Raw genomic sequence first — 42,037 nt, 5'->3', positions numbered from 1 at the left:
GTGCACCGGCGCGTGCTGTATGCCATGCACGAGCTCAACAACGACTGGAACCGGCCGTACAAGAAGTCGGCTCGTATCGTGGGTGACGTGATCGGTAAATACCATCCGCACGGCGATCAATCGGTTTACGACACCATCGTTCGATTGGCGCAGGACTTCTCCATGCGTCACATGCTGGTGGACGGCCAGGGCAACTTCGGCTCCGTGGATGGAGACAACGCAGCTGCAATGCGTTATACGGAAATCCGATTGGCCAAAATTGCGCATGAAATGCTGGCCGATATCGACAAGGAAACCGTCGACTTTCAGGACAATTACGACGGCTCTGAAAAAGAACCGAAAGTTTTGCCGAGCCAGCTGCCGAATTTGCTGGTCAATGGCTCCGGCGGCATTGCGGTCGGCATGGCTACCAATATCCCGCCGCACAACCTGAATGAGGTGGTGGACGCCTGCCTGCACCTGCTGCGCAACCCGCAAGCCACCATCGACGAACTGATGGAGATCGTGCCGGCGCCAGACTTCCCCACCGCCGGCATCATCTACGGCATCAACGGCGTGAAGGACGGCTACCGCACCGGCCGCGGCAAGGTCGTGATGCGCGCCAAGTGCCACTTCGAGGACATCGACCGCGGCCAGCGCCAGGCGATCATCGTCGACGAGCTCCCCTACCAGGTCAACAAGAAGACGCTGCAGGAGCGCATGGCCGAGCTGGTGCACGAGAAGAAGATCGAAGGCATCAGCCACATCCAGGACGAGTCGGACAAATCGGGCATGCGCCTGGTGATCGAGCTCAAGCGCGGCGAAGTGCCGGAGGTCGTGCTCAACAACCTGTACAAGCAGACGCAACTGCAGGACACCTTCGGCATCAACATGGTGGCGCTGGTCAATGGCCAGCCCAAGCTGTGCAACCTGAAGGACCTGATCGAGGTCTTCCTGCAGCACCGCCGCGAAGTGGTCACGCGCCGCACCGTCTTCACGCTGCGCAAGGCCCGCGAACGCGGCCATGTGCTCGAGGGCCTGGCCGTGGCGCTCGCCAACATCGACGAGTTCATCTCGATCATCCGCAACGCGCCGACGCCGCCCGTCGCCAAGGCCGAGCTGATGACCCGCAGCTGGGACAGCAAGCTGGTGCGCGAGATGCTCACGCGTTCGCGCGCCGACGGCGGCGTGATCAATGCCGACGACTACCGCCCCGAAGGCCTCGAGCGCGAATTCGGCATGGGTTCGGACGGCCTCTACCGCCTCTCGGAAACCCAGGCCCAGGAAATCCTGCAGATGCGCCTGCAGCGCCTGACCGGCCTCGAACAGGACAAGATCGTTGCCGAGTACAAGGACGTCATGGCCGAGATCGACGACCTGCTCGACATCCTGGCCAAGCCCGAGCGCGTGTCGGTCATCATCGGCGACGAGCTGGGCACCATCAAGCAGGAGTTCGGCCAGAGCAAGCTCGGCGCACGCCGCAGCCTGGTCGAGCACAGCGCATTCGACCTCTCGACCGAAGACCTGATCACCCCGACCGACATGGTGGTGACGCTCTCGCACAGCGGCTACATCAAGAGCCAGCCGCTGGGCGAGTACCGCGCGCAGAAGCGCGGCGGCCGCGGCAAGCAGGCCACCGCCACGAAGGAAGACGACTGGATCGACCAGCTCTTCATCGCCAACACGCACGACTACATCCTGTGCTTCTCCAACCGCGGCCGGCTCTACTGGCTCAAGGTGTGGGAAGTGCCGGCAGGTTCGCGCGGCTCGCGCGGCCGGCCGATCGTCAACATGTTCCCGCTGCAGGAAGGCGAGAAGATCAACGTCGCCCTTGCACTGACCGGCGAGAAGCGCAACTTCCCGGCCGACCAGTATGTGTTCATGGCAACCTCGATGGGCACGGTCAAGAAAACCGCACTCGACGAATTCAACAACCCGCGCAAGGGCGGCATCATTGCCGTCAACCTCGACGAGGGCGACTATCTGATCGGCGCCGCCCTCACCGACGGCAAGCATGACGTGATGCTCTTCAGCGACGGCGGCAAGGCCGTGCGCTTCGACGAGGAAGACGTCCGCCCGCTGGGCCGCAACGCCCGCGGCGTGCGCGGCATGTCGCTGGACCCCGGACAGGGCGTGATCGCGATGCTGGTGGCCGAGGACGAGCAGCAGAGCGTGCTCACCGCCACGGAAAATGGTTACGGAAAGCGAACAAGCATTACGGAATACACGCGTCATGGCCGCGGAACCAAAGGCATGATTGCGATTCAACAGAGTGAGCGCAACGGCAAGGTCGTTGCCGCCACTCTCGTGCATGCGGACGATGAGATCATGCTCATCACCGACAAGGGCGTGCTTGTGCGCACCCGGGTTGCCGAAATTCGTGAACTGGGTCGCGCGACGCAAGGCGTCACGCTGATCGGTCTCGACGAAGGCGCCAAACTCAGCGGGCTACAGCGTATCGTCGAAAACGATGCGAACGGCGACAGTGAGCCGGACGCGGACGATACTTCCACATCTTCAACGGAGAATCCTCAGTGAAAAAAATCAAACTCGCACTTCTGACGGCAGCTTTGGCCAGCAGCTCGATGGTCGCCATGGCCCAGGACAAGTCCGCGCTCATCAAGCAGTTCATCGAGATCCAGCGCCCCGGCATCGAATCGCTGGCGCGTGGCCTGGTCGAGCAGTCGAGCGCCCCCATCGCACAGGCCGGCTCGCAGTACCTGCAGACGCAGGTGCCGGAAGCCAAGCGCGAATCGGCGGCCAAGGCCGCCGACGCCGAGCTCAAGAAGTACTTCGACGACGCCTACCCACTCGTGCGCGACAAGGCCGTGCAACTGGCACCGGGCGCCCTGACCCCGCTGCTCGAGCAGAACTTCAACGAAGACGAACTCAAGCAGCTGCTGGCCTGGATCAACTCGCCGCTCAGCAAGAAGTACCAGGAACTGAACCCGAAGATGCAGACCGCATTGACGGAAAAGCTCGTGACAGAGACCCGCGCCGCCATCGAACCCAAGATGCGCGCGCTCGACACCAACGTCGCCAAGGCACTCGGCGCTCCGACCGACGCCGCAGCCCAAGGTTCCGCACCCGCCAAGGCGCCAGCCAAGGCTCCAGCCAAGAAGTAAAAGCAACGTGACCCAGCAGCAGACGCCGGCCGGCAAGCGCCCCTACAACTTCTCGGCCGGTCCGGCTGCCATGCCGGAGGCGGTGCTGCAGCGCGCCGCCGCCGAAATGCTCGACTGGCAGGGCAGCGGCATGAGCGTGATGGAGATGAGCCATCGCGGCAAGGAATTCGGCGCGATCTGCTCGCAGGCCGAAGCCGATATCCGCACGCTGCTGGCCGTGCCTTCCCACTTCCACATCCTGTTCATGCAGGGTGGCGGTCTCGGCGAGAACGCCATCGTGCCGATGAACCTGTCGCGCGGCACATCCGCCGACTTCGTGATCACCGGCAGCTGGAGCATCAAGTCGCACAAGGAAGCGCAGCGCTATTGCACTGCGCGCATTGCCGCGAGCAATGCCGACGACCAGCACACGAAGCTGCCCGATCCCTCGACCTGGCAACTCGCCAAGGAGGCCTCGTACGTGCACCTCTGCACCAACGAGACCATCAACGGCATCGAGTTCCATCAATTGCCCGACCTTGCCGCGCTCGGCAGCAATGCGCCGCTCGTCATCGACTTCTCGTCGCACGTCGCTTCGCGCAGCGTCGACTGGGGCCGCGTGGGCCTCGCCTTCGGCGGCGCGCAAAAGAACCTGGGCCCCGCCGGCCTGACGATCGTGATCGTGCGCGACGACCTGCTGGGCCATGCGCTCGAGATCTGCCCGAGCGCATTCAACTACAAGATCGTTGCCGACAACCACTCCATGTACAACACCCCGCCAACCTGGGGCATCTACATGGCGGGGCTGACGTTCCAGTGGCTGCTGCAGCAGACCGAGGGCGCGCTCACCGGCATCGCGGCCATGGAACAGCGCAACATCGAGAAGGCGAAGCTGCTGTACGGCTTCATCGACGGCTCCGACTTTTATGCCAACCGGATCGACCCGAGCTGCCGCTCGCGCATGAACGTGCCTTTCTTCCTGGCCGACGAAAGCCGCAACGAAGCTTTCCTGGCCGGCGCCCGCGAGGCCGGGCTGCTTCAGCTCAAGGGCCACAAGTCGGTCGGCGGCATGCGCGCCAGCATTTACAACGCCATGCCGCTGGCAGGGGTGCAGGCACTTGTGAGCTACATGCGAGAATTCGAGCGATCGCATGCCTAGGCGCATGCCCTAGCTGCTCGCACCGATGACCGCCTCCGCTCCAACACCGCCCTCCTCCCCCGACAAATCCGAAGGCCTGGCCGATCTGCGTGTGCAGATCGACTCGCTCGACCAGCGCCTGCTGAGCCTGCTCAACGAGCGCGCCCATGTGGCCGAGTTGGTCGGCGAGGTCAAGAAACGCGAGGGCACGCCGTTCTTCCGCCCCGATCGCGTCGCCCAAGTCATCGACAAGATGCAGAAAAGCAATGGGGGCCCGCTCAAGGACCTGCATGTGGCGGCTATCTGGCGCGAAATCATGTCGGCCTGCCTGGCCCTCGAATCACCGCAGCGCGTGGCCGTTCTGGGCCCCGAAGGCACCTTCTGCGAACAGGCCGCCATCGAGTACTTCGGCGGCGCCGCCGACCTGATCTACTGCGCCAGCTTCGACGAAGTCTTCCACGCCACTGCCGCGGGCAGCGCCCAATACGGCGTGGTCGGCGTCGAGAACTCGACCGAAGGCGTGGTCACGCGCTCGCTCGACCTGTTCCTGCATTCCCCGACCCACGTCGTCGGTGAAGTCAGCCTGCTGGTGCGCCACCACCTCCTGCGCAGCAGCAACTCGCTCGAAGGCATCGAAGCCGTGCTCGCCCATCCCCAGGCGCTCGCGCAATGCCAGACCTGGCTCTCCAAGCACCTGCCCAATGCCGAGCGGCGCGCCGTGTCGAGCAACGCCGAGGGCGCCCGGCTCGCGGCCACCAACCCGGCCTGGGCAGCACTCGCGGGCGAACGCGCCGCCACGCGCTTCGGCCTGCACATCGTGGCGCATGCCATCCAGGACGACTCTTACAACCGCACCCGCTTCTCGGTGATCTGCCTGCCGCAGACGCTGGCCATGCCGCCGGCCTCCGGGCGCGATTGCACCAGCCTGATCGTCTCGGTGCCGAACCGGCCCGGCGCGGTGCACGACCTGCTCGTGCCGCTGAAGGCCAACAACGTGTCGATGACGCGTTTCGAATCGCGCCCCGCACGCACCGGCCAGTGGGAGTACTACTTCTACATCGACCTCGACGGCCACCCCTCGCAGCCCAACGTGGCTGCCGCACTGGCAGAGCTGCGCGGTCTCTGCGCGTTCTACAAGGTGCTTGGCGCCTACCCCGTCAAAGCCTGAGCCGGACAAACACACATGTTCGAGCAACTGGGATTGATCGGCTGCGGCCTGATGGGCGGCTCCTTTGCGCTCGCGCTCAAGCGCGCGAAGCTGGTGAAACGCGTGGTCGGCTACAGCAAGTCGCCCTCCACCACCGAGCGGGCACGCCAGCTCGGCGTGATCGACGTGGCAGCGCCCTCGGCGCTGCTGGCGGTGTCGGGTGCCGACCTCGTGCTGCTGGCCGTGCCGGTGGCCGCCTCGGAGGCCACCTTCAAGGCCATCCGCCACGGCATTTCGAACGACACGCTGGTGATGGACGTCGGCTCCACCAAGGGCGACGTGATCGAAGCCGCTCGCAATGGCCTGCAGAAGCAGTTCGCGAACTTCGTGCCGGCCCACCCGATTGCCGGCAAGGAAGTCTCCGGCATCGAGCACGCCGAGGCGTCGCTCTTCACCGGCCGTCAGGTCGTGTTGACACCGGTCAAGACCACGCTGCGCTCGAACGTTCAGCGCGCTTCGCAGGTCTGGAGCGGCATCGGCGCCCATGTGGTCACCATGACGTACGAAGAGCATGACGCCGCGTTCGCCGCCGTGAGCCACCTGCCGCACCTGCTGGCCTTCGCGTACACCAACGCCATCGCCGGGCAGCCGCAGGGCGACCGTTTCCTGAGCCTCGCGGGGCCGGGCTTCCGCGACTTCTCGCGCATCGCCGCCAGCGATCCGGTCATGTGGCGCGACGTGCTGCTTGCCAACCGCGAGCAGGTGCTGCAGCAGTCCCAGGCCTTCCGCAAGGCACTGCAGGATCTCGAGGCGCTGATGATCGCGGGCGACCTGCAGGCACTGGAGCAATCGATCGCTGCAGCCAGCAAGACGCGCGCCGCCTGGAAGCCGAATTCGAGTGCCGACGCCTCGGCCCAGCAGGACGCCTGACATGTTTTCGACGGCCTTTCTCGATCTTCCGCCCCTCGTGGGCGCCGCCGGCACGGTACGGCTGCCCGGCTCCAAGAGCATTTCCAACCGCGTGCTTCTGCTGGCCGCACTCGCAAGCGGCACCACCACGATCCACGACCTGCTCGACTCCGACGACACGCGCGTGATGCTCGACGCCCTGCGCGCGCTCGGTTGCGGCATCGATCCCGCGGGCAGCACGCTGCGCATCACCGGCCTCGGTGGCCAACTGAAACCCAACGAGACGCTGCTGCCGCTGTTCCTCGGCAACGCAGGCACCGCCATGCGCCCGCTGACCGCGGCGCTCGCCCTGCTCGGCGGCGAATTCGAGCTGAGCGGTGTGCCGCGCATGCACGAGCGGCCCATCGGCGACCTGGTCGATGCGCTGACCCAGCTCGGCTGCCACATCGACTATCTCGGCAACCCCGGCTACCCGCCGCTGCGCATCCATCCGGTAGCCCACGCCGACCTGGCGCTCGACGCGCCGATCCGCGTGCGCGGCGACGTATCGAGCCAGTTCCTGACCGCCCTGCTGCTCGCGCTGCCGCTCGCAGCCCGCAACAACATCGTGATCGAGGTGGTCGGCGAGCTGATCTCCAAACCCTACATCGAGATCACGCTGAACCTGCTGGCGCGCTTCGGCATCGCCGTGCGGCGCGATGGCTGGGAGCGCTTCACCATTCCCGCAGGCAGCCGCTACAGCTCGCCCGGCGACATCCACGTCGAAGCCGATGCTTCTTCTGCTAGCTATTTCATAGCGCTTGGCGCCATTGCGACGGGCGTTTCTGGCCAGAATGGCATCCGGATCGAGGGCGTGGGCGCCGATTCGATTCAGGGCGACATCCGCTTCATCGACGCGGCGCAACAGATGGGCGCGCTGGTCGACAGCGGCCCGAACTGGCTCGAAGTCCGCCGCGGCGCCTGGCCGCTCAAGGCCATCGACCTCGACGCGAACCACATCCCCGATGCCGCGATGACGCTCGCCGTCATGGCGCTCTACGCCGACGGCCCGAGCACCCTGCGCAACATCGCCAGCTGGCGGGTCAAGGAAACCGACCGCATCGACGCCATGGCCAACGAGCTGAAGAAGCTCGGCGCCACCGTCGAGGCCGGCCCGGACTTCATCCGCGTTCACCCGCTTGACCAAGCCGATTGGCAGGCGGCGAGCATCCGCACCTACGACGACCACCGTGTGGCGATGTGCTTCTCGCTCGCGGCGTTCAACCCGGCCGGGGTGCCGGTGCGCATCCTCGAGCCCCACTGCGTCGCCAAGACCTTCCCGGACTACTTCGAAACCCTGTTCTCGGTGGCCCAGCCCGCCGAGGTGCCGGTGATCTGCATCGACGGCCCGACCGCCTCGGGCAAGGGCACGCTCGCCGCCGAAGTGGCGCGCCTGCTGGGCTACCACTACCTGGATTCGGGCTCGCTCTACCGCGTGACAGGCCTCGCCATGCGCCGCGCCGGCCTTGGCGCCGATCCGCAGCACGAGGCGCAGATTGCCGCGCTGGCCGCCGCTCTTCCCCTGCATTTCGCCGAGGGCAAGGTCTTGCTGGCCGGCGAGGACGTGAGCGACGAAATCCGCACCGAAGCTGCAGGCATGGACGCCTCCCGCGTCTCCACGCTTCCCGCGGTGCGCGAAGCGCTTCTGGCTCTCCAGCAGCGCTTTCGCCAGCTCCCCGGCCTGGTGGCCGACGGCCGCGACATGGGCACCGTGATCTTCCCGGACGCCACGCTCAAGGTCTTCCTCACGGCCAGTGCCGCGCAGAGGGCGGAACGGCGCCATAAGCAGTTGATTTCAAAGGGTATTTCGACTACACTCGACAGTCTTCGCTCCGACTTGGAAGCGCGTGACGCCCGGGATTCGTCCCGCAACGTCGCCCCTCTCAAGCCGGCGCAGGATGCCCGCCACCTCGACAACTCCCAGCTGTCCATCGAGCAATCGATCGATACGGTGCTGAACTGGTGGCAGGAAGTACAGCCTTTCAAGTCCGCTTGAAAGGCTCGCGCCATCGGATTTTCCGGTGAGCGCATACCGCTCCAGCAGGCTCTTCTCGCGCGACAGCGCACCGGCCTGCTGGTTGTTCAACCAACCCGGGCACCAGCCCACAAAACCGCCGTCTCCAGACCCACAGCAGCCGCACGCAATTTCGCAATAGCGCCTGCCAACCCTGCCTGACGGAAGGAACCACAAATGTCTGAATCTTTTGCCGACCTATTCGAAGAGTCCCTGAAGCGTTCCGAAATGCGCACCGGCGAGGTCATCACGGCCGAAGTCGTGCGTGTCGAACACAACCACGTCGTCGTCAACGCCGGTCTGAAGTCCGAAGCGTACGTGCCGATCGAAGAGTTCAAGAACGACAAGGGCGAACTCGAAGTTCAGGCCGGTGACTTCGTTTCCGTTGCCATCGGCAGCGTTGAAAACGGCTACGGCGACACCATCCTCTCGCGCGACACCGCCAAGCGTCTGGCTTCGTGGCTCGCACTCGAGAAGGCCCTGGAATCGGGCGACTTCGTCACCGGTACCACCAGCGGCAAGGTCAAGGGCGGTCTCACCGTTCTGGTCAACGGCATCCGCGCGTTCCTGCCGGGCTCGCTGATCGACACGCGTCCGATCAAGGACCTGACCCCGTACGAAAACAAGACCCTCGAATTCAAGGTCATCAAGCTCGACCGCAAGCGCAACAACGTCGTGCTGTCGCGCCGTGCCGTGGTCGAAGCCAGCATGGGCGAAGAGCGCGCCAAGCTGATGGAAACCCTGAAGGAAGGCGCAGTCGTGCGCGGCGTCGTCAAGAACATCACCGAATACGGTGCGTTCGTCGACCTCGGCGGCATCGACGGTCTGCTGCACATCACCGACATGGCATGGCGCCGTGTCCGCCACCCGAGCGAAGTCGTTCAGGCCGGCCAGGAAATCACCGCCAAGATCCTCAAGTTCGACACCGAAAAGAACCGTGTCTCGCTGGGTCTCAAGCAAATGGGCGATGACCCGTGGATGGGCGTTTCGCGTCGCTACCCGCAATCGACCCGCCTGTTCGGCAAGGTCACGAACATTGCCGACTACGGCGCGTTCGTCGAACTCGAACCCGGCATCGAAGGCCTGGTGCACGTCTCCGAAATGGACTGGACCAACAAGAACATCGCTCCGAACAAGATCGTCTCGCTCGGCGACGAAGTCGAAGTCATGGTCCTCGAAATCGACGAAGACAAGCGCCGCATCAGCCTGGGCATGAAGCAGTGCAAGGCCAACCCGTGGCAAGAGTTCGCGCAAAACACCAAGCGCGGCGACCGCGTCAAGGGCCCGATCAAGTCGATCACCGACTTCGGCGTGTTCGTGGGTCTGGCTGCCGGCATCGACGGCCTGGTTCACCTCTCGGACCTCTCGTGGAACGAAGCCGGCGAAACCGCCGTTCGCAACTACAAGAAGGGCCAGGAAGTCGAAGCGATCGTGCTGGCTGTGGACGTCGACCGCGAGCGCATCAGCCTCGGCATCAAGCAGCTCGACAGCGACCCGTTCACCACGTTCACCACGGTGAACGACAAGGGCCAGATCGTGACCGGCAAGGTCAAGACGGTTGACGCCCGCGGCGCTGAAATCGACCTCGGCGAAGACATCATCGGCTACCTGCGTGCTTCGGAAATCTCGCGCGACCGCGTCGAAGATGCCCGCAACGTACTGAAGGAAGGCGACGAAGTCACCGCCATCGTCGTGAATGTGGATCGCAAGACCCGCAACATCCAGCTGTCGATCAAGCAGAAGGACATGGTCGACGAACAAGGCGCCATGGCCAACCTGAGCCAGCAGTCGGCACGCGAAAACGCGGGCACGACGAGCCTGGGCGCCCTGCTGCGCGCCAAGCTCGACAACAACGACAGCAAGTAAGCTGAGTCCGAAGACAGAGCAGGCCCTGGGGCCGCTCTGTCTTTTTTTTCGTCCACGTTTTTGCACTGGCCTATGACCCGCTCTGACCTCGTCGAAGAACTCGCAGCGCGCTTTGCGCAGCTCACGCACCGCGATGCCGAATACGCCGTCAAGACCATCCTCGACGCGATGAGCGACGCGCTGGTGCGCGGGCACCGCATCGAGATCCGCGGTTTCGGCAGCTTCTCGGTCAACCGGCGTCCTCCGCGCATCGGCCGCAATCCGCGTTCGGGCGAGAGCGTGCAGATTCCCGAGAAGCGGGTGCCGCACTTCAAGCCGGGCAAGGCATTGCGCGAGGCCGTCGATGCAAAGACCGCCGAGCTCGACGCCAAGGAAGCCAAGGGCCGCAAGGCCTGATCCGTGTCGATGCAAACGTAGAATGCTCCCGGCAACGGGAACGGCTATGAAATACCTCCTGTGGCTGCTCAAGGCAGCCATTTTTTTTACGCTCTTCGCTTTCGCGCTGAACAACCAGCACGACGCGACCGTCTATTTCTTCTTYGGCACCTACTGGCGCGCGCCGCTGGTGCTGGTCGTGCTCGCAGCCTTCGCGGGCGGCCTCGTGGTGGGCGCGCTCGGCATGCTGCCGGGTTGGTGGAAGCACCGTGCCGCCGCGGCGGCCCAGTCGCCCTCCGTGCCCGAAGCCTCGGCCACAACGGCGTCGACGGCGGCGCCTGCGCCGGCCCCCTCCATCTCCGCCACCGACCTCCCCGCCGTACGTCAACATGGACTTTGATCCCAGCTGGCTGCTGATCGGCCTGCCCGTCGCCTTCGTGCTCGGGTGGCTCGCATCGCGCTTCGACATTCGCCAGCTCAAACTCGAGAACAGGCAAGCCCCCAAGGCCTACTTCCGCGGCCTCAACTTCCTGCTCAACGAACAGCAGGACCAGGCCATCGACGCCTTCATCGAGGCCGTGCAGAACGACCCCGACACGCAGGAGCTGCACTTCGCGCTCGGCAACCTGTTCCGCCGCCGCGGCGAGTACCAGCGCGCCGTGCGCGTGCACGAGCACCTGCTGGGCCGCGGCGACCTGAGCCGTACCGACCGCGAGCGCGCCCAGCATGCGCTCGCCCAGGACTTCCTGCGCGCCGGCCTGCTCGACCGCGCCGAAGCTGCGCTGCAGAAGCTCGAAGGCACGCGCTACGAGAACGAGGCACGCCTCTCGCTGCTGGCCATCTACGAGCGCTCGCGCGAATGGGCCCAGGCCGCCGACGTGGCGCAGAAGCTCGACGAGTCCGATCAGGCGAGCTACAGCACACGCCGCGCCCATCACCTGTGCGAGCAGGCGACCGAGCGCGTGGCAGCCGGCGAACCGGCCGCAGCCGCCAAGCTGCTCGCCCAGGCCGTGGAACTGGCACCGCAGGCACCGCGCCCGGCCATCGACACCGCGACGCTGCAACTGCGCAACGGCGATGCGGCCGCGGCCTTCGACACGCTCTCGGCACTGAGCGACACCGCCCCTCTTGCCCTGCCGCTCTACGCAGCAGCGCTGCAGCAGGCGGCGGTGGCGGCGCACCGCGAAGGCGAAGCACTCGCGCTGCTGCAACGACGCTATGCCGAGTCACCCTCGATCGACGTGCTCGAAGCACTGATCGCACTCGGAGGTGCGCCGACAACGACGACCGCAGCCGGCAACGAACAGCCCGCCCCGCGCGATGGCTACATTGCCCACCTCGCACACCAGCCCTCGCTGGTCGCCGCATCGCGCTGGCTCGCGGGCGAGCGCTTCGAGCACGAGCAGTTCCATCCGCAGGTGCAGCGCGCACTCGACCAGGCCACCCGTCCCCTGATGCGCTACCGCTGCGCCGCCTGCGGCTTCGAAGCGCACCAGTACTTCTGGCACTGCCCCGGCTGCCAGGCCTGGGACAGCTATCCGCCGCGCCGCGTCGAAGAACTCTGAGCAAAGTTCCAATCACATTTCCGAACAATGGTCACCGGGGCGACGGCAAAGCGCGAAGCCGTCAACGCCCCTTTCCCTGCTTTCGTTGAACGCGAGCCGACGTCTTGTCGGCTGACAGTCAAATCAACAATGAGGGAGTTTCAATCATGTTCAAGAAGATCCTGGCCGCCACGGCCATGCTGTTTGCGGTCGTTTCGTTTGCCGCGGTCGATGCCAACAAGGGCAGCGCTGCCGAACTCGATGGCCTCAAGGGCGTCGGTCCGGCAATGTCCAAGCGCATCCTCGATGCACGCAAGCAAGGCGAGTTCAAGGACTGGCCCGACCTCATGCAGCGCGTCAAGGGCGTGAAGGAAAAGAAGGCGGAGAAGCTCTCGGCCGAAGGCCTCACGGTCAACGGCCAGGCCTTCGGTGGTGCGGCCGCTGCCGCAGCCGCACCCAAGTCCGGCAAGTCCGTCAAAGCCGCCAAGCCCTGAGCCTCGGCAGGCCATCCGCAAAAGCCGTCCTCGGGGCGGCTTTTTCATGTCCGGAAGATGTGCCGCTCGCGCGCAACATGGCAGGGAAATGYCTCAGGAAGTGGCCCGAAATTTGCACGTATGCTTCTTTTCGTTTTGCTTTCACTACATTCCGGAGCGCGCTCATGAATCACAAGTTCGGCATTGCCCTCGCGGGCCTCACCCTTGGCGCCGCAGCCTTCGCGCAGACCAAGTGGGACCTTCCCACCGCCTACCCCGCGACCAACTACCACACCGAAAACATCACGCAGTTCGCGAAGGACGTGGACGCCGCCACCGGCGGCAAGGTCAAGATCACGGTGCACGCCAATGCGTCGCTCTTCAAGGCGCCCGAAATCAAGCGCGCCGTGCAGAGCGGCCAGGCCCAGGCCGGCGAGATCCTGCTGGCCAATTACGCGAACGAGAACCCGATCTACGCGCTCGACGGCGTGCCCTTCCTCGCCACCACGTACCCGGAAGCGAAGAAGCTCTACGACGCCTCCAAGCCCGCCATGGAAAAGCTGCTCACGGCGCAGGGCATCAAGGTGCTGTTCGTGGTGCCATGGGCGCCGCAGGGCATCTACTCCAAGAAGGAGATCAGCTCGGTCGCCGACCTGCGCGGCATCAAGTGGCGCGCCTACAGCCCGGCCACAGCCAAGATCGCCGAACTGATCGGCGCACAGCCGGTGCAGATCCAGCAGGCCGAACTCAGCGCCGCCATGGCCACCGGCGTGATCGAAAGCTACATGAGTTCCGGCTCGACCGGCTACGACACCAAGACCTACGAGCACATCAAGAACTTCTACGACACCCAGGCCTGGATTCCGAAGAACGCGATCCTCGTCAACGCCAAGGCCTTCGACGCGCTCGACGCCACCACCAAGGCCGCCGTCACCAAGGCCGCGGCCGATGCCGAAGCCCGCGGCTGGAAGGTCGCGCAGGAAAAGAACGATGAGTACAAGCGCCTGCTGGCCGAGCGCGGCATGAAGGTCCACAAGCCTTCGCCGAAGCTCGACACCGACATGCGCCAGGTCGGCGGCATCATGCAGGCCGACTGGCTCAAGGCGGCCGGAGCCGACGGCGCCGCCATCGTCGACGCCTACAAGAAGAAGTAAGCCGTGCGTCGTTTCCTAGACCGTCTGTACGACGGTGCGGGCGCGCTCGGCGCGTTCTGCGTGTTCCTGATCTTCGTGCTGATGATCCTGGCCGGCGTGGGCCGCCAGATGAACTGGCACGTGAGCGGGCTCAACGACATCGTCTCCTGGCTGTGCGCCGCCGCCGCGTTTTTCGCGATGGCGCATGCCTTCAGGCACGGCGACTTCGTGCGGGTGACGCTGCTGCTCGAAGCCGTGCCGGCCAAGGTGCGGCGCGTGCTCGACGTGATCTGCCTGCTGATCGCGGCGGTGTCGGTGGCCTACCTCACCTACTGGGCCACCAGCTTCACCTACGAGAGCTACGAGTTCGCCGAAATGGCGACGGGCCTCGTCGTCATTCCGATCTGGATTCCGCAATCGACCTTCGTGATCGGCTGCTGGTTGCTGCTGATCGCGATGATCGACGAGCTGGTCGGCGTGGTGCGCGGCGAGAAGCCGAGCTACCAGCGCGCCATCGAAGAACGCCACGCGGCTGGCGACTTCTCCTCCGACGTCTGAACCACAACAACAAAGACACCCGATGCTCGAAACCCTTTTGATGGGCGCGCTGTTGCTCGGCATCATGCTGTTGCTGCTGGCAGGCGGCGTCTGGATCGCCATGACCCTGGCCATCGTCGGCTGGGTCGGCCAGGCCTTCTTCACCAACACGCTGCCGGGCAAGAACCTGTTCTCGGCTTTCTGGGAAAGCAACGCGAGCTGGGAGCTCGCGGCGCTGCCGCTCTTCATCTGGATGGGCGAGATCCTGTTCCGCACCAAGCTCAGCGAGGAGATGTTCGAAGGCCTGCGCCCCTGGCTCAACCGCGTGCCCGGCCGGCTGATGCACACCACCATCCTCGGCTGCGGCGTGTTCGGCTCGGTCTCGGGTTCGTCGGCCGCCACCTGCGCCACCATCGCCAAGGTGGCGCTGCCCGAGCTCAAGCGCCGCGGCTACAACGAGAAACTGGCCATCGGCTCGCTCGCCACCGCGGGCACGCTGGGCATCCTGATTCCGCCGTCGATCACGATGGTGGTGTATGCCGTGGCGGCGGACGCCTCGATCATCCGCATCTTCCTGGCCGGCTTCCTGCCGGGCTTCCTGCTGATGCTGCTGTTCTCGGGCTACATCGGCTGGTGGAGCCTGCGCAATCCCGACCAGGTGCCGCCGGCCGACCCGCCGACCACCTTCATGGAAAAGATCAGGCTCTCGGGCAACCTCATTCCCTGCGCGCTGCTGATCGTCTTCATCGTCTGGGTGCTGGTGGCGGGCTGGGCCACGGCCACCGAGTGCGCGGCCTTCGGCGTGCTGGGCTCGCTGGCCATCGCGGCGTACGGCAAGAGCCTCACCTGGAAGAACTTCAAGGACGGCATCATGGGCGCCACGCGCACCAGCTGCATGATCATGTTCATCCTGGCGGGCGCGGCCTTCCTGACCAAGACCATGGCCTTCACCGGCATCCCCCGCGAACTGGCCGAGTGGGTCGACAGCATGCACCTCTCGCCCTACGCGCTGATCGGTGCGCTGGTGGTGGTGTACCTGGTGCTGGGCACGGCGCTCGACGGCATCTCGATGATCGTGCTCACCAGCGCGGTGGTTCTGCCGATGATCCAGAAGGCCGGCTTCGACCTGATCTGGTTCGGCATCTTCATCGTGCTCCTGGTCGAGATCGCCGAGGTCACGCCGCCGGTGGGCTTCAACCTCTTCGTGCTGCAGAACATGACGGGGAAGGACAGCAACGTGATCGCCAAGGCGGCGATCCCGTTCTTCTTCTGCCTGGTGCTGTGCATCGTGCTGATCACGCTGTTCCCCAGCATCGTGACGATCCTGCCCGATGTGATCATGGGCAAGGAAAAATAGGCTCGCCCCCAGGCTTCGCGCACTTCGTGTCGCTTCTCCTTCCCCCTACCGGGGGCAACACCTGCGGCCCGGCAAAGCCGGTTCCGCGGTGTTTCTGGAACAGACAGAGAGCAGCTAAAGTCCCCACATGCTGCTGAACGTACTCGTCATCTGCCTCGCCGCCTGCGTCGGCTCCCTCATGCGCTGGGGTCTCGCCCTGTGGCTCAACCCGGGCAGCGTGCTGCCCTGGGGCACGCTGGCGGTGAACCTCATCGGCGGCTACCTGATCGGGGTGGCCATCGCCTTCTTCAACGGCCTGCCCGACATCGACCCGGCCTGGCGGCTCATGGTCATCACCGGCTTCCTGGGCACGCTCACCACCTTCTCCAGCTTCTCGGCGGAGGTGGTCGGCATGCTCGTCAGTGGCCGGCTCGGCCTCGCGCTGGGCACGGTGGCCCTGCACCTGGGCGGGTCGCTCTGCATGACCTGGCTCGGCCTGCGAACCGTGCAGGCTTTCTCGGGCTGAACGCTCGAAAAACTGCCTTATGTCCTGCGGTTATAGATAGGGCTCGCCAGAGGGCCGGTCGATAGAATCGACCGCAATGCCCCTGGTCTTTCTCGTCGCACTCCCCTTCATTGCCAGCGTGCTGGCCGCGTTGATGCCGTCCAACGCGCGCAACAGGGAGTCGACGCTTGCAGGACTCGTCGCACTCGGCTGCGCGATACAGGCCGCATGGTTCTTTCCGCAGGTCGCGCACGGCAATGTGCTGCGGCAAGAGATCGAGTGGCTGCCGGCCCTCGGCCTCAACCTCGTGTTCCGCATGGACGGCTTCGCCTGGCTGTTCTGCATGCTGGTGCTGGGCATCGGCGCGCTGGTGGTGCTCTACGCGCGCTACTACATGTCGGCCTCCGACCCGGTGCCGCGCTTCTTCTCGTTCTTTCTCGCGTTCATGGGCGCGATGATGGGCGTGGTGCTCTCGGGCAACCTCGTCCAGATGGTGCTGTTCTGGGAACTCACCAGCCTGTTTTCCTTCCTGTTGATCGGCTACTGGCACCACCGGCGCGACGCGCGGCGCGGCGCGCGCATGGCGCTCACCGTCACCGGCGCCGGCGGACTCTGCCTGCTGGCCGGCGTGCTGCTGCTGGGCCGCATCGTCGGCAGCTACGAACTCGACGTGGTGCTGGCCTCGGGCGACCTGATCCGTGCGCATGCACTCTACCCGGCCGTGCTGGTGCTGGTGCTGCTCGGCGCCTTCACCAAGAGCGCGCAGTTCCCGTTCCACTTCTGGCTGCCGCGCGCCATGGCCGCGCCCACGCCGGTATCGGCCTACCTGCACTCGGCCACGATGGTGAAGCTCGGCGTGTTCCTGATGGCGCGGCTGTGGCCTGTGTTGTCGGGCACCGAGCAATGGTTCTGGATGGTGGGCGGCGCGGGCGCGATCACGCTGCTGCTCGGCGGCTTCATCGCGATGTTCCAGCGCGACCTGAAGGCGCTCCTGGCCTACTCGACCCTCTCGCATCTCGGACTCATCACGCTGCTGCTGGGCCTCAACAGCCCGCTCGCGGCGGTGGCGGCCGTCTTCCATGTCATGAACCATGCGACCTTCAAGGCCTCGCTCTTCATGGCCGCCGGCATCATCGACCACGAGACCGGCACGCGCGACATCCGCAAGCTCAGCGGCCTGATGCGGCTCATGCCGATCACCGGCACGCTGGCCATCATCGCGAGCGCCTCGATGGCCGGCGTGCCGCTGCTCAACGGCTTTCTCTCCAAGGAGATGTTCTTCGCCGAGACGGTCTTCATCCAGTCCACGCCCTGGGTCGATTTCAGCCTGCCGGTCATCGCCACCATCGCCGGCATCTTCAGCGTGGCCTACTCCGCCCGCTTCGTGTTCGATGTGTTCTTCGGCCCGCCCTGCGGCGACGAGGTGCCCAGGCACCCGCACGAGCCGCCGCACTGGATGCGCGTGCCGGTCGAGCTGCTGGTGCTGGTCTGCCTCGTGGTGGGCGTGGCGCCGGCCTGGTCCATCGGTCCGCTGCTGGCGGCGGCCGCCACACCGGTGGTCGGCGGCACGCTGCCCGAATACAGCCTCGCCGTGTGGCACGGCTTCAACCTGCCGCTCATGATGAGCTTCGTCGCGCTGGCCGTGGGCACGGCGCTCTACCTGCTGCAGCGCCGCCGGCGCGCGGAAGGCGGCCTCGCACGCACGCCGCTGCTGCACCGCTTCGACGGACAGGCCATCTTCGAGCATCTGCTCGCGCTGCTGAGCGAAGCGGGCCGGCGCAGCCGCCGCCTGTTCGGCACGCGGCGCATGCAAACGCAGTTGCTGCTGCTGGTGGCGGTCGCCGCGGCGGGCGCGGCGGCGTCGCTCTGGGCGATGCCTGCCGCCCCCGGCACGCGCGAGCTGCTGCCCTTCTCGACGATGTTCGCCATGATGTGGCTCATCGGCGGCGTGTGTGCGCTCGCCGCCGCATGGCAGGCCAAGTTCCACCGGCTCGCCGCGCTGATGCTGGCCTCGGGCGCCGGGCTGGTCTCGTGCGTGACCTACATCTGGTTCTCCGCACCCGACCTGGCGTTGACGCAGCTGGTGGTCGAAGCCGTGACCACGGTACTGATCCTGCTGGGCCTGCGCTGGCTGCCGATGCGCAGCAAGGATGTCGTCCAACCCGCGCGCGCGCGCCTGCGCCCCTGGGGCCGCCGCGGCCGCGACCTGCTGGTGGCCACCATCGCCGGCGGCGGCATGGCCGCGCTGGCCTGGGCCGTGATGACGCGCACTTTCCCGCAGAGCATCTCGCCCTTCTTCCTCGACCGTGCGCTCACCGAAGGCGGCGGCACCAACGTGGTCAACGTGATGCTGGTCGACTTCCGCAGCTTCGACACCTTCGGCGAGATCACCGTGCTCGGCGTGGTGGCGCTCACCGTGTATGCGCTGCTGCGGCGCTTCCGCCCGGCCATCGAATCGATGGCGCTGCCGATCCAGCAGCGCCAGCAGGTCGACGACGGCAGCAGCGACCTGCTGAACCCGCGGCGCGCCACGGACACCGCCGTCGGCTACCTGATGGTGCCGGCCGTGCTGGTGCGTCTCCTGCTGCCGCTCGCGGTGCTGGTGTCGGTCTACTTCTTCATGCGCGGGCACAACGCGCCGGGCGGCGGCTTCGTCGCGGGGCTGGTGATGTCGGTGGCGCTGGTGCTGCAGTTCATCGTCTCGGGCACCGAGTGGGTGGAAGAGCACCTGCGCATCTACCCGCGCCGCTGGATCGCCGTCGGCCTCCTGTTCGCGCTGGCCACCGGCGGCGGCGCGGTGGTGTTCGGCTACCCGTTCCTGACCACGCACACCGCGCACCTGCACCTGCCGGTGCTGGGCGAGCTGCATGTGCCCAGCGCCCTCTTCTTCGACATCGGCGTGTTCGCGCTGGTGCTCGGCGCCACCATGCTGATCCTCACCGCGCTGGCCCACCAATCCATCCGCAGCCACCGCTGGGCCGACGAACAGGACGAAAAGAAGGCGCAATCCGGGTCCGAAGCCGTGGAGGGAGCGCACTGATGGAAATCGTGCTCGCCCTTGCCGTCGGCGTGTTGACCGGTTCGGGGGTCTACCTGCTGCTGCGCCCCCGCACCTTCCAGGTGATCATGGGCCTGACCCTGATCTCCTACGCGGTCAACCTCTTCATCTTCAGCATGGGCCGGCTCAAGGTCGACAGCGAGCCGGTGCTGATCAAGGGCTTCGAGGCCACGCTGACCAACACCGCCGACCCGATGCCGCAGGCCCTGGTGCTGACGGCCATCGTGATCGGCTTCGCGATGACGGCGCTGTTCCTCGTCGTCATGCTCGCCTCGCGCGGCCTCACCGGCACCGACCACGTGGACGGTGAAGAGCGAAAGGAGGCCGGCGAGTGACAGAGTTGTTCCACCTGCTCGACCGCTTCCTCGAGTTCAGCATGCCGCATCTCGTGGCAGTGCCGATCCTCGTGCCGATGCTCACCGCCGCGCTGATGCTGCTGCTGGGCGAGAACCGCCGCCGCGCCAAGTCGGCCCTGAGCGTGATCTCGGGCCTCGTCGGCCTGCTCGCCGCGCTCGCACTGCTGCGCTGGGTGAATGCGGCCGACACCGGCGGCGGCGCCGGCTCCATCGGCGTCTACCTGCCCGGCAACTGGCGCGCGCCCTTCGGCATCGTGCTGGTGGCCGACCGGCTCTCGACCCTGATGGTCGCACTCACCGGCGTGATCGCTTTCGCCGCCTCGATCTATTCCACCTCCCGCTGGGACCGCGCGGGCGTGCACTTCCATCCGCTGCTGCAGCTGCAGCTCATGGGCCTCAACGGCGCCTTCCTCACGGGCGACCTGTTCAACCTGTTCGTCTTCTTCGAGGTGATGCTCGCGGCCTCCTACGGCCTGCTGCTGCACGGCTCGGGCCGCCTGCGGGTACAGGCCGGGCTGCACTACATCGCGATCAACCTCGCGGCCTCGTCGCTGTTCCTGATCGGCGCGGCCATCCTCTACGGCGTGACCGGCACGCTCAACATGGCCGACCTCGGCGTGCGCATTGCCGAACTGGCGCCGGGCGACCGCGGCCTGGTGCATGCGGCTGCGGCCATCCTCGCCACGGCGTTTTTCGCCAAGGCGGGCGCGTGGCCACTCAACTTCTGGCTGGTACCGGCCTACAGCGCGGCGGTGTCGCCCGTGGGCGCCGTGTTCGCGCTGCTGACCAAGCTCGGCATCTACACCGTGCTGCGGCTGTGGACCGTGCTCTTCGCGCCCGACACCGGCGATTCGGCGGCGTTCGGGCAGGCCGCACTGATCGGCATCGGGCTCGCGACGCTGTTCGTCGGCGCCATCGGCATCGTCGGCACGCAACGGCTGTCGAACCTCGCGGGCTTCAGCGTGCTGGTGTCGGCCGGCACATTGCTGACGGCCGTCGGCCTCGGGCAACCGGCCGTGTGGGCGGGCGCGCTCTACTACCTGCTGAGTTCCACGCTCGCGGTCAGCGCCTTCTTCCTGCTGACCGACATGATCGAACGCTGGCGCAACGCCGGCATGAGCGTCGCACCGCACGAGGCGGCGGGCAATGCGCCTTTCCTCGCGGAAGACCTGCGCGTGCTCGACGACGTGAACCTCGACGACGAAGCGCAGGCGCTCTACGGCCGCGCAATTCCCGCCGGCGTGGCTTTCCTGGGACTGAGTTTCATGGGCTGCACCTTGCTGCTCGCGGGCCTGCCGCCGCTCTCGGGCTTCATCGGCAAGTTCGCGATGCTCTCGGGCGTGCTCGACGACAAGGGCATCACGACGGCCGCATGGACCTTCCTGGTGCTGCTGATCGTTTCGGGCTTCCTCTCGCTGATCGCGCTGAGCCGCACCGGCATCCGCCACTTCTGGACCCAGCCCCACCCCACCATGCCCTCGCTGCCCGCACTCGAGGTGTTGCCCGTGGCAGCGCTGCTCGCGGCCTGCGTGGCACTGACCGTCTGGGCCGGGCCCGTGATGCAACACGCACAGGCCACCGCCGACGGACTGAAGGCACCCGAGGCCTACCGCAACGCCGTGATGGGCGCCACGCAGGTGCCCAACCCGGTGGTCGCTCCGGCCAGGATGCCAGTGAAGGGAACAGCCCCATGAAGCGCTGGATTCCCTCCCCGCCGCTGTCGTTCGCGCTCTTCATCGTCTGGCTGCTGCTCAACCAGTCGCTCGAAGCGGCCACGCTGGCTTCGGCTGCGGCGCTGGCCGTTGCCGTGCCGCTGCTGACCAAGGGCCTGCGCCCGGCCACCGTGCGCATGCGCAGGCCCGGCGTCGCGTTGCGGCTGTCCTTCGCCGTGACCTACGACATGCTGAAGTCGGCCTGCGACGTGGCGCGGCTGCTGCTGACGCGCCGCACCTCGCGCATCGCCTCGAAGTTCGTGCAGATCCCGCTCGAGATGCGCGACCCCAACGGGCTCGCGGTGCTCGCCATGGTCATGTGCCTCACGCCCGGCACCGCCTGGGGCGAAGTGGCATTCGACCGCAGCATGCTGCTGATCCACGTGTTCGACCTGGACGACGAGGCCGCCTTCGTCGCCATGATCAAGACGCGCTACGAACGCCCGCTGATGGAGATCTTCGAATCATGACGCCGATCCTTTTCTGGGCCCTCAAGTTCGCACTCTTCCTGCTTGCAGTGGCCATGCTCTGCGCGCTCTCGCGGCTCTTGATCGGACCGTCCGCGCAAGACCGCGTGATGGCGCTCGACTGCCTCTACATCAACGGCATGCTGATGATGCTGGTGCTCGGCATCGTCTATGCGAGCAACGTGTACTTCGAGGCCGCGATGCTGATCGCGCTGTTCGGCTTCGTGGGCTCGACGGCCATGGCCAAGTTCCTGCTGCGCGGGGAGGTGATCGAATGAACGATTTCATCGTGGGGCCGCTGCCGCTGTGGGCCGAGATCGTTACCGCCGTATTCGCCGTACTGGGCGCGGCCTTCGCGGCCATCGGCTCCTTCGGCCTCGTGCGGCTGCCCACCTTCTTCCGCCGCATCCATTCGCCCACGCTGGGCGCCACGGTGGGGGTGTGGTGCATGACCATCGCCACCATCGTCTACTTCTCGGTGCAGGGGTACAGCCTGTTCCTGCACGCGATCCTGATCGTGCTGTTCATCGCGCTCACCGCGCCGATCACCACCATCTTCCTGATGCGCGCCGCGCTGTTCCGCGAACGGCAAAAGGGTGGCGACGTGCCGCCCCAGGCGAAGTCGGGCTGAGCAACGAAAGCGAAGCCGGCGATTCAGCTCATCGCGAGCTGCTGCATGCCCTTGGCGCGCGCCACTTCCACTTCGCGCGGCAGCGTCACCGCGTTCTTCACCGCAAGAATCTCGGCCATCACGCTCACCGCGATCTCGGGCGGCGTCTTGCTGCCGATGTAGATGCCGATGGGGCCGCGCAGGCGCGCGAGCGATTCGGCCGTCTGGTCGAAGTGCTCGATCATGCGGTCGCGCCGCGCATCGGCATTGCGGCGCGAGCCGATGGCGCCCACGTAGAAGGCCTCGCTCTGCAGCGCCTCGAGCAGCGCGAGGTCGTCGAGCTTGGGATCGTGCGTGAGCGCCACCACGCAGCTGCGGCGGTCGGGCTTGAAGGCCAGCACCGCGTCGTCGGGCATCTCGGTGGTGATCGTCACGCCCGTCAGGGACCAGGCGGTACGGTACTCGGCGCGCGGGTCGCACAGCGTCACGGCGAAGCCGCTGAACTTGGCCATGGTCGCGAGGTACTCGGCCAGCTGCCCGGCGCCGATCAGCAACATGCGGTACTCGGGGCCGAAGGTGTTGGTGAGCTCGGTGCCGTCCACCTTGAGCGCGTCGGGCGCAGTGGCTTCGGCGAGCCGTACGGCGCCGGTTGCGAGCGTCACCGTGCGCTGCATCAGCCGGCCTTTTTCGAGCTCGGCCACCAGCGTGTCGAGCGAGGCGGCGTCGGGGTCGTATTCGAGCAGCAGCTCCAGCGTGCCGCCGCAAGGCAGCCCGAAGCGGTGCGCCTCGTCGGCCGTGATGCCGTACTTCACGAGCGCGGGCGGCGCCCCCAGGGGCACGTCCTCGCCGTTGCCGTGTGCGTGGCTGTAGCGCGCGATCAGGTCGTCCTCGATGCAGCCACCGGAGACCGAGCCCACCACCGCGCCGTCGTCCGCCAGCGCCATGATCGAGCCGACCGGGCGTGGCGACGAGCCCCAGGTGCGCACCACTGTCGTCAGCAGCGCGCGTTTGCCGGCACGCCGCCAGTCGCGCAGCGTGCGCAGCACCATGACGTCGAGATTTTCCATGGCGTGATCCGTCTTCAGCCCGCGTCGCCCGGTGCGGCGGACGCTTCCTTGTCGTCCTTCTTGCCGAGGCCGATCTTCTTCATGAGGCCGGACATGACGCCGGTCTTCTCTGCGGGGGCCTCGGCGGCCGTTTCGGCGGCAATAGCGGGCGGCGGCCCGTAGCGGCTCTGCATCTCGGCCTCGAAGCGCTTGAAGAAATCGTCGGCGGTCGACTTGGCGGCGCCGTCGATCAGGCGCTGGCCCAGCTGGGCGATCTTGCCGCCGACCTGGGCCTGCACGGTGTAGTCGAGTTCGCAGCCGGCGGGCGACGGCGCGGCGTCGGCCGGGACGGCTTCTACCGCGGCTTCCACGCCATCGGCTGCCGGCGGCACGGGCGCCGCGTCAACGACACCAGCCACCGGCTTGAGCGTGACGCTCGACGATCCCTTGGCGAAGCCTGCCACGCCGCCCTGCCCCTCGAAGGTGAGCTTGTAGCCATCGGGCGCGACGATGTCCGACAACACCACCTTGCCGTTGAACTTGGCCGACACCGGGCCGATCTTGACCGCAAGCGCCACGCTGTACTGGTTGTCGCCCGTGAGCTCGAACTTGTCGCAGCCGGGAATGCACTTCTTGAGCGTCTCGGGATCGTTGAGCGCCTCCCAGGCCTGTTGTTGGGTGACGCCGAGGCGGCGGTTTCCGAGCATTTCCATGGTGGGTCTTCCTTTTTTCTTCCGGGGGCCCTAGCGGCCAGACCGCATGAGGGCGGCCAGGCTGGCGGCCAGTTGTTCGAGGGCACTGAGATTGTGGACCGCCAGCATCGCGTCCGCATGGCGGTGCAGCACGGTGGCCCCACGCGCCAGAGGGGCGTAGCCCTCGAAGCGCAGCAGCGGGTTGAGCCACAGCAGCCGGCGCGAATGGCGCTTGAGCCACAGCAGCTCGTTTTCCAGCAGCGCGGGCTCCCCGGTATCGAGGCCGTCGCTGATCACCAGCACCAGCGTGCGGCGGCCCGTCAGGCGGCGTGCGTGCAAGCGCCGCAGCTCGGTCAGCGAACTGCCGAGCCGGGTGCCGCCCGCGAAATCGTCGATGGCGAGGCTGGCCGCGCCCAGCATGGTGTCGGTGTCGGCCAGCCGGAAGGCCGGCGTCAGGTCGGTCAGACGGGTGCCGAAGGCAAACACGTCGCGCCGCCCGGCTCGCCGGGTGGATGCATGCAGAAACGCCAGCAACAGCCGTGCATAGCGCTCCATGGAGCCCGACACGTCGACCAGCACCAGCAACGGCAGCGGCTGCTCGCGCCGGGCCAGCCTCGGCAGGCGCAGGATTTCGCCGCCGGTGCGCGCAGCCTCGTGCAGCACGCCGGGCCAGTGCATGCGCGCATGCTGCTGGCCCGCGTCGTTCGCCACGCGCAGGCGGCGCGACGGCAGCGAGGGAACCGGCAGCGTGACATCGCGCGCGAGCCGCTCGACCAGCCGGTACTCGGACGCGCCGAGCGCGTTGAAGTCCGCATGCTGCAGGCGCTGGCGGTCGCTCGACGTCATCGCGGCATCGAACTCGACCTCCTTGTCGGGCTTGGCAGCCACCGCCGGCCTGGACGGATCGCGCGGCGCGGTGAGCGCCTCGCGCACGCGCGGCCGCCGCTTCGAGGGCTCGGCCTTGCCTTCGGCGCTCGGCAGCATCTGCGCGAGCAGCTTGTTGGCCAGCTCGGGGTCGCGGAACCAGGCATCGAAGAGTTCGCGGAACACCATGCGGTCCTGCTCGCGGCTCACCATGACGGCTTCCATCGCGGCGCCCAGGTCGAGCTTGTTTTCCACACCCACCAGCGTGACCGCTTCGGCGGCGAGCGCGATGCGCATGGCATCGGTGCGCACGCCGGCGCGGCGCAGCGCGCGGCCAAAGGCCGTGATGTTTCCGGCCAGCTTGCCGCTGCGTACGTCGCCGAGTTGCTGGATGCCGGTCATGCGGGGCGGCCTCGGCCGCGCTCAGGGCGCAACCGGCTCCTCGGGTTTCAGCAGGTCCGACGCCAGCTCGCGCGTCAGCGCCGCCACGTCGTCGCGTTGCTTGAACAGGATGCCGGCGGTATCGACCACCACTTCGGGGTCGAGCTCGACGGTGTCGAGCGCAATCAGCGCCCTCGCCCATTCGACGCTTTCGGCAATGCCGGGCGCGCGCTGGAAGGCGTTGACGAAAGGCGCATCGCGCAGCCGCGCGACGAAGGCGGCCACCTGGGCCGAGAGCTTCTCGCCGGCCTGCGGCACCTGGGCGCGCACGATCGCCAGCTCGCGCTCGCGCTCGGGGTAGTCGAGCCAGTGGTACAGGCAGCGCCGCTTGACCGCGTCGTTGAGTTCGCGCGTGCGGTTGCTCGTGAGGATGGTGACTGGCGGCACGACGGCACGCACGGTGCCGAGTTCGGGAATGCTGACCTGGTACTCGCCGAGGTATTCGAGCAGGAAGGCCTCGAAGGGCTCGTCGGCGCGGTCGACCTCGTCGATCAGCAGCACGGCGCCGGGCGCGGGCGTCTGCAGAGCCTGCAGGAGCGGCCGGCGGATCAGGTAGTGCGGCTGGTAGACCTCAGCTTCCACATCGCGCGCCGCGCCGGTGGCCTCGGCCGCACGCATGTGCAGCAGCTGTGCGGCGTAGTTCCATTCGTAGAGCGCCTCGCGCTGCTCCAGGCCGTCGTAGCACTGCAGGCGCAGCAGCTCGCGGTTGAGCGCCTTCGACAGCGCCTTGGCCAACTCGGTCTTGCCGACGCCGGGTTCGCCTTCGAGCAGCAGCGGGCGCTGCAGCTTGAGCGCAAGGAACACGGCCGTGGCCAGGCGGCGGTCGGCGAAGTAGCCGGCCTGCACCAAACCTTCGGAGAGGGAATCGATGGTCGGGAAGATCATGGCGAAGCGTAGCGGAAGGCGCGAGGGTTTCGTGCCTTCCGACGTGCGGGCGACGGCGCTGGCTTTCTAGCCCAGCGCTTTGGTGACGGCGCGCTGGGTCAGAACGCTGATCAGGTTGGCGCGGTACGCGGCCGAAGCATGCAGGTCGCTGTTCAGTTCGCTCGCATCGATCTTCACGGCCGCAGCGGCTGCCGCGGTGAAGCTCTTGTTGAGCGCATCCTCGAGCCCGGCATGGCGAAACACGCCATTGCCCGCGCCGGTGATGGCGACCCGCACGCCGCTGTCGTACTGCGCGAGAAACACGCCGACGAGCGGGAAGTTCGATGCCTTCTGGCGCAGCTTCTCGTACACGGCGCGCTTCGGAATCGGAAAGCGGATCGCGGTGATCAACTCGTCTTCTTCCAGCGCGGTGGTGAACAGGCCCAGGAAGAAATCGTCGGCGGCGATTTCGCGCTTCGAAGTGATCACGGTCGCACCGGAGCCCAGCACCGCGCTCGGATAGCACGCCGCCGGATCGTTGTTGGCCACCGAGCCGCCGATGGTGCCCATCGCGCGCACCTGCCGGTCGCCGATGCGCGCTGCCAGGTCGGCCAGCGCCGGGAATGAAGCTTTCACGTCGGCGTTGTTCGCCACGTCGAGGTGCCGCGACATCGCGCCGACGGTGATCGTGCCGCCATCCTTCTTGATGCCGGTGAGTTCCTTGATGCCGCTCAGGTCCACCAGCTGCTCGGGCGCGGAGAGCCTGAGCTTCATGGAGGCGAGCAGTGTCTGGCCGCCGGCCAGCGGCTTGGCGCCCGCGGCGACGAGTTTGGCCGCATCGGCCACGGTGGTTGGCCGTTCGAGTGTGAAGGCGTACATGTTGTGGTTCCTTCTTTGTTTTAGGGGGTGGCGGCGGCCTGCATCGCTTCCCAGACGCGGCTGGGCGAGGCAGGCATGTCGAAATCCTTGACGCCCAGCGGCGCCAGCGCGTCGAGCACGGCGTTGATCACGGCCGGCGGCGAGCCGATGGCGCCGGCCTCGCCGCAGCCCTTGGTGCCGAGCGGGTTGTGGGTGCACGGGGTGCACACGGTGTCGAGCTTGAACTGCGGGAAGTCGCCGGCGCGCGGCATGGCGTAGTCCATGAAGCTGCCGGTGAGCAGCTGGCCGGTTTCGTTGTCGTAGACGCAGTTTTCCAGCAGCGCCTGGCCGATGCCCTGCACCAGCCCGCCGTGCACCTGGCCCTCGACGATCATCGGGTTGATGATGGTGCCGAAGTCGTCCACCGCGGTGAAGCGGTCGATCTTGACTTCGCCGGTCTGCTTGTCGACCTCGACCTCGCAGATGTAGGTGCCGCCCGGGAAGGTGAAGTTGGTGGGGTCGTAGAAGGCGGTTTCGTTCAGGCCCGGCTCGAGCTTGTCGAGCGGGTAGTTGTGCGGCACGTAGGCCGTGAGCGCCACCTGGCCGAACGGGATCTTCTTGTCGGTGCCCTTGACCGTGAACTCGCCGTTCGCGAACTCGATGTCGGCGTCGCTCGCCTCCATCAGGTGCGCAGCGATCTTCTTGGCCTTGGTTTCGATCTTGTCGAGCGCCTTCATGATGGCCGCGCCGCCGACCGAGATCGAGCGCGAACCGTAGGTGCCCATGCCGAAGGGCACACGGCCGGTGTCGCCGTGAACCACATCGACGTTGTCGACCGGAATGCCCAGCCGCGCCGCCACGACCTGGGCGAAGGTGGTTTCGTGCCCCTGGCCATGGCTGTGCGAGCCGGTGAACACCGTCACGCTGCCGGTCGGGTGCACGCGGATTTCGCCGCACTCGAAAAGACCGGCCCGCGCACCGAGCGCCCCCGCGATGTTCGACGGCGCGATGCCGCAGGCCTCGATGTAGCTCGAGTAGCCGATGCCGCGCAGCTTGCCCTGGGCTTCGGTGGCTGCCTTGCGCTGTGCGTAGCCGTCGACATCGGCCAACACCCGGGCCTTGTCCATGCAGGCATGGAAGTCGCCGGTGTCGTACTGCAGCGCCACCGGCGTCTGGTACGGGAAGGTGGAGATGAAGTTGCGCTTGCGGATCTCGTCCTGGCCCAGCTTCATTTCCCAGGCGCAGCGCGACACGAGGCGCTCCAGCAGGTAGGTGGCCTCGGGCCGCCCTGCGCCGCGGTAGGCATCGACCGGCGCGGTGTTGGTGAACCAGGCATCGACCTCGACGTAGATCTGCGGCGTGGTGTACTGGCCCGCGAGCAGCGTGGCGTAGAGGATGGTGGGCACCGCGGTCGAGAAGGTCGACAGGTAGGCGCCGAGGTTGGCGTCGGTGTGCACCCGCAGCGCGAGGAACTTTCCGTCCTTGTCCATCGCCATCTCGGCGTGGCTCACGTGGTCGCGGCCGTGCGCGTCCGACAGGAAGCACTCGGAGCGTTCCGCCGTCCACTTGATGTTGCGGTTGAGCTGCTTGGCGGCCCAGGTGAGGCACACGTCTTCGGCATACAGGAAGATCTTGGAGCCGAAGCCGCCCCCCACATCGGGCGCGATCACGCGCACCTTGTGCTCGGGCAGGCCCAGCACGAAGGCCGTCATCAGCAGGCGTTCGACGTGCGGATTCTGGTTCGACACATACAGCGTGTAGTCGTCGGTACCGCGGCTGTAGCTGCCGATGGCCACGCGCGGCTCGATCGGATTCGGAATCAGCCGGTTGTTGACCAGGTCGAGCTGGGTGACGTGCGCGGCATTGGCAAACACCGCGTCGACCGCGGCCTTGTCGCCGAGCGCCCACTTGTAGCACTGGTTGTCGGGCGCCTCGTCGTGCAGGGTGACGCCGCTGGCCTTCCTGGCCGCATCGGCCACGCTCACGAGCGCGGGCAGCACGTCGTAGTCGACCACCACGGCCTCGGCGGCGTTCTTGGCCTGCTCCACCGTCTCGGCCACCACCATCGCGACATGGTCACCCACGTAGCGCACCTTCTTGATCGCGAGGATCGGGTGCATCGGCTCCTTCATGGGAGTACCGTCGGGGTTGTTGATGAGCCAGCCGCAGGGCAGCCCGCCCATCTTTCCCTCGATGTCTTTGCCGCTGAAGATGCCGACCACGCCGGGCATCTTGAGCGCCTCGGCAATGTCGATCGACTTGATGGCGGCATGGGCGTGCGGCGAGCGCACGAAGACCGCATGGCTCTGGTTGGCCAGCGTGATGTCGTCGGTGTAGTTGCCGGCGCCGGTCAGGAAGCGATAGTCTTCCTTGCGCCGCAGGGCTTCGCCGATGTGGGGCAGATTCGAGAAATCGGAAGCACCCATGATGCTGCTCCTTCAGGCCGCGACGGTGGTCTTGACCGGGGTACCCGAAGCCATGGCCTCGCCGCCCATCTTCACGGCCTTCACGATGTTCTGGTAGCCCGTGCAGCGGCACAGGTTGCCGTCGAGCAGCTCGCGGATCTCGGATTCGCTCGATTTGGGGTGGTGCGTGCACAGGTCGATGGCGCTCATGACCATGCCGGGCGTGCAGAACCCGCACTGCAGGCCGTGGCACTCCTTGAAGGCCGCCTGCATGGGGTGCATGGTGCCGTCGGCTTCGGCAATGCCCTCGATGGTGGTGATGTCGGCGCCGGCCGCCTGGGCGACCAGCACGTTGCATGACTTGACCGCCCGGCCGTTCACATGGACGGTGCAGGCGCCGCACTGGGCGGTGTCGCAGCCGACGTGGGTTCCGGTGAGGTGGAGGTGCTCGCGGATCGCGTGCACAAGGAAGGTGTTTGGCGGTGCGTCGACCGTGACTTGGCGGCCGTTGACCTTGAAAGCTACCTGCATGTGGCTGTCTCCGTGAAAGGTGATGGCTGATTCGGCTGAAGCATCTTGGATGCCGCTTATCCGCACTATCCTAGGCAAAACCCTCGACACTTGCACAGTGCTTGCGAAATTCTCAAAATGAAACAACTTGCCGTCCGGTGAGCCAGGAAAAGCCGCCCCACCCGCGCGAATTCATGCGATGACTTCCTCGATCGTTTCGCCTCTCCCCGAGCGCTCCCTGGCCATTGCCCAAGCCCGGCGCGAGCTGCTCCACGGCGATGCCGCGCGCGCCCGGAACGCTCCCCGCCTGGACCCCTGGATCACCCGCTCCTGGCAGCGCTGCATCGAGGCCGGCAGGCGCCCACAGCAGCGCGTGAGCTTCGATCCGGTGAGCCAGTCGACCATCCGCGACGTGGCCGAGCGCAACCGGGCGCTGGTTTCGGCGGCCAGGCCGGTGATCGCCCGGCTCTCCCGCGCCATCGCCGACACCCGCTATTTCGCGATCCTGACCGATGCCGACGGCATCGTGATCGACGTGGGCGCGCTGCCCGACGGCACCGACACCGCCAGCCGCTATGCCCGCGACATCGGCCGCATCGGCGTCGATCTGTCGGAACGCGCGATCGGCACCTCCGCCATCAGCACCGCGCTGGCCGAGCAGGAATCGGTGTGGCTGCACCGCGGCGAGCATTTCTTCGACGACACCAGCATCTACAGCTGTGCCGGCGCACCGCTCTTCGGACCCCGGGGCGACTGCATCGGCATGCTCGACCTGAGCGGCGTGCAGACGGTGGAGCGGCCCGAATTGCGCCACCTGGCCACCCTTTCGGCACGCAGCATCGAGAACCTGCTGGTCTTGCAGGACCCCTGCGAGCTGCGGCTGCACCTGGCTTGGCCCGGCACTCCGAGCAGCGAGGCCACCGAGGGCCTGGTGTGCATCGACGCCAACGGCGATGTCACGGGCGCCAACGCCGCCGCGCGGCAGATGCTGCACCAGCCCCTGGCACGCGGCCAGCATGCATTGCACTTCAACGACCTGTTCGCGCTGCCGCTGCACATGATGTTCGATGCCGCCCGGCGCGGCGATGCGGCGCTCGAGGTGCCGCTGTGGTCGGGCCTGCGGGTGCAGGTCAAGCCCCAGCGCGGCGGCAATGGCAAGCCCGATGCAACATCCGATGCACAGCCCCGGCTGCGCGACGTGGAAACCGCGCTGATCCGCAAGGCGGTGGCCGACGCCCGCGGCAACGTGGCGGAAGCCGCGCGTACGCTCGGCATCAGCCGGGCGACGGTCTACCGCAAGCTCTGGCGCGGCCGGCCCACTGGCGCGCCCGACTGAGCGGCCGACATTCAGCTTTCCTTCAAGCGCCGACCGGCACCTTGTCGAGGAAGCCGGTTACGGAGCTCAGCTTGCCCGCGTCGAGGCGAGCGAAGTCGGTGCCCTGGATCAGGTCCTCCGCGCCGCTCGGCCCCAGCGTCCACGAAAAACGCAGGTTGTCGCCATGCGCTTCGGCTTTGCCGAACAGGTTGAAGCGGAAGCCCGGATAGCGCTGGTGCACCGCGCCAACCAGCGCGCTGATCTGCTCGCGGCCGCTGGCCTGCGCAATGGGGTCGACGTAGTGCGCATCGGCGGTCCAGCCGGATTCGATCAGTTCGGCGCGGCGCGCGGCGTCGGTTTCGTTCCAGACGGCGATGTAGCGTTGGGCAATGGCGGCGGCATCGTGTGCGGCGGTGTTCATGGTGACGATTCCTTTCGAGTGTCGACCCGCAACATCGCGGGGTGAAGGAATGGTCGCGTCGCACGCGCCTGGCGTCGATGACGTGGCAGGTTATGGAATGCGGCTGCCGTAGCGGATGCTCTTGAGCGCGCCGTTCTGGAACAGCAGCATGGTCTCGAACTGGCCCGAGCCCGGCCGGTAGGTCCACTCCTCGGTCTGGTCGCAGCGGTTGTTGTTGACGATCACCGTCTTGCTGCCGCCCGAAGATTCGGGCGTCACGATCACTTCCGGATTCGCGTCAGGCCTGGCACAGGAACTGTCCTTGAACACCGGCTCGCCGCACTTCTGCAGGATGGTGAACTTGGAGTCCCCCTTCTGCGCGAAGTCGCGGTTGCAGTTCAGGGTTTGCGCCTGCGCCGGGAGGACGCACGACAGGGCCAGCAGAGCGGCGGTCATCAGCAGGGATCGCTTCACGGTGAGTTTCCTTTTTGGGAAGCGATGGTAGTGAGATTCGCCCCCCTCAAACCAGGTCGAGCGGAAAGACCGGGCGCCGCACCTTGCTGAACGGGAACAGGCTGTAATTCGAACTGGTGACACCTGGGCTGTCGCATTCCACCAGTGCGGCCGAAATCGGCTCGAACACCGGCCGGCAGTACATGCGCGACTTGAGCAGCAGAAAGCGCTCCTTGTGCGGATCGAGCCCCGCGCATTCGAAGACGCCGATGTCCCACGGCTCCTGCGTGCGCTCGGTGACCACGATGCGCGCTGCGCCGATGTCGAACAGCACCGTGCGGCCCATGCTGCTGCGCTGGCCGGTGTAGGTGGGACCGGTGATCACGTACTCGCCATCGCCGATGGAGCGCACGGTGCCGGTCAGCCGCACCGGCGTCTTCTTCAGCCCGATGCCTTCCAGCGAGACCTTGTTGCCGAGCGCGACCGTCACTTCGGCGCCCTCGCCCGCGGCGATCAGTTCGGCCACCGCCTCGGGATCGCACAAGGGCCCGACACCGATGCCGTGCAGCCCCTGCGCCAGCGCCTCCTGCAGCACGTCCATGGTGTCGCAGCTGCCGCCCGACATGCAGTTGTCGCCGTGGTCGAGCAGCAGCACCGGGCGCGTGGCCCCCTCGGCGATCAGCTTGGCGCGCTCAATCGACCGGGCCAGCGGCTCGCTGCGGTAGATGAAGGCTTCGCGTTCGTCCCACATCTGCGCGGCGATGCGATCGGCCGTGGCCTGCGCACGCTCGGGCGATTGCGCGTCGACCACCACCACGCTCATGCACGGCGCCTCGATGTCCGACAGCGAGAAGCCGGCAAAGATCGAGACCGCGAGCGACTCGGACTTCTCGGCTTCGCGCGCCGCCTCGATGGCCCGCTGCATCGCGCCGGTGAACGAGGCGCTGCGCAGCGTGTGCGCCATCAACGGCAGCGGGTGCCAGCGCATCGCCGGCTTGCTGCGCCCGGCCAGCAGGTCGAACAGCAGGCGGCCGGCATGCGCGCCGGTCTCGTACATGTCGATGTGCGGGTAGGTCTTGAAACCGACGATCACGTCCGCGTTGCTGACCATCGCGGGCGTGACGTTGGCATGCAGGTCGAGCGCCACGCCGATGGGCACGCCGGGCGCCGCTGCGCGCAGCCGCACAAGCAGGTCGCCCTCGCCGTCCACGCTGTTCTGCGCCACCATGGCGCCGTGCAGGTCGAGCAGGATCGCATCGCAACCCGGTGCCGCATCGACGATGCATTGGGTCAGCGTGGTGTAGGCCAGCGCATCGACCGGCCCACTCGGATTGGCCGAGGCCGACACCGGCGTGACCAGCGTCGCACCGGCCTGCTCGGCCAGGTCGATGAAGGCCGACATCGCGGTGCGCATGCCCTTGTTGTCCTTGTAAGCCTGCTCGCCGTAGGTAGGCCCGTCAGGCCCGAAGGCCGCGAGCGGCGTTGGCACCGGCGAGAAGGTGTTGGTCTCGTGGTTGAGTCGTGCGATCAGTACCTTCATTGCGCAAACTTTCCGCCGCTTCCCAGCATCGTGATGTCGCCAAAACTCGAGCCGTTGCGGTTGTCGGGCCGGAACGCGATCTGGAAGCCGTTCAGGTTCATGGGCGGCGAGTTCTCGATACTGCGCTTGAGCGACTCGGTGGTGATCGGCCCCTTGACGCGCTGCAGCGCTTCCGCAAAGGCCTTGGCCGTGATGTAGCCCTCGAGGCCGAGGTAGGAGCCGTCGCCGCTCTTGCCCGCGCTCTTGATCGCGCGCTGGTACTCGTCGACGATCGGGAACCGGGTCTTCCAGAACGGCGGCACCACCTGCGACAGCACAATGCCGCGGCTGCGCTCGCCGAGCTCCTTGTACAGCAGGAAGGAACTCGCCACCGAGTTCGTGTAGATCTGCGGATGCACCGGCGCGGCCACCAGCGCGCGGATGATGTTGATCGCCGGCATGCCCGCCGCAATGACGTAGACCGCCTGCGCCCCGCTCGCGGTGACCTGTTGCGCGGTGGCGGAAAGATCCGTGTCCTTGGGATTGAAGCGCAGCGTCAGGAGGGCCGGATGCTTGTTCTTCTCGAGCGCCTCCACCGCGTCCTTCTCGATGCCCTTGCCGTAGGCGTCGTCGCTCGAGACGATGGCGATGCGCGTCACGCCGATGGTCGTCAGGTGGGTCATCACGCGCCGGACTTCGTCGGCATACGACTCGCGCATGTGATAGATCGGCACCTTCGGCCCGCGCAGCACCGCCGCGCCGGTCAGTCCGCCGAAGATGAAGCTGTCGTACTTGGTCGCGACGGGCACCATGGCCGCACCGATGCCCGTGCCCATGGCGCCGAAGAGGCAGACGACGCGGTCGGTGCCGAGCAGCTTCTCCGCGTTGGCTGCGGCCTTCTCCGCCACATAGGCATCGTCATAGGTGATCACCTTGACCGGCCGCCCGCCGACGCCGCCGGCCTTGTTCAACTGATCGAAGAACAGCGTCTGGCCTTCCATGAACGCCAGACTGTTGGGCGTGAGCGGCCCGGTCAGCACGGCGGACTGGCCCACCAGGATGGGGGGTTCTGCGGCCGCAACGGCAGTGGCTGCCACCGCGATGCCTGCAGCGAGGAAGCGAAGGCCGATGTTCCGGAGCGCCGCCTTCATGCTGCAACTCCCGCGCTCTGCACCATCGCCTGCAACAGCACGTTGCAGCCGGCCTCGAGATGATCGGGCTGTGCGTCCTCGATCTCGTTGTGGCTGATGCCGTCGAGGCAAGGCACGAAGATCATCGCCGTGGGGCACACACGGGCGAGGTACACCGCATCGTGGCCCGCGCCGCTGATCACGTTCATCCAGGTCAGGCCCTGCGCTTGCGCCGCTTCACGCACGGCCGACACCAGCGTGGGCGTGAAAGGCTGGGGCTGGAAGTACACCACCTGCTCCACCGTCGTCTCGACCTTGCCTTTGCTGGCGATGCGCTGCACCGCTTCTTTCAGTGCGGCGTCCATGGCCAACAGCACCGTGTCGTCCGCCGCGCGCAGGTCGACGCTGAGCTTGACCCGGCCCGGGATCACGTTGCGCGAATTCGGGTAGTTGTCGATCCAGCCAACCGTGCCGCGCGCATGCGGCGCATGCGCCAGCGCGATGCGATTGACCTCGATCACGAGCTCGGAAGCCGCCAGCAGCGCGTCCTTGCGCAGTTCCATCGGCGTGGGGCCGGCATGCGCTTCCATGCCCTGCACCACCACGTCGTACCAGCGCTGGCCGAGCGCGCCTTCGACCACGCCGATCACGCGCTCGTTGGCTTCGAGCACCGGGCCCTGTTCGATGTGGGCTTCGAAGTACGCACCCACGGGCGATGCAGTCGCCAGAGGCACCGCGGTGCCCGCATAGCCGATGGCGGTGAGCGCTTCCGCCACGCTGACGCCGGCGTTGTCGCGCTGCGCCAGCGCATGTTCGAGCGTGAAGGCGCCGGCGAAGACACCCGAGCCCATCATCACCGGCACGAAGCGCGAGCCTTCCTCGTTGGTCCACACCGCCACTTCCAGCGGCGCCTCGGTCACGACCTTGGCGTCGTTGAGCGCACGGATCACCTCCAGTCCGGCGAGCACGCCGTAGTTGCCGTCGAACTTGCCGCCCGTGGGCTGCGTGTCGATGTGGCTGCCGGTGGTCACCGGCGGCAGCGCGTTGTTGCGGCCGGCGCGGCGGGCAAAGATGTTGCCGATGGCATCCACGCGCACTTCGCAGCCGGCTTCGCGCGCCCAGCGCGTGAACAGGTCGCGGCCCTGGCGGTCGAGGTCGGTCAGCGCGAGACGGCAGACGCCGCCCTTCTCGGTGGCGCCGACCTGGGCCAGCTGCATCAGCGAATCCCAGAGGCGCTGGCCGTCGATGCGGAGTGCACGCACGCCGGGCGCAGGAGAAAGTTTGTTCAGTGTGTTCATGATTTTTTTTCGAATGAGGTCTGGAAGACGAGCGCGTTCAAGCAAGACCCACGCCGAGGTAGCGGTCTTTCACTTCGTGGTCGGCCACGAAGGCGGCGTTGCCGGCCTCGTGCACGATGACGCCCTGTTCCACGATGTAGTGGCGGTCGGCAAGCTGCACGCACACCTCGAGGTTCTGCTCGACCAGCAGGATGGCGACACCCGCGGCCTTGATGGTCTTCAGCTGGGCGACGATCTCTTCGACGATCACGGGCGCAAGGCCTTCGACGGGTTCGTCGAGGATCAACAGGCGCGGATGGTTCATCAGCGCGCGGCCGATCGCCAGCATCTGCTGCTCGCCGCCCGAGAGCTGGCCGCCGCCGTTGCGCCGCCGCTCCTTCAGCCGCGGAAAGATGCGGTAGATGTCTTCGAGCTGCCAGGGCGAATCGCGCCGCTGGCCGAGCAGCAGGTTTTCTTCGACCGTCAGCAGCTTGAAGATGCCGCGGTGCTCGGGCACCAGGCACACGCCGCGCGTGGCGATGCGGTGCGGCGGCATTCCTGCCACGTCGGCGCCCTGGAAGCGCACGCGGCCGCTGGTGGGCGTGACCGCGCCGGCAATGCTCTTGAGCGTGGTCGACTTGCCCGCGCCATTGCGGCCCAGCAGCGTGACGAGCTCGGCCTCGCCCACGGTCATCGAGATGCTCTGCAGCACATGGCTCTTGCCGTAGTGCGCGTGGAGCGCTTCGACTTCGAGGATGTTCTTGCTCATAGAGGTACCTCCGTGCTTCGCACTGCGGTGCGAGCTTGCTTGGGGCGGCCCGGCGCGGCGCTCATGCCTTGCCCCCGGTGATCATGTTGCCGAGGTAGGCCGAGCGCACGCGCGCATCGGAACGGATGTCGCCGGGCAATCCTTCGGCCAGCACGCGGCCCAGCTGCATCACAGTCACGGTGTCGGAGATGTCCATCACGATGTTCATGTTGTGCTCGATCAGTACCACGGTGTGCGCGTCGCGCAGGCTGCGGATGAGACGCTTCATGTCGTCGAGGTCGTCGATGCCCATGCCCGAGGTCGGCTCATCGAGAAAGATGGCCTTGGGTTTCGCTGCCAATGCCATGCCCACTTCGAGGCGGCGCTGCTGGCCGTGCGAAAGCACGCTGGCGGCTGTGTCTGCGAGCCGTTCGAGGCCAACGCGCGCCAGCACTTCGGCCACCGTCTCGGCGCAGGCGCGCTCGCCGACCGGCGCGCGCCAGCAGTTCATGGCCTGGCGCGGTGCGATGCCCTGCGCCGCGACGCGCAGGTTCTCGCGCACCGACAGGCTCGCGAACAGGCTCGTGACCTGGAACGAGCGCGCCATGCCGCGTTGCACACGCTTGTAGTCGGGCTCTTGCGTCACGTCGTGGCCGTCGAACAGGATGCGGCCGCCCGTGGTGGTGCCGGTGCCTGTGAGCATGTGGAAGAGCGTGGTCTTGCCGGCGCCGTTCGGGCCGATCACCGAGTGCACCGTGTTGGGCAGGATCTTCAGGTCCACGCCGCCGAGCGCGGCGAACTTGCCGTAGTGCTTGGTGACGCCGATGGCTTCGATCAGTACGGGTTGCGTCATGCTTTTTCTCCCTGCGCTTCAGGTGCGACCGAGGCGGGCGCCGGTGTCTTGCGGAACACGCGCCGCCATGCGCTCTCGCCCAGTCCCCAGAGGCCGCGCTGCATGCCGATGCTCACGCCGATCAGCAAGAGCCCCAGCAACAGCAGCCACCGCGGCCACAGCGTGGAAAGCCAGTCGGCCAGAAGCACATAGAAGGCCGAGCCCAGCACCGAGGCGAACAGGTTGCCGGTGCCGCCGATCACGGTGATGACCAGGATCATTTCGCTCGTGTGGTACTCGGCGTTCGACAGCGGCGCGATGCCGGTCATCATCGCGTGCAGCCCACCCGCAAGCCCGGTGACGGCGCCCGAGATCACGAAGGCCAGCAGCTTGAAGCGCTTGAGGTTGTAGCCGACGGCCGCAGCGCGGTCCTCGTTGTCGCGAATGGCCAGCAGCGTGCGGCCGAAGATCGAATCGGTCACCCGCAGCAGCAGGCCGAATGCGATCAGGAAGACCACGGCCACGAAGGCGTAGTACTTCCAGGGCGTGTCCATGAAGGCCGGACGCGGCACGTCGAGCAGCCCGTTGTCGCCACCCGTGAGTCCGGAGGCGGTGTAGGCCACGAAATAGAACATCTGCGCGAAGGCCAGCGTGAGCATCACGAAGTAGGTGCCGCGCTGGCGGATGGCGACCCAGCCGACCACCGCCGCGCCCAATGCGCCCATGGCAATGGCGGCGAGCAGCGCGAGCGGCATTGGCAGCTGCAGGCGCGTGAGGAGGATGGCGATCGTGTAGCTGCCCAGCCCGAAGAAGATGCCCTGCCCGAACGACAGCAGCCCGGTGTAGCCCAGCAGCAGGTTGCAGCCCAGCGCGGCGAGCGCATAGATCAGCACCTCGCTCGCGAGCGAGCCCGAGCGCAGCACCAGCGGCAGGCCCAGCGCGACGATCAGCGCCAGGAGGAAAGTGATTTTTCTTGGCATGGCGTGGTTCATCCTCTGCGGCCGAGCAGGCCATGCGGGCGCAGCAGCAACACTGCTCCCATCGCGACGTAGATCATCAGGCTCGCCCCCGGCGGCCAGATGGTGCTCATGAGGCTCTGCACGATGCCGATCAGCAGGCCGCCGACGAGCGCGCCGCCGAAGCTGCCCAGGCCGCCGATCACCACCACAACGAAAGCGACACTGAGTGCCTCGACGCCCATGAAGGGCTCCGCCCCTCGGATCGGCGCAGCCAGCACACCGGCCAACGCCGCCGTGGCCGCACCCAGCGCGAACACCAGGCTGAACACGCGGAACACATTGATGCCGAGCAGCGACACCATCTCGGTCGATTCGCTGCCCGCACGCACTGCGCTGCCCAGGCGCGTGCCTTCGAGCACCCACCACAGGAGCACTGCGAGTACCGCAGTGAAGCCGATCACGAACAGCCGGTACTTGGGATAGACGAACGCGCCCCACATGACCACGCCCTGCAGCAGGTCCGGCGTCGGCACGCTGTTACCGAGCGGCCCCCAGAACACGATGACGATTTCCTGCACCGCGAGCGCAAGGCCCACTGTCACGAGGATGTGGAACTCATGCGCCTTGGCGTAGACGCGGCGCAGCAGCAGCTTCTCCGCCAGCCAGCCCAGCGCGCCGACGCACAGCGGCACGAGCACCAGTGCGGCCCAGAAGTCGAGCCCCCACTGCATGGCCTGGAAGCACAGGTAGGCGCCCAGCAGATAGAAAGCGCCGTGCGCGAAGTTCACGAAGCGCAGCAGGCCGAACACGATGGACAAGCCAACGGCCAGCAGGAAATACAGCATGCCGATGCCGATTCCGTTGATGGTCTGGAGCAGGTAGACGGTCATAGGGGTGAGTAGTGGTGGCGCGGCCCTCCTCCCTTCCAGGAACACCGCGGAACCGGCTTTGCCGGGCCGCAGGTGTTGCCCCCTGCAAGGGGGGTGGAGGCCACACGCAGTGGGCAAGCCTGGGGGTTAGCCCAATTTGCAGCCGGTCTTGTCGATGGGGAGGAAGGACTTGCCGGAACTCACGACATCGACGAAGTCCGCCGGGTTCTTCATCTTCGACTTGGCCTTGCCCTTGAGCAGGTAGTAGTCCTTGATGACCTGGTGATCGGCCTTGCGGATTTCTTCCGTGCCCGTGAGCCCGTCGTACTTCATGCCTTCGAGCGCCGCGATCACCGCCTTCGGGTCCACGGTGCCGGCCTTGATGATGCCGTCGATCAGGATCTTGGTGCACACGTACGAGCCCGCGAGGCTGTAGTTGGGCACGATCTTGAGCTTGTCGGCCGTGCGCTTCACCAGGTCCTTGTTGAGGGTGGTGTCGGCCGTGTGCCAGTACTGCGCGCCGAAGTAGACGTCCTCGCACAGGTCTGCGCCCAGTTCATCGAACTGCTCCAGCCCCGAGGCCCAGGCAATGAGGATCGTCATGTTCTTGTGCATGCCGAAGCTGACCGCCTGCCGCAGCGCGGCCGACGACTGCGCACCGAAGTTCAGCAGCAGCAGCACGTCGGGCTTGGCCGCCATCGCGTTGGTGAGGTAGCCGCTGAACTCCTTCTCGTTGAGCGAGTGGTAGCTGTTGCCCACGTGCTCGATGCCCTTCTCCTGGAAGATGTTCTTGGCCGCGCCGAGGAGGCCTTCGCCGAACACGTACTGCGGCGTGATCGTGTACCAGCGCTTGGCCTTCGGCATCGAGGCGATCAGCGGACGCACCGTCTGCTCGACGGCGCCGAAGGTGGGCACCGACCAGCGGAAGGTGGCGGGATTGCAGTCCTTGCCGGTGATCTCGTCCGCGCCCGCGGTGGTAATGAACAGGCCGCCGGCCTTCTCGGCCTCCTTGCCCATGGCCAGCGCTTCCGACGACAGGATGCCGCCCGCGAAGAACTTCGCTCCCTGCTGCTGCGAGGCTTCCTGCACCTTGCGCACGGCGGTGGCCGGCTTGCCTTCGGTGTCGAGTACCGTGTAGGCCAGCGGACGCTTCAGCACGCTGCCGTACTGCTCGATGGCCAGCTTCATGCCCAGGTCGGCGAACTTGCCGTTGGCGGCGAACGCGCCCGACATGGGCACCGGGCAGCCGAAGCGGATGGCGTCGGCGGACTGGGCGAAAGCGGCGCGGCCGGCCAGGAGCGATGCGGGTGCGGCCGACAGGGCGGCCAGCTGAAGAAGGTGTCTGCGTTGCATGGGGTTCTCCGGTCGTGTGTGGATGTAAGGGGAAGGTGGTGCCTGCGAGCGCTGGCGAATTTAAGCGGATAAATAGGATTAATATGCTGGTAAAAACCCTCTAGCAAGCCTTGTGCCCATAACCGACCAGCCCCCGCCGATGACGCCGTTTAAGATCGCGCGCTGTTGCGCATTCCGCGCATCTCCCGATGGGCATGGAGCGTTTCAATGAGAGTGGGAGAGAACCGTCCTAAGCGGCAGAAGCTCTCGGACGTCATCGTCGAGGACGTCAAGCGTTGGATCGTGGCCGAGCGCAAGCAGCCCGGCGACCGGCTACCGAACGAGAAAGAGCTGATCGAGCTCTTCGGCTATTCGAAGAGCACCGTGCGCGAGGCGCTGAAGGCGCTGGAAGTGCGCGGACTGATCTCCATCCGCACCGGCCCCGGTGGCGGCGCGTACCTGCAGCAGGTGTCGGTGGACCATGCATCGGAGCCGCTGCGCAACTTCCTGCACTTCCACCATCTGGACGGACATCACATCTACCAGCTGCGCAAGGCGCTGGAACCCGAGCTGGCGGTGAGCGTGGTCGGCAAGCTGACGCCCGAGCAGTTCGAGCGGCTGGAAGAAAACGTCCGGCTCTGCACCATCGAGCCGACCAACGAGGACGAACTGCGCATGCAGCGCGAAGCCGAGCTGGCGTTTCACACGATGCTGGCGGAGAGCTGCCCCAACCCCGTGCTGTCGTTCATGTGCCGGTTTCTCAACGACCTGCTGCGTGACCTCGTGGTCTACAAGAAGGCGCTGGACCACCATCACTTCGGCGAGACCAACGTCGACTATCACACGCAACTGCTGGCGGCGTATCGCAAGGAGGATGCCGATGAAGTGCGCCGGCTGATGACCGAGCACATGGTCGATGCCGAGGCGCACATGCACGAGATGGAGGCGCACATCGGGGCGAAGCATCTGCTGCTGCCGAGTGGGCAGCGTTAGGCGATTTGTTCAGGGYGCGTGCACAGGCCACCGGGTGCTCCCCTCCGCGAATGTCCCCCGCTTCGGCTTCCGCCTCTCCTCCTTTGTTTCGCTGCGGGGAGCACCCGGTGCCCTGCGCACGAGGGCACGCTGTGGGTTTGCGGCCGATCAACCAGTGCTCTGAGCGATCACGCCGATGGTGTGCTCTGCGCAGCGAAATAAAGGAGGAGGCATGCGGCCCTAGGCCGC

40 protein-coding genes are annotated in these 42,037 nt (G+C 66.6%); 23 read left to right on the top strand and 17 right to left on the bottom strand.

Annotated elements, in window-relative coordinates; translation table 11 throughout:
* From gyrA to mnhG, 21 genes are all read left to right on the top strand, one after another.
* The coding region (gene gyrA / locus AC1DXX_RS24715) for a DNA gyrase subunit A (protein ID WP_478136854.1) at window positions 1–2,517 on the top strand (2,517 nt) is incomplete at its 5' end.
* Window positions 2,514–3,104 carry a DUF2059 domain-containing protein gene (locus tag AC1DXX_RS24710; protein WP_478136853.1) on the top strand — a complete coding sequence of 197 codons (591 nt, stop codon included), beginning with the start codon at window positions 2,514–2,516 and terminating at the stop codon, window positions 3,102–3,104. The genes gyrA and AC1DXX_RS24710, both read left to right, overlap by 4 nt.
* Before the next feature lie 7 nt (window positions 3,105–3,111).
* Complete coding sequence (gene serC / locus AC1DXX_RS24705; RefSeq protein WP_478136852.1) at window positions 3,112–4,242, top strand: 3-phosphoserine/phosphohydroxythreonine transaminase; 1,131 nt, start codon at window positions 3,112–3,114, stop codon at window positions 4,240–4,242.
* A 25-nt stretch (window positions 4,243–4,267) separates the two neighbouring features.
* Complete coding sequence (pheA, locus tag AC1DXX_RS24700) at window positions 4,268–5,389, top strand: prephenate dehydratase (protein WP_478136851.1); 1,122 nt, start codon at window positions 4,268–4,270, stop codon at window positions 5,387–5,389.
* A 15-nt stretch (window positions 5,390–5,404) separates the two neighbouring features.
* Complete coding sequence (locus AC1DXX_RS24695; RefSeq protein WP_478136850.1) at window positions 5,405–6,298, top strand: prephenate dehydrogenase; 894 nt, start codon at window positions 5,405–5,407, stop codon at window positions 6,296–6,298.
* A gap of 1 nt (window position 6,299) precedes the next feature.
* The gene (locus AC1DXX_RS24690; RefSeq protein ID WP_478136849.1) at window positions 6,300–8,312 is read left to right on the top strand and encodes a bifunctional 3-phosphoshikimate 1-carboxyvinyltransferase/cytidylate kinase; all 2,013 of its coding nucleotides are present in this window, start codon (window positions 6,300–6,302) and stop codon (window positions 8,310–8,312) included.
* Between the two features lie 195 nt (window positions 8,313–8,507).
* A complete protein-coding gene (gene rpsA, locus AC1DXX_RS24685) occupies window positions 8,508–10,196 on the top strand; it encodes a 30S ribosomal protein S1 (protein ID WP_012746757.1) in 1,689 nt (562 codons plus the stop codon).
* A gap of 72 nt (window positions 10,197–10,268) precedes the next feature.
* Window positions 10,269–10,592: an integration host factor subunit beta gene (locus tag AC1DXX_RS24680; RefSeq protein ID WP_013540224.1), complete on the top strand. Its 324-nt coding sequence runs from the start codon at window positions 10,269–10,271 to the stop codon at window positions 10,590–10,592.
* Between the two features lie 46 nt (window positions 10,593–10,638).
* Window positions 10,639–10,971: a LapA family protein gene (locus AC1DXX_RS24675; protein ID WP_478136848.1), complete on the top strand. Its 333-nt coding sequence runs from the start codon at window positions 10,639–10,641 to the stop codon at window positions 10,969–10,971.
* Entirely contained in the window at window positions 10,961–12,136 is a 1,176-nt protein-coding gene (gene lapB, locus AC1DXX_RS24670) for a lipopolysaccharide assembly protein LapB (RefSeq protein WP_478136847.1), read from the top strand. Before AC1DXX_RS24675 ends, lapB begins: the two co-directional genes overlap by 11 nt.
* A 146-nt stretch (window positions 12,137–12,282) precedes the next feature.
* Window positions 12,283–12,609, top strand: a complete 327-nt coding sequence (locus tag AC1DXX_RS24665) for a ComEA family DNA-binding protein (RefSeq protein ID WP_478136846.1) — start codon at window positions 12,283–12,285, stop codon at window positions 12,607–12,609.
* Between the two features lie 164 nt (window positions 12,610–12,773).
* Complete coding sequence (locus AC1DXX_RS24660) at window positions 12,774–13,742, top strand: TRAP transporter substrate-binding protein (RefSeq protein WP_478136845.1); 969 nt, start codon at window positions 12,774–12,776, stop codon at window positions 13,740–13,742.
* 3 nt (window positions 13,743–13,745) lie between these two features.
* A complete protein-coding gene (locus AC1DXX_RS24655; RefSeq protein WP_478136844.1) occupies window positions 13,746–14,279 on the top strand; it encodes a TRAP transporter small permease in 534 nt (177 codons plus the stop codon).
* A gap of 22 nt (window positions 14,280–14,301) precedes the next feature.
* Window positions 14,302–15,615, top strand: coding sequence for a TRAP transporter large permease (locus AC1DXX_RS24650; RefSeq protein ID WP_478136843.1), 1,314 nt, complete (start codon window positions 14,302–14,304; stop codon window positions 15,613–15,615).
* 127 nt (window positions 15,616–15,742) lie between these two features.
* Window positions 15,743–16,120, top strand: coding sequence for a fluoride efflux transporter CrcB (gene crcB, locus AC1DXX_RS24645; RefSeq protein WP_478136842.1), 378 nt, complete (start codon window positions 15,743–15,745; stop codon window positions 16,118–16,120).
* A gap of 76 nt (window positions 16,121–16,196) precedes the next feature.
* Window positions 16,197–19,139, top strand: a complete 2,943-nt coding sequence (locus AC1DXX_RS24640) for a monovalent cation/H+ antiporter subunit A (RefSeq protein ID WP_478136841.1) — start codon at window positions 16,197–16,199, stop codon at window positions 19,137–19,139.
* Window positions 19,139–19,492, top strand: coding sequence for a Na+/H+ antiporter subunit C (locus tag AC1DXX_RS24635; RefSeq protein ID WP_478136840.1), 354 nt, complete (start codon window positions 19,139–19,141; stop codon window positions 19,490–19,492). Before AC1DXX_RS24640 ends, AC1DXX_RS24635 begins: the two co-directional genes overlap by 1 nt.
* A gap of 41 nt (window positions 19,493–19,533) precedes the next feature.
* Window positions 19,534–21,207, top strand: a complete 1,674-nt coding sequence (locus AC1DXX_RS24630; protein WP_478136855.1) for a monovalent cation/H+ antiporter subunit D — start codon at window positions 19,534–19,536, stop codon at window positions 21,205–21,207.
* Window positions 21,204–21,695, top strand: coding sequence for a Na+/H+ antiporter subunit E (locus AC1DXX_RS24625; RefSeq protein ID WP_478136839.1), 492 nt, complete (start codon window positions 21,204–21,206; stop codon window positions 21,693–21,695). Before AC1DXX_RS24630 ends, AC1DXX_RS24625 begins: the two co-directional genes overlap by 4 nt.
* Window positions 21,692–21,970 (top strand): K+/H+ antiporter subunit F, encoded by a 279-nt coding sequence (locus tag AC1DXX_RS24620; protein ID WP_007829342.1) that lies wholly within the window; start codon window positions 21,692–21,694, stop codon window positions 21,968–21,970. Before AC1DXX_RS24625 ends, AC1DXX_RS24620 begins: the two co-directional genes overlap by 4 nt.
* A complete protein-coding gene (gene mnhG / locus AC1DXX_RS24615; protein WP_478136838.1) occupies window positions 21,967–22,323 on the top strand; it encodes a monovalent cation/H(+) antiporter subunit G in 357 nt (118 codons plus the stop codon). Before AC1DXX_RS24620 ends, mnhG begins: the two co-directional genes overlap by 4 nt.
* A gap of 23 nt (window positions 22,324–22,346) precedes the next feature.
* Here mnhG and AC1DXX_RS24610 read toward each other — a convergent pair whose 3' ends face one another.
* The 7 genes from AC1DXX_RS24610 to AC1DXX_RS24580 all read right to left on the bottom strand — a co-directional run bounded on the left by AC1DXX_RS24610 (window position 22,347) and on the right by AC1DXX_RS24580 (window position 30,003).
* Entirely contained in the window at window positions 22,347–23,369 is a 1,023-nt protein-coding gene (locus AC1DXX_RS24610; RefSeq protein ID WP_478136837.1) for an XdhC family protein, read from the bottom strand.
* Between the two features lie 14 nt (window positions 23,370–23,383).
* Entirely contained in the window at window positions 23,384–24,061 is a 678-nt protein-coding gene (locus tag AC1DXX_RS24605) for a CoxG family protein (RefSeq protein ID WP_478136836.1), read from the bottom strand.
* A 30-nt stretch (window positions 24,062–24,091) separates the two neighbouring features.
* On the bottom strand, window positions 24,092–25,306 hold the full coding sequence (locus AC1DXX_RS24600) for a vWA domain-containing protein (protein ID WP_478136835.1): 1,215 nt from the start codon (window positions 25,304–25,306) through the stop codon (window positions 24,092–24,094).
* A gap of 21 nt (window positions 25,307–25,327) precedes the next feature.
* A complete protein-coding gene (locus tag AC1DXX_RS24595; RefSeq protein ID WP_478136834.1) occupies window positions 25,328–26,230 on the bottom strand; it encodes an AAA family ATPase in 903 nt (300 codons plus the stop codon).
* 66 nt (window positions 26,231–26,296) lie between these two features.
* Entirely contained in the window at window positions 26,297–27,088 is a 792-nt protein-coding gene (locus AC1DXX_RS24590; RefSeq protein WP_478136833.1) for an FAD binding domain-containing protein, read from the bottom strand.
* Window positions 27,089–27,108: 20 nt separating this feature from the next.
* Window positions 27,109–29,493: a xanthine dehydrogenase family protein molybdopterin-binding subunit gene (locus tag AC1DXX_RS24585; RefSeq protein ID WP_478136832.1), complete on the bottom strand. Its 2,385-nt coding sequence runs from the start codon at window positions 29,491–29,493 to the stop codon at window positions 27,109–27,111.
* A 12-nt stretch (window positions 29,494–29,505) separates the two neighbouring features.
* On the bottom strand, window positions 29,506–30,003 hold the full coding sequence (locus AC1DXX_RS24580) for a (2Fe-2S)-binding protein (protein ID WP_478136831.1): 498 nt from the start codon (window positions 30,001–30,003) through the stop codon (window positions 29,506–29,508).
* A gap of 178 nt (window positions 30,004–30,181) precedes the next feature.
* On the opposite strand from AC1DXX_RS24580, the gene AC1DXX_RS24575 reads away from it, so the two are divergent.
* The gene (locus tag AC1DXX_RS24575) at window positions 30,182–31,318 is read left to right on the top strand and encodes a helix-turn-helix domain-containing protein (RefSeq protein WP_478136830.1); all 1,137 of its coding nucleotides are present in this window, start codon (window positions 30,182–30,184) and stop codon (window positions 31,316–31,318) included.
* 22 nt (window positions 31,319–31,340) lie between these two features.
* Here the strand turns inward: AC1DXX_RS24575 and AC1DXX_RS24570 are convergent, their stop codons facing one another.
* The 10 genes from AC1DXX_RS24570 to AC1DXX_RS24525 form a co-directional block, all read right to left on the bottom strand.
* Entirely contained in the window at window positions 31,341–31,718 is a 378-nt protein-coding gene (locus AC1DXX_RS24570; RefSeq protein WP_478136829.1) for a nuclear transport factor 2 family protein, read from the bottom strand.
* Window positions 31,719–31,808: 90 nt separating this feature from the next.
* Window positions 31,809–32,171, bottom strand: coding sequence for a DUF2845 domain-containing protein (locus tag AC1DXX_RS24565; protein WP_478136828.1), 363 nt, complete (start codon window positions 32,169–32,171; stop codon window positions 31,809–31,811).
* A gap of 46 nt (window positions 32,172–32,217) precedes the next feature.
* Window positions 32,218–33,690 carry a M81 family metallopeptidase gene (locus AC1DXX_RS24560; RefSeq protein WP_478136827.1) on the bottom strand — a complete coding sequence of 491 codons (1,473 nt, stop codon included), beginning with the start codon at window positions 33,688–33,690 and terminating at the stop codon, window positions 32,218–32,220.
* Window positions 33,687–34,820: an ABC transporter substrate-binding protein gene (locus tag AC1DXX_RS24555; RefSeq protein WP_478136826.1), complete on the bottom strand. Its 1,134-nt coding sequence runs from the start codon at window positions 34,818–34,820 to the stop codon at window positions 33,687–33,689. Before AC1DXX_RS24555 ends, AC1DXX_RS24560 begins: the two co-directional genes overlap by 4 nt.
* On the bottom strand, window positions 34,817–36,097 hold the full coding sequence (locus tag AC1DXX_RS24550; protein WP_478136825.1) for a Zn-dependent hydrolase: 1,281 nt from the start codon (window positions 36,095–36,097) through the stop codon (window positions 34,817–34,819). The genes AC1DXX_RS24555 and AC1DXX_RS24550 overlap by 4 nt, the downstream gene beginning before the upstream one ends.
* A 37-nt stretch (window positions 36,098–36,134) precedes the next feature.
* A complete protein-coding gene (locus AC1DXX_RS24545; protein ID WP_478136824.1) occupies window positions 36,135–36,845 on the bottom strand; it encodes an ABC transporter ATP-binding protein in 711 nt (236 codons plus the stop codon).
* Between the two features lie 61 nt (window positions 36,846–36,906).
* Window positions 36,907–37,677, bottom strand: coding sequence for an ABC transporter ATP-binding protein (locus tag AC1DXX_RS24540; protein WP_478136823.1), 771 nt, complete (start codon window positions 37,675–37,677; stop codon window positions 36,907–36,909).
* Entirely contained in the window at window positions 37,674–38,636 is a 963-nt protein-coding gene (locus tag AC1DXX_RS24535; protein ID WP_478136822.1) for a branched-chain amino acid ABC transporter permease, read from the bottom strand. The genes AC1DXX_RS24540 and AC1DXX_RS24535 overlap by 4 nt, the downstream gene beginning before the upstream one ends.
* An 8-nt stretch (window positions 38,637–38,644) precedes the next feature.
* Window positions 38,645–39,505 carry a branched-chain amino acid ABC transporter permease gene (locus tag AC1DXX_RS24530; protein WP_478136821.1) on the bottom strand — a complete coding sequence of 287 codons (861 nt, stop codon included), beginning with the start codon at window positions 39,503–39,505 and terminating at the stop codon, window positions 38,645–38,647.
* A 126-nt stretch (window positions 39,506–39,631) separates the two neighbouring features.
* Window positions 39,632–40,837 carry an ABC transporter substrate-binding protein gene (locus tag AC1DXX_RS24525; protein ID WP_478136820.1) on the bottom strand — a complete coding sequence of 402 codons (1,206 nt, stop codon included), beginning with the start codon at window positions 40,835–40,837 and terminating at the stop codon, window positions 39,632–39,634.
* A 207-nt stretch (window positions 40,838–41,044) separates the two neighbouring features.
* On the opposite strand from AC1DXX_RS24525, the gene AC1DXX_RS24520 reads away from it, so the two are divergent.
* Entirely contained in the window at window positions 41,045–41,809 is a 765-nt protein-coding gene (locus tag AC1DXX_RS24520) for a FadR/GntR family transcriptional regulator (protein ID WP_478136819.1), read from the top strand.
* Window positions 41,810–42,037 lie beyond the last annotated feature (228 nt).

This window comes from Variovorax sp. P4_B10 (assembly GCF_056402375.1).
This window is presented reverse-complemented; position numbering and strand designations above follow the sequence as displayed.

What these genes read in the sequence shown, in the direction of transcription:
- AC1DXX_RS24580 (WP_478136831.1), bottom strand. Translation starts at nt 30,003, where the DNA reads ATGCAGGTAGCTTTCAAGGTCAACGGCCGCCAAGTCACGGTCGACGCA.
- lapB (WP_478136847.1), top strand. Translation starts at nt 10,961, where the DNA reads ATGGACTTTGATCCCAGCTGGCTGCTGATCGGCCTGCCCGTCGCCTTC.
- AC1DXX_RS24625 (WP_478136839.1), top strand. Translation starts at nt 21,204, where the DNA reads ATGAAGCGCTGGATTCCCTCCCCGCCGCTGTCGTTCGCGCTCTTCATC.
- AC1DXX_RS24680 (WP_013540224.1), top strand. Translation starts at nt 10,269, where the DNA reads ATGACCCGCTCTGACCTCGTCGAAGAACTCGCAGCGCGCTTTGCGCAG.
- AC1DXX_RS24540 (WP_478136823.1), bottom strand. Translation starts at nt 37,677, where the DNA reads ATGACGCAACCCGTACTGATCGAAGCCATCGGCGTCACCAAGCACTAC.
- AC1DXX_RS24690 (WP_478136849.1), top strand. Translation starts at nt 6,300, where the DNA reads ATGTTTTCGACGGCCTTTCTCGATCTTCCGCCCCTCGTGGGCGCCGCC.
- AC1DXX_RS24590 (WP_478136833.1), bottom strand. Translation starts at nt 27,088, where the DNA reads ATGTACGCCTTCACACTCGAACGGCCAACCACCGTGGCCGATGCGGCC.
- rpsA (WP_012746757.1), top strand. Translation starts at nt 8,508, where the DNA reads ATGTCTGAATCTTTTGCCGACCTATTCGAAGAGTCCCTGAAGCGTTCC.
- crcB (WP_478136842.1), top strand. Translation starts at nt 15,743, where the DNA reads ATGCTGCTGAACGTACTCGTCATCTGCCTCGCCGCCTGCGTCGGCTCC.
- AC1DXX_RS24695 (WP_478136850.1), top strand. Translation starts at nt 5,405, where the DNA reads ATGTTCGAGCAACTGGGATTGATCGGCTGCGGCCTGATGGGCGGCTCC.
- AC1DXX_RS24575 (WP_478136830.1), top strand. Translation starts at nt 30,182, where the DNA reads ATGACTTCCTCGATCGTTTCGCCTCTCCCCGAGCGCTCCCTGGCCATT.
- AC1DXX_RS24605 (WP_478136836.1), bottom strand. Translation starts at nt 24,061, where the DNA reads ATGGAAATGCTCGGAAACCGCCGCCTCGGCGTCACCCAACAACAGGCC.
- AC1DXX_RS24620 (WP_007829342.1), top strand. Translation starts at nt 21,692, where the DNA reads ATGACGCCGATCCTTTTCTGGGCCCTCAAGTTCGCACTCTTCCTGCTT.
- AC1DXX_RS24665 (WP_478136846.1), top strand. Translation starts at nt 12,283, where the DNA reads ATGTTCAAGAAGATCCTGGCCGCCACGGCCATGCTGTTTGCGGTCGTT.
- AC1DXX_RS24585 (WP_478136832.1), bottom strand. Translation starts at nt 29,493, where the DNA reads ATGGGTGCTTCCGATTTCTCGAATCTGCCCCACATCGGCGAAGCCCTG.
- AC1DXX_RS24600 (WP_478136835.1), bottom strand. Translation starts at nt 25,306, where the DNA reads ATGACCGGCATCCAGCAACTCGGCGACGTACGCAGCGGCAAGCTGGCC.
- pheA (WP_478136851.1), top strand. Translation starts at nt 4,268, where the DNA reads ATGACCGCCTCCGCTCCAACACCGCCCTCCTCCCCCGACAAATCCGAA.
- AC1DXX_RS24660 (WP_478136845.1), top strand. Translation starts at nt 12,774, where the DNA reads ATGAATCACAAGTTCGGCATTGCCCTCGCGGGCCTCACCCTTGGCGCC.
- AC1DXX_RS24545 (WP_478136824.1), bottom strand. Translation starts at nt 36,845, where the DNA reads ATGAGCAAGAACATCCTCGAAGTCGAAGCGCTCCACGCGCACTACGGC.
- AC1DXX_RS24530 (WP_478136821.1), bottom strand. Translation starts at nt 39,505, where the DNA reads ATGACCGTCTACCTGCTCCAGACCATCAACGGAATCGGCATCGGCATG.
- AC1DXX_RS24630 (WP_478136855.1), top strand. Translation starts at nt 19,534, where the DNA reads ATGCCGCATCTCGTGGCAGTGCCGATCCTCGTGCCGATGCTCACCGCC.
- AC1DXX_RS24555 (WP_478136826.1), bottom strand. Translation starts at nt 34,820, where the DNA reads ATGAAGGCGGCGCTCCGGAACATCGGCCTTCGCTTCCTCGCTGCAGGC.
- AC1DXX_RS24550 (WP_478136825.1), bottom strand. Translation starts at nt 36,097, where the DNA reads ATGAACACACTGAACAAACTTTCTCCTGCGCCCGGCGTGCGTGCACTC.
- mnhG (WP_478136838.1), top strand. Translation starts at nt 21,967, where the DNA reads ATGAACGATTTCATCGTGGGGCCGCTGCCGCTGTGGGCCGAGATCGTT.
- AC1DXX_RS24635 (WP_478136840.1), top strand. Translation starts at nt 19,139, where the DNA reads ATGGAAATCGTGCTCGCCCTTGCCGTCGGCGTGTTGACCGGTTCGGGG.
- AC1DXX_RS24650 (WP_478136843.1), top strand. Translation starts at nt 14,302, where the DNA reads ATGCTCGAAACCCTTTTGATGGGCGCGCTGTTGCTCGGCATCATGCTG.
- AC1DXX_RS24560 (WP_478136827.1), bottom strand. Translation starts at nt 33,690, where the DNA reads ATGAAGGTACTGATCGCACGACTCAACCACGAGACCAACACCTTCTCG.
- AC1DXX_RS24520 (WP_478136819.1), top strand. Translation starts at nt 41,045, where the DNA reads ATGAGAGTGGGAGAGAACCGTCCTAAGCGGCAGAAGCTCTCGGACGTC.
- AC1DXX_RS24525 (WP_478136820.1), bottom strand. Translation starts at nt 40,837, where the DNA reads ATGCAACGCAGACACCTTCTTCAGCTGGCCGCCCTGTCGGCCGCACCC.
- AC1DXX_RS24535 (WP_478136822.1), bottom strand. Translation starts at nt 38,636, where the DNA reads ATGCCAAGAAAAATCACTTTCCTCCTGGCGCTGATCGTCGCGCTGGGC.
- AC1DXX_RS24570 (WP_478136829.1), bottom strand. Translation starts at nt 31,718, where the DNA reads ATGAACACCGCCGCACACGATGCCGCCGCCATTGCCCAACGCTACATC.
- AC1DXX_RS24640 (WP_478136841.1), top strand. Translation starts at nt 16,197, where the DNA reads ATGCCCCTGGTCTTTCTCGTCGCACTCCCCTTCATTGCCAGCGTGCTG.
- AC1DXX_RS24610 (WP_478136837.1), bottom strand. Translation starts at nt 23,369, where the DNA reads ATGGAAAATCTCGACGTCATGGTGCTGCGCACGCTGCGCGACTGGCGG.
- AC1DXX_RS24595 (WP_478136834.1), bottom strand. Translation starts at nt 26,230, where the DNA reads ATGATCTTCCCGACCATCGATTCCCTCTCCGAAGGTTTGGTGCAGGCC.